The sequence below is a fragment of the Paenibacillus sp. JJ1722 genome (genome assembly GCF_048282685.1).
In the GTDB taxonomy this organism is placed as follows: domain Bacteria; phylum Bacillota; class Bacilli; order Paenibacillales; family Paenibacillaceae; genus Paenibacillus; species Paenibacillus polymyxa_B.
The window spans coordinates 5,320,001-5,375,405 of sequence record NZ_CP182500.1 but is presented as its reverse complement, the minus strand read 5'-3'; the positions used below and the strand labels follow the sequence as shown (position 1 = coordinate 5,375,405).

Annotated in this window: 70 protein-coding genes and 1 other annotated feature (1 of these 71 only partly in view); of the genes, 67 read left to right on the top strand and 3 right to left on the bottom strand. The window is 45.4% G+C overall.

The genetic code is table 11. The features are described 5' to 3' along the window. From clpC to rpsI, 63 genes are all read left to right on the top strand, one after another. On the top strand, positions 1–823 hold the 3' portion of the coding sequence (gene clpC / locus ACM1ND_RS24005; protein WP_023990572.1) for an ATP-dependent protease ATP-binding subunit ClpC. 1,622 nt of this gene lie to the left of the window's left edge; only the last 823 of its 2,445 coding nucleotides appear in the window; the start codon falls outside the window, past its left edge; the stop codon is at positions 821–823. Positions 824–1,063: 240 nt separating this feature from the next. Next, entirely contained in the window at positions 1,064–2,437 is a 1,374-nt protein-coding gene (gene radA / locus ACM1ND_RS24000) for a DNA repair protein RadA (RefSeq protein WP_013312184.1), read from the top strand. 12 nt (positions 2,438–2,449) lie between these two features. Beyond that, positions 2,450–3,526 (top strand): DNA integrity scanning diadenylate cyclase DisA, encoded by a 1,077-nt coding sequence (gene disA, locus ACM1ND_RS23995; protein ID WP_013373290.1) that lies wholly within the window; start codon positions 2,450–2,452, stop codon positions 3,524–3,526. A 54-nt stretch (positions 3,527–3,580) separates the two neighbouring features. Further along, complete coding sequence (gene pssA / locus ACM1ND_RS23990; protein WP_023990570.1) at positions 3,581–4,327, top strand: CDP-diacylglycerol--serine O-phosphatidyltransferase; 747 nt, start codon at positions 3,581–3,583, stop codon at positions 4,325–4,327. A 206-nt stretch (positions 4,328–4,533) separates the two neighbouring features. Continuing rightward, complete coding sequence (locus ACM1ND_RS23985) at positions 4,534–5,619, top strand: PIN/TRAM domain-containing protein (protein ID WP_023990569.1); 1,086 nt, start codon at positions 4,534–4,536, stop codon at positions 5,617–5,619. A gap of 70 nt (positions 5,620–5,689) precedes the next feature. Further along, positions 5,690–6,388, top strand: a complete 699-nt coding sequence (gene ispD / locus ACM1ND_RS23980; protein ID WP_053326187.1) for a 2-C-methyl-D-erythritol 4-phosphate cytidylyltransferase — start codon at positions 5,690–5,692, stop codon at positions 6,386–6,388. Continuing rightward, positions 6,385–6,861: a 2-C-methyl-D-erythritol 2,4-cyclodiphosphate synthase gene (gene ispF, locus ACM1ND_RS23975; RefSeq protein ID WP_076265419.1), complete on the top strand. Its 477-nt coding sequence runs from the start codon at positions 6,385–6,387 to the stop codon at positions 6,859–6,861. Before ispD ends, ispF begins: the two co-directional genes overlap by 4 nt. 39 nt (positions 6,862–6,900) lie before the next feature. After that, complete coding sequence (gene gltX / locus ACM1ND_RS23970) at positions 6,901–8,361, top strand: glutamate--tRNA ligase (protein WP_028542624.1); 1,461 nt, start codon at positions 6,901–6,903, stop codon at positions 8,359–8,361. Between the two features lie 488 nt (positions 8,362–8,849). Beyond that, a complete protein-coding gene (gene cysE / locus ACM1ND_RS23965) occupies positions 8,850–9,530 on the top strand; it encodes a serine O-acetyltransferase (RefSeq protein ID WP_013312176.1) in 681 nt (226 codons plus the stop codon). Positions 9,531–9,554: 24 nt separating this feature from the next. Continuing rightward, the gene (gene cysS / locus ACM1ND_RS23960; RefSeq protein ID WP_025723808.1) at positions 9,555–10,958 is read left to right on the top strand and encodes a cysteine--tRNA ligase; all 1,404 of its coding nucleotides are present in this window, start codon (positions 9,555–9,557) and stop codon (positions 10,956–10,958) included. Then, the gene (locus ACM1ND_RS23955; RefSeq protein ID WP_028542623.1) at positions 10,955–11,413 is read left to right on the top strand and encodes a Mini-ribonuclease 3; all 459 of its coding nucleotides are present in this window, start codon (positions 10,955–10,957) and stop codon (positions 11,411–11,413) included. The genes cysS and ACM1ND_RS23955 overlap by 4 nt, the downstream gene beginning before the upstream one ends. A gap of 55 nt (positions 11,414–11,468) precedes the next feature. Then, on the top strand, positions 11,469–12,215 hold the full coding sequence (gene rlmB / locus ACM1ND_RS23950) for a 23S rRNA (guanosine(2251)-2'-O)-methyltransferase RlmB (protein WP_013312173.1): 747 nt from the start codon (positions 11,469–11,471) through the stop codon (positions 12,213–12,215). A gap of 4 nt (positions 12,216–12,219) precedes the next feature. Beyond that, positions 12,220–12,741 (top strand): NYN domain-containing protein, encoded by a 522-nt coding sequence (locus ACM1ND_RS23945; protein WP_023990563.1) that lies wholly within the window; start codon positions 12,220–12,222, stop codon positions 12,739–12,741. A gap of 162 nt (positions 12,742–12,903) precedes the next feature. Further along, positions 12,904–13,548 (top strand): RNA polymerase sporulation sigma factor SigH, encoded by a 645-nt coding sequence (sigH, locus tag ACM1ND_RS23940; protein ID WP_016324748.1) that lies wholly within the window; start codon positions 12,904–12,906, stop codon positions 13,546–13,548. Between the two features lie 334 nt (positions 13,549–13,882). Further along, complete coding sequence (gene rpmG / locus ACM1ND_RS23935) at positions 13,883–14,032, top strand: 50S ribosomal protein L33 (RefSeq protein WP_023990562.1); 150 nt, start codon at positions 13,883–13,885, stop codon at positions 14,030–14,032. A 20-nt stretch (positions 14,033–14,052) separates the two neighbouring features. Beyond that, positions 14,053–14,244, top strand: a complete 192-nt coding sequence (gene secE, locus ACM1ND_RS23930; protein WP_013312170.1) for a preprotein translocase subunit SecE — start codon at positions 14,053–14,055, stop codon at positions 14,242–14,244. A gap of 22 nt (positions 14,245–14,266) precedes the next feature. Continuing rightward, the gene (nusG, locus tag ACM1ND_RS23925) at positions 14,267–14,800 is read left to right on the top strand and encodes a transcription termination/antitermination protein NusG (protein ID WP_007432596.1); all 534 of its coding nucleotides are present in this window, start codon (positions 14,267–14,269) and stop codon (positions 14,798–14,800) included. 73 nt (positions 14,801–14,873) lie between these two features. Further along, positions 14,874–15,299, top strand: a complete 426-nt coding sequence (gene rplK, locus ACM1ND_RS23920; RefSeq protein ID WP_007432595.1) for a 50S ribosomal protein L11 — start codon at positions 14,874–14,876, stop codon at positions 15,297–15,299. Positions 15,300–15,386: 87 nt separating this feature from the next. After that, positions 15,387–16,079, top strand: coding sequence for a 50S ribosomal protein L1 (gene rplA, locus ACM1ND_RS23915; RefSeq protein WP_013312169.1), 693 nt, complete (start codon positions 15,387–15,389; stop codon positions 16,077–16,079). Between the two features lie 68 nt (positions 16,080–16,147). Then, positions 16,148–16,299: a sequence feature (ribosomal protein L10 leader region), on the top strand. 74 nt (positions 16,300–16,373) lie between these two features. Beyond that, positions 16,374–16,877, top strand: a complete 504-nt coding sequence (rplJ, locus tag ACM1ND_RS23910; protein ID WP_013312168.1) for a 50S ribosomal protein L10 — start codon at positions 16,374–16,376, stop codon at positions 16,875–16,877. A 68-nt stretch (positions 16,878–16,945) separates the two neighbouring features. Beyond that, a complete protein-coding gene (gene rplL / locus ACM1ND_RS23905; protein ID WP_010348819.1) occupies positions 16,946–17,311 on the top strand; it encodes a 50S ribosomal protein L7/L12 in 366 nt (121 codons plus the stop codon). 148 nt (positions 17,312–17,459) lie between these two features. Beyond that, positions 17,460–18,062 (top strand): class I SAM-dependent methyltransferase, encoded by a 603-nt coding sequence (locus ACM1ND_RS23900; protein WP_068939396.1) that lies wholly within the window; start codon positions 17,460–17,462, stop codon positions 18,060–18,062. Positions 18,063–18,417: 355 nt separating this feature from the next. Next, positions 18,418–21,963 (top strand): DNA-directed RNA polymerase subunit beta, encoded by a 3,546-nt coding sequence (rpoB, locus tag ACM1ND_RS23895; RefSeq protein ID WP_053326185.1) that lies wholly within the window; start codon positions 18,418–18,420, stop codon positions 21,961–21,963. 140 nt (positions 21,964–22,103) lie between these two features. Then, on the top strand, positions 22,104–25,718 hold the full coding sequence (gene rpoC, locus ACM1ND_RS23890; RefSeq protein ID WP_013312165.1) for a DNA-directed RNA polymerase subunit beta': 3,615 nt from the start codon (positions 22,104–22,106) through the stop codon (positions 25,716–25,718). 217 nt (positions 25,719–25,935) lie between these two features. Continuing rightward, positions 25,936–26,187: a ribosomal L7Ae/L30e/S12e/Gadd45 family protein gene (locus tag ACM1ND_RS23885; protein WP_007432588.1), complete on the top strand. Its 252-nt coding sequence runs from the start codon at positions 25,936–25,938 to the stop codon at positions 26,185–26,187. 144 nt (positions 26,188–26,331) lie between these two features. Beyond that, positions 26,332–26,754 carry a 30S ribosomal protein S12 gene (gene rpsL / locus ACM1ND_RS23880; RefSeq protein WP_007432587.1) on the top strand — a complete coding sequence of 141 codons (423 nt, stop codon included), beginning with the start codon at positions 26,332–26,334 and terminating at the stop codon, positions 26,752–26,754. Positions 26,755–26,805: 51 nt separating this feature from the next. After that, a complete protein-coding gene (rpsG, locus tag ACM1ND_RS23875; protein WP_007432586.1) occupies positions 26,806–27,276 on the top strand; it encodes a 30S ribosomal protein S7 in 471 nt (156 codons plus the stop codon). 47 nt (positions 27,277–27,323) lie between these two features. Continuing rightward, a complete protein-coding gene (gene fusA, locus ACM1ND_RS23870; RefSeq protein WP_023990559.1) occupies positions 27,324–29,402 on the top strand; it encodes an elongation factor G in 2,079 nt (692 codons plus the stop codon). Positions 29,403–29,496: 94 nt separating this feature from the next. Then, positions 29,497–30,687, top strand: a complete 1,191-nt coding sequence (gene tuf, locus ACM1ND_RS23865; protein WP_028542619.1) for an elongation factor Tu — start codon at positions 29,497–29,499, stop codon at positions 30,685–30,687. A 338-nt stretch (positions 30,688–31,025) separates the two neighbouring features. Beyond that, a complete protein-coding gene (gene rpsJ / locus ACM1ND_RS23860) occupies positions 31,026–31,334 on the top strand; it encodes a 30S ribosomal protein S10 (RefSeq protein ID WP_005544556.1) in 309 nt (102 codons plus the stop codon). Positions 31,335–31,366: 32 nt separating this feature from the next. Next, positions 31,367–31,990, top strand: coding sequence for a 50S ribosomal protein L3 (gene rplC / locus ACM1ND_RS23855; protein ID WP_013312161.1), 624 nt, complete (start codon positions 31,367–31,369; stop codon positions 31,988–31,990). Positions 31,991–32,016: 26 nt separating this feature from the next. Continuing rightward, positions 32,017–32,640 carry a 50S ribosomal protein L4 gene (gene rplD / locus ACM1ND_RS23850; protein WP_028542618.1) on the top strand — a complete coding sequence of 208 codons (624 nt, stop codon included), beginning with the start codon at positions 32,017–32,019 and terminating at the stop codon, positions 32,638–32,640. Beyond that, positions 32,640–32,930, top strand: coding sequence for a 50S ribosomal protein L23 (gene rplW, locus ACM1ND_RS23845; protein WP_013312159.1), 291 nt, complete (start codon positions 32,640–32,642; stop codon positions 32,928–32,930). The genes rplD and rplW overlap by 1 nt, the downstream gene beginning before the upstream one ends. A gap of 30 nt (positions 32,931–32,960) precedes the next feature. Beyond that, the gene (rplB, locus tag ACM1ND_RS23840) at positions 32,961–33,791 is read left to right on the top strand and encodes a 50S ribosomal protein L2 (RefSeq protein WP_023990557.1); all 831 of its coding nucleotides are present in this window, start codon (positions 32,961–32,963) and stop codon (positions 33,789–33,791) included. A 72-nt stretch (positions 33,792–33,863) separates the two neighbouring features. Then, positions 33,864–34,142 (top strand): 30S ribosomal protein S19, encoded by a 279-nt coding sequence (gene rpsS / locus ACM1ND_RS23835; protein ID WP_007432579.1) that lies wholly within the window; start codon positions 33,864–33,866, stop codon positions 34,140–34,142. 36 nt (positions 34,143–34,178) lie between these two features. Further along, positions 34,179–34,511 carry a 50S ribosomal protein L22 gene (gene rplV / locus ACM1ND_RS23830; RefSeq protein WP_013312157.1) on the top strand — a complete coding sequence of 111 codons (333 nt, stop codon included), beginning with the start codon at positions 34,179–34,181 and terminating at the stop codon, positions 34,509–34,511. 13 nt (positions 34,512–34,524) lie between these two features. Continuing rightward, positions 34,525–35,190: a 30S ribosomal protein S3 gene (gene rpsC / locus ACM1ND_RS23825; RefSeq protein ID WP_013312156.1), complete on the top strand. Its 666-nt coding sequence runs from the start codon at positions 34,525–34,527 to the stop codon at positions 35,188–35,190. Positions 35,191–35,192: 2 nt separating this feature from the next. Further along, on the top strand, positions 35,193–35,627 hold the full coding sequence (gene rplP, locus ACM1ND_RS23820; protein ID WP_007432576.1) for a 50S ribosomal protein L16: 435 nt from the start codon (positions 35,193–35,195) through the stop codon (positions 35,625–35,627). Beyond that, on the top strand, positions 35,617–35,814 hold the full coding sequence (gene rpmC / locus ACM1ND_RS23815) for a 50S ribosomal protein L29 (protein ID WP_007432575.1): 198 nt from the start codon (positions 35,617–35,619) through the stop codon (positions 35,812–35,814). The genes rplP and rpmC overlap by 11 nt, the downstream gene beginning before the upstream one ends. A gap of 50 nt (positions 35,815–35,864) precedes the next feature. Then, a complete protein-coding gene (rpsQ, locus tag ACM1ND_RS23810; protein ID WP_007432574.1) occupies positions 35,865–36,128 on the top strand; it encodes a 30S ribosomal protein S17 in 264 nt (87 codons plus the stop codon). Between the two features lie 34 nt (positions 36,129–36,162). Beyond that, complete coding sequence (gene rplN / locus ACM1ND_RS23805) at positions 36,163–36,531, top strand: 50S ribosomal protein L14 (protein ID WP_007432573.1); 369 nt, start codon at positions 36,163–36,165, stop codon at positions 36,529–36,531. A gap of 36 nt (positions 36,532–36,567) precedes the next feature. Continuing rightward, positions 36,568–36,921: a 50S ribosomal protein L24 gene (gene rplX / locus ACM1ND_RS23800; protein WP_013312155.1), complete on the top strand. Its 354-nt coding sequence runs from the start codon at positions 36,568–36,570 to the stop codon at positions 36,919–36,921. 31 nt (positions 36,922–36,952) lie between these two features. Next, the gene (rplE, locus tag ACM1ND_RS23795) at positions 36,953–37,498 is read left to right on the top strand and encodes a 50S ribosomal protein L5 (RefSeq protein WP_007432571.1); all 546 of its coding nucleotides are present in this window, start codon (positions 36,953–36,955) and stop codon (positions 37,496–37,498) included. Positions 37,499–37,574: 76 nt separating this feature from the next. Next, positions 37,575–37,760, top strand: coding sequence for a type Z 30S ribosomal protein S14 (locus ACM1ND_RS23790; RefSeq protein WP_013312154.1), 186 nt, complete (start codon positions 37,575–37,577; stop codon positions 37,758–37,760). 32 nt (positions 37,761–37,792) lie between these two features. Then, positions 37,793–38,191, top strand: a complete 399-nt coding sequence (gene rpsH, locus ACM1ND_RS23785) for a 30S ribosomal protein S8 (RefSeq protein ID WP_007432570.1) — start codon at positions 37,793–37,795, stop codon at positions 38,189–38,191. A gap of 33 nt (positions 38,192–38,224) precedes the next feature. Then, the gene (gene rplF, locus ACM1ND_RS23780) at positions 38,225–38,767 is read left to right on the top strand and encodes a 50S ribosomal protein L6 (RefSeq protein ID WP_013312152.1); all 543 of its coding nucleotides are present in this window, start codon (positions 38,225–38,227) and stop codon (positions 38,765–38,767) included. A gap of 115 nt (positions 38,768–38,882) precedes the next feature. Continuing rightward, a complete protein-coding gene (gene rplR / locus ACM1ND_RS23775) occupies positions 38,883–39,251 on the top strand; it encodes a 50S ribosomal protein L18 (protein WP_007432568.1) in 369 nt (122 codons plus the stop codon). Positions 39,252–39,278: 27 nt separating this feature from the next. Further along, a complete protein-coding gene (gene rpsE, locus ACM1ND_RS23770; RefSeq protein ID WP_013312151.1) occupies positions 39,279–39,776 on the top strand; it encodes a 30S ribosomal protein S5 in 498 nt (165 codons plus the stop codon). A gap of 12 nt (positions 39,777–39,788) precedes the next feature. Next, positions 39,789–39,974, top strand: coding sequence for a 50S ribosomal protein L30 (gene rpmD / locus ACM1ND_RS23765; RefSeq protein WP_013312150.1), 186 nt, complete (start codon positions 39,789–39,791; stop codon positions 39,972–39,974). 43 nt (positions 39,975–40,017) lie between these two features. Continuing rightward, complete coding sequence (rplO, locus tag ACM1ND_RS23760) at positions 40,018–40,458, top strand: 50S ribosomal protein L15 (protein ID WP_013312149.1); 441 nt, start codon at positions 40,018–40,020, stop codon at positions 40,456–40,458. Beyond that, positions 40,458–41,756, top strand: coding sequence for a preprotein translocase subunit SecY (gene secY / locus ACM1ND_RS23755; RefSeq protein ID WP_013312148.1), 1,299 nt, complete (start codon positions 40,458–40,460; stop codon positions 41,754–41,756). Before rplO ends, secY begins: the two co-directional genes overlap by 1 nt. Before the next feature lie 90 nt (positions 41,757–41,846). After that, positions 41,847–42,491, top strand: a complete 645-nt coding sequence (locus ACM1ND_RS23750) for an adenylate kinase (RefSeq protein ID WP_013312147.1) — start codon at positions 41,847–41,849, stop codon at positions 42,489–42,491. A gap of 5 nt (positions 42,492–42,496) precedes the next feature. Then, positions 42,497–43,036, top strand: coding sequence for a M24 family metallopeptidase (locus ACM1ND_RS23745; protein ID WP_418026626.1), 540 nt, complete (start codon positions 42,497–42,499; stop codon positions 43,034–43,036). Between the two features lie 9 nt (positions 43,037–43,045). Continuing rightward, entirely contained in the window at positions 43,046–43,354 is a 309-nt protein-coding gene (locus ACM1ND_RS23740) for a KOW domain-containing RNA-binding protein (protein ID WP_013312145.1), read from the top strand. A 2-nt stretch (positions 43,355–43,356) separates the two neighbouring features. After that, entirely contained in the window at positions 43,357–43,572 is a 216-nt protein-coding gene (gene infA / locus ACM1ND_RS23735) for a translation initiation factor IF-1 (protein WP_006212898.1), read from the top strand. A gap of 117 nt (positions 43,573–43,689) precedes the next feature. Next, positions 43,690–43,803, top strand: coding sequence for a 50S ribosomal protein L36 (gene rpmJ / locus ACM1ND_RS23730; RefSeq protein WP_003333770.1), 114 nt, complete (start codon positions 43,690–43,692; stop codon positions 43,801–43,803). A gap of 21 nt (positions 43,804–43,824) precedes the next feature. Then, complete coding sequence (gene rpsM / locus ACM1ND_RS23725) at positions 43,825–44,193, top strand: 30S ribosomal protein S13 (protein WP_007432560.1); 369 nt, start codon at positions 43,825–43,827, stop codon at positions 44,191–44,193. A 19-nt stretch (positions 44,194–44,212) separates the two neighbouring features. Continuing rightward, positions 44,213–44,608, top strand: a complete 396-nt coding sequence (gene rpsK, locus ACM1ND_RS23720) for a 30S ribosomal protein S11 (protein WP_013312144.1) — start codon at positions 44,213–44,215, stop codon at positions 44,606–44,608. A 135-nt stretch (positions 44,609–44,743) separates the two neighbouring features. Next, positions 44,744–45,688 carry a DNA-directed RNA polymerase subunit alpha gene (locus ACM1ND_RS23715; protein WP_007432558.1) on the top strand — a complete coding sequence of 315 codons (945 nt, stop codon included), beginning with the start codon at positions 44,744–44,746 and terminating at the stop codon, positions 45,686–45,688. Positions 45,689–45,722: 34 nt separating this feature from the next. Further along, positions 45,723–46,088, top strand: coding sequence for a 50S ribosomal protein L17 (rplQ, locus tag ACM1ND_RS23710; RefSeq protein WP_013312143.1), 366 nt, complete (start codon positions 45,723–45,725; stop codon positions 46,086–46,088). Positions 46,089–46,239: 151 nt separating this feature from the next. Continuing rightward, positions 46,240–47,025: a tRNA pseudouridine(38-40) synthase TruA gene (gene truA / locus ACM1ND_RS23705; protein WP_028542615.1), complete on the top strand. Its 786-nt coding sequence runs from the start codon at positions 46,240–46,242 to the stop codon at positions 47,023–47,025. Between the two features lie 183 nt (positions 47,026–47,208). Continuing rightward, positions 47,209–47,646 carry a 50S ribosomal protein L13 gene (rplM, locus tag ACM1ND_RS23700; RefSeq protein ID WP_013312141.1) on the top strand — a complete coding sequence of 146 codons (438 nt, stop codon included), beginning with the start codon at positions 47,209–47,211 and terminating at the stop codon, positions 47,644–47,646. 20 nt (positions 47,647–47,666) lie between these two features. Next, the gene (gene rpsI, locus ACM1ND_RS23695; protein WP_013312140.1) at positions 47,667–48,059 is read left to right on the top strand and encodes a 30S ribosomal protein S9; all 393 of its coding nucleotides are present in this window, start codon (positions 47,667–47,669) and stop codon (positions 48,057–48,059) included. Positions 48,060–48,678: 619 nt separating this feature from the next. Here rpsI and ACM1ND_RS23690 read toward each other — a convergent pair. Further along, complete coding sequence (locus ACM1ND_RS23690) at positions 48,679–48,810, bottom strand: malic enzyme-like NAD(P)-binding protein (protein WP_418026622.1); 132 nt, start codon at positions 48,808–48,810, stop codon at positions 48,679–48,681. Between the two features lie 975 nt (positions 48,811–49,785). Between ACM1ND_RS23690 and ACM1ND_RS23685 the strand changes: the two genes are divergently transcribed. From ACM1ND_RS23685 to ACM1ND_RS23670, 4 genes are all read left to right on the top strand, one after another. Continuing rightward, positions 49,786–50,478 (top strand): phosphoadenylyl-sulfate reductase, encoded by a 693-nt coding sequence (locus ACM1ND_RS23685; RefSeq protein WP_013312138.1) that lies wholly within the window; start codon positions 49,786–49,788, stop codon positions 50,476–50,478. Between the two features lie 54 nt (positions 50,479–50,532). Beyond that, positions 50,533–51,702: a sulfate adenylyltransferase gene (sat, locus tag ACM1ND_RS23680; RefSeq protein WP_340857657.1), complete on the top strand. Its 1,170-nt coding sequence runs from the start codon at positions 50,533–50,535 to the stop codon at positions 51,700–51,702. Between the two features lie 68 nt (positions 51,703–51,770). Beyond that, a complete protein-coding gene (gene cwlD / locus ACM1ND_RS23675) occupies positions 51,771–52,547 on the top strand; it encodes an N-acetylmuramoyl-L-alanine amidase CwlD (protein ID WP_418026620.1) in 777 nt (258 codons plus the stop codon). Positions 52,548–52,606: 59 nt separating this feature from the next. Next, positions 52,607–53,713, top strand: a complete 1,107-nt coding sequence (locus tag ACM1ND_RS23670) for an Mrp/NBP35 family ATP-binding protein (RefSeq protein ID WP_068939388.1) — start codon at positions 52,607–52,609, stop codon at positions 53,711–53,713. 34 nt (positions 53,714–53,747) lie between these two features. Here the strand turns inward: ACM1ND_RS23670 and gerD are convergent, their stop codons facing one another. Together gerD and pdaB are read right to left on the bottom strand one after the other, a co-directional pair. Then, positions 53,748–54,482, bottom strand: coding sequence for a spore germination lipoprotein GerD (gerD, locus tag ACM1ND_RS23665; protein WP_023990486.1), 735 nt, complete (start codon positions 54,480–54,482; stop codon positions 53,748–53,750). Positions 54,483–54,588: 106 nt separating this feature from the next. Next, positions 54,589–55,368, bottom strand: a complete 780-nt coding sequence (gene pdaB / locus ACM1ND_RS23660; protein WP_023990485.1) for a polysaccharide deacetylase family sporulation protein PdaB — start codon at positions 55,366–55,368, stop codon at positions 54,589–54,591. Positions 55,369–55,405 lie beyond the last annotated feature (37 nt).

The following is a 55,405-nucleotide window of genomic DNA, read 5'->3' as shown; positions in this document are numbered from 1 at the left end:
TATTTTCCTCGGCCCAACTGGGGTTGGTAAAACAGAATTGGCACGCGCCTTGGCTGAATCCATGTTTGGAGATGAAAATGCGGTTATCCGTATTGATATGTCCGAATATATGGAGAAGCACTCCACGTCCCGTCTGGTAGGAGCACCTCCAGGGTACGTTGGATATGAAGAAGGCGGTCAGCTGACTGAGAAGGTACGTCGTAAGCCATACTCTGTTGTGTTGCTGGATGAAATTGAAAAAGCACACCCAGAAGTATTCAATATTCTTCTGCAAGTGCTGGAAGATGGTCGTCTAACAGATTCCAAAGGTCGTGTCGTCGATTTCCGTAACACACTCATCATCCTAACATCTAATGTTGGTGCACAGGCGATTAAACGTAACTCCACGCTTGGTTTTACAGCTGTAGTGGACGCTGGGGCGGATTACGATAATATGAAGGGCAAAGTGATGGATGAACTGAAGAAAAGCTTCCGTCCTGAGTTCTTGAACCGGATTGATGAAATTATCGTTTTCCATTCTCTCGAAGAAAAACATATTGCCGAAATTGTGTCACTCATGTCTGAGGAGCTGCGTAAGCGTCTGAATGAGTATGAGGTGGACTTCGAGTTGACAGACAACGCTAAAAAATTCCTTGCCAAGGAAGGCTTTGATCCAGCGTATGGTGCGCGTCCATTGCGTCGTGCAATCCAGAAGCATATTGAAGATCGCCTGTCCGAGGAACTGTTGACTGGCAACATTACTAAGGGTGACTCTCTCTTCATTGATGAGGAGAATGGTGCATTGACTGTAACGAAAAAGGATAATGTATCTGCCAAGTCCTAAAGCAGTTTACTAAATAAATAGTAGAAAAGGGTGTCTCGCAGGCTGGAAAGCTATTGCGAAGACACCCTTTTTATGTATAAAACACGGTGAAATGGTTGGGTAAATGCTTTGGGAAAGTTTGTGATATTGCTTTACGTCCGCCAAGCTTCAATGGTAAACTTTTATTGTTACAGCTCTTTCTGGGCTGTATGAACATAAATTTGACATTATCGTCGTCAATAAGGAGCCCAGGAATAAAGTATGGCTAAAGTGAAAACTAAATTTTCCTGTACGGAATGTGGTTATGAATCGCCCAAATGGTACGGAAAATGTCCTGGATGCCAGGCGTGGAATTCCATGGTCGAAGAAACGGAAAGCGTTGTAAAAACTCAAGGAATGGGGTCTTCCCTTCTTACTCATAGCACAAAAGACAAGCCACTGCCTATTATAGAGGTGGAGAGTGGCAAAGAAACACGAATTTTGACGGGAATTGGCGAATTGAATCGAGTACTCGGTGGAGGTGTGGTGCCGGGTTCACTCGTTTTGGTGGGCGGTGATCCGGGAATCGGTAAATCTACGCTTATGCTGCAAACATCTAATGAGCTAGCTTTAACTGGTTTAAAGGTGCTGTACGTGTCTGGTGAGGAATCTGTCCGTCAAACGAAACTACGTGCAGATCGGCTCGGTGCCTTGTCCCCCAGCCTATACGTATTATGTGAGACGAATTTGGAGACGATTGAAGAAGCGGTGGACAGCTTGAAGCCGGAATTTTTGGTCATCGACTCGATACAGACCGTATATTTGCCTGAGGTGACGAGTGCACCAGGTAGTGTGGCTCAGGTGCGGGAGTGTACTTCACGCTTTATGCGAATTGCCAAGGGGCTAGGTATTGCTACGGTATTGGTAGGACATGTGACCAAGGAAGGGGCCATTGCAGGTCCACGTTTGTTGGAACATATGGTTGATTGTGTGCTTTATTTTGAAGGAGAGCGTCATCATACGTATCGGCTTTTGCGTGCAGTTAAAAACCGTTTCGGTTCTACAAATGAAATTGGTATTTTTGAAATGGCTGAAAGCGGTTTGCGTGAGGTGTCAAATCCTTCTGAACTATTCCTGTCTGAACGACCACTGGGGGTAGCGGGTTCTACTGTTGTAGCCAGTATGGAAGGAACCCGACCTGTATTGGTTGAACTGCAAGCATTGATTGCAGCTACGCATTTTCCATCTCCGCGCCGAATGGGCACAGGAGTCGATCATCATCGAATGGGATTAATCATAGCCGTGCTAGAAAAGCGGATGGGCATGTTTTTGCAAAACCAGGACGCCTATCTCAACGTAGCTGGAGGCGTGAAGTTGGATGAACCGGCGGTGGATTTGGCTATAGCTGTGAGCATTGCTTCCAGCTTTAGGGATGCTCCTACCAAGCCATACGATGTGATTTTTGGCGAGGTGGGACTGACAGGTGAGGTACGTGCGGTATCCCGAGCAGAACAGCGAGTACGGGAAGCGGAGAAACTAGGTTTCAAACGGGTGATCATGCCGGAGAAAAGCTTGAAGGGCTGGACACATCCGAAAGGGATTCAAATTATAGGAGTAGGAACGGTGGCAGATGCACTGGCAGCCGCATTAGATTAGGGGGCATTGAGAATGAAAGAAGCGAGCCAACTGGATAAAATGAACGATTTGCTGCGGCTTGTGGCACCGGGAACTCCCTTTCGCGACGGGTTGGAAAACGTTTTGCGTGCCAAAACGGGTGCTCTTCTGGTCGTTGGCTATAGCCCAGAAGTTATGGAAGTGGTGGATGGCGGTTTCTCCATTAATTGTGATTTTTCGCCGAACTATTTGTATGAGTTGGCTAAAATGGACGGCGCAATCATATTGAGCGAGGATTTAAAACGAATTTTATATGCCAATACGCAACTGATTCCGGACTCCTCCATTTCTTCAATTGAAACAGGAATTCGGCACCGGACAGCAGAACGAGTTGCAAAGCAGACTGGCAAACTAGTGGTTTCTATTTCCCAGCGGCGTAATATTATTACCTTGTATCAGGGGACATTACGGTATGCGCTCAAGGAAATCGGGGTTATTTTGACGAAAGCCAATCAGGCTATTCAGACGTTAGAAAAATATAGATCCGTGTTGGGGCAAGCCTCTACGAATTTGACAGCTTCTGAATTTGAAGAGCTGGTTACCATGCCGGAGGTCGTTAATGTCATCCAGCGGATCGAAATGGTGCTGCGCATCAAAATGGAGATCAAACGATTTATTAACGAGCTCGGAAATGAAGGCCGTCTGATTAGTATGCAGATGGAAGAGCTTGTCAGCAACATTGAGGAAGAAGCATGGTTGCTGTATAAGGATTATGCCAAAGACGATAGCGACGAGAAGATTCGTGAAATTATATTGGGACTCAAACGTTCTACGGACGACGAATTGTTAGATGTGAATCATATTGTACGTTTACTAGGCTACCCTTCTTCAGCTGCGACATCAGAAGAGTATATTGCTGCACGCGGCTATCGGGTACTGAACAAGATACCGCGTTTGCCGAATGTGATTATTCATAATCTGGTGGAGCGGTTTGGACGTTTTCCGCATGTCATGACAGCAACGATAGAAGAACTGGATGAAGTGGATGGTATTGGAGAGGTTCGTGCGCGTACGATTAAAGAAGGTCTTAAACGTTTGCAGGAACAAGTTTTCATTGACAGGCAAATGTAAATGTAATACAGTGAAAGGATTATAATGGAACAATTCATACATTGAGGTGAAGAGATGATTACCAAATCAATTCCGAACATGTGTACCTTAGGTAACTTGTTTCTCGGAATGATCGCCATTTTATTGGCTGTAGACGGAAAATACAGTCTTGCCGCTATTATGGTTATTGTCGCCATGTTGTTGGACGGACTGGATGGAAGGATGGCCCGGGTCCTGAATGCCCAAAGCGAATTCGGTAAAGAACTGGACTCCTTATCAGATATGATATCTTTTGGTGTTGCTCCCGCAGTTATTATGTACATGGTTGCTTTTCATGATGCGAATTCGGCTCTCGCTTGGACGGTTACTGCCATTTTCCCGATGTGCGGAGCGTTGCGTTTGGCTCGATTTAACGTACGTCCTGGTGTACCAGGTTATTTTACGGGTTTGCCAATTCCGGCAGCAGGTGGCGTATTAGCCACTTTGTCCTTATTCCATAACGATATTTCATTGTTATACATGTCGATTGCCATGTTGCTGGTTTCTTATTTGATGGTCAGCTCCATGAGATATCCTAATTTTAAAAAGGTCGGCCTCCCCAAAAAAGCGATCTGGGTTGCTCCATGGGTCGTAATTGCAGCGGTGGTGTTGGCTGTTAAATTCCCTGACCAGCTGTCGAAGCTGATTTTTGTACCGCTGGTGCTGTATGCATTGTATGGCATGAAGCTGAACATTCGTAAGCTGTCACGCAGACGTGGACGTGGTCGGGAGCGTTCCAGTCAGGAAGAACAGGACGATCAATATCGTCATTCACAGCGTTAGTATCAAGCAAGAATAAGAATAAGAATAAGAATAAGCATTTATTTCCTTGAAGCATTTCAGGGAGATAAATGCTTTTTTTTTATGCATAAAAAGTGAAAACACAGGGTTAGTTATGATGAAAATGGATCATACTGGTAAGAGAAATGCTATGTATCCAATAAATAGCAGACTATATGAAAAGAAAATAAAGGAGGTATAGAGACTCAATGTGGAGAAAGGCTATTTTAACTTTTACAGGATTGTGCGGAGCATGGTTTGGCTATACGTTATACCAGCGGGTAGGAGGCATTGTAACGTGGATGCCGCAATGGTTGAGTGATGGGTCTTTACCAGGAATGATTGTTTGGATGATGGCGGGAGCAGTGCTATTTATGGCTGGGTGTTCATTCGCAGGGGCATCCGTGGCGAATCGGTTGCAGCAGGGCATTGAAGGCTTGGTACGAATTCCGATGAACGAGATGATGGCAGGTGTGATTGGTTTAGCGGTGGGATTGATACTTTCCTTAGCAGTTTACCCGCTTTTTTCATGGTTGGGGGCCCCGGGTCAACTTATCCAGACGGCTGTTACCGTGATATGCGGATATGTAGGATTGATGGTTGGGCTAGAAAAGCGGGACGAGCTGTCATCCTTTTGGAGTTCTGGTTTTTTTGGTCGGGGAACGGGTGTAGAAGAACGCAAGCTGGAGGAACATAAAATATTGGACACCAGCGTCATTATAGATGGGCGTATTGCGGATATTTGCAAGACAGGTTTTATTGAAGGAACAATTGTAATTCCTGAATTTGTGCTGGAGGAGCTTCAGCATATTGCAGATTCATCAGATTTACTTAAGCGTAATCGTGGACGGCGAGGTCTGGATATTTTGAATAAAATCCAAAAAGAACTGGATGTAAATGTACTCATTTACGAAGGTGATTTTGAGGAAATTTCAGAGGTCGACAGTAAGTTGGTTAAGCTGGCAAAGGTGTTACAGGGTAAAGTTGTAACTAATGATTTTAACCTGAATAAAGTATGCGAACTTCAAGGTGTATCAGTGCTGAATATTAACGATTTGGCGAATGCAGTGAAGCCTGTCGTATTGCCCGGTGAGGAAATTATGGTGCAGATTATTAAAGACGGCAAGGAGCATGGGCAGGGTGTAGCCTATCTGGATGATGGCACGATGATTGTTGTAGAAGGCGGACGTGACTATATTGGCTCTCTGATGGAGGTGCTGGTCACGAGTGTACTTCAGACCTCAGCCGGCCGTATGATCTTTGCCAAACCGAAATTATTGGAAAAAGCTCAATAAACGCGGTATGATGAAGTAGATGTGTTATCATACGGATCGTCCAAGTGCGATCAGGGCAGGAGTTATTTGAATGAACAATCGGGTAGGAGTTGTCATTGTGGCAGCAGGGCGCGGCTCCCGTATGGGGACGCAGGAGAGCAAGCAATTTCTGCTTTTGCGGGACAAGCCCATCTTCATACATACACTTGAAATATTCGCAGCTATGCCCGAAGTGGATGAAATGGTGATGGTGACTGGGACAGGAGATGTGGAACGCTGCCGAGATTGGATTCATCAATACAAAATCGGTAAAAATGTACGGGTGGTGGCTGGTGGCAGTGAACGCCAGCATTCGGTTTATCGCGGTCTGCGCCACTTACAAGCGGATTGGGTGATGGTGCATGATGGTGTGCGTCCACTAATTCAACCTGAGCTTGTACGTTCATGCCTTGAGGCAGCCCAGCGTACTGGTGCTTCTGTAGCAGCAGTACCTGTAAAGGATACAGTCAAGCAAGTGAACGGGGATGGTATCATTACAGCAACGCCGGATCGCCGAAGTCTGTGGAGTATTCAAACGCCACAGACTTTTCGTCTTTCCGATCTGCTGCGAGCCTATGAGGAAGCGGAGCAGTCGGGATTCTTGGGAACAGATGATTCTATGCTGATAGAGCGGCTTGGAATTCCGGTTACTGTCGTTCAAGGCAGCTACAAGAACATCAAAATTACTACGCCTGAGGATTTGGATATGGCGGCGTTATGGGTAAAAACAGAGGGAGAGGATATCAAGTGATCAGAGTGGGACAAGGATTTGACGTCCACCAGCTGGTGGAAGGAAGGCCATGCATCATCGGAGGTGTGAATATACCGTATGAAAAAGGTTTGTTGGGCCATTCCGATGCAGACGTGCTGCTGCATGCCATTAGCGATGCCATCTTGGGCGCGCTTGGCTTGGGAGACATCGGGAAGCATTTTCCGGATAACGACCCAGAATTTAAGGATGCCGACAGTCTTAAGCTACTGGAGCATGTGTGGGGACTAGCTAAAGAGCGAGGATATCGCTTGGGGAATATTGATTCTACGATTATCGCACAAAAGCCCAAAATGGCATCGTATATTCCGCAGATGAATGAAGTCATCGCTCGGGCGCTGGAAGCAGAGGAGCTATCCCAGGTGAACGTCAAGGCGACCACGACAGAGCAACTCGGGTTTCCCGGACGGGGTGAAGGAATCGCGGCTCAATCGGTTGTCTGTCTTATCAGGTAAATGCTATCATCTTGAGTAATTCAATTTGGAGGAGATTATATGAGCACGGAAGTTCGTGTACGTTATGCACCAAGCCCTACAGGGCATCTGCACATTGGAAATGCCAGAACGGCATTATTTAATTATTTGTTTGCCCGCAATCAAGGTGGGAAATTTATTATTCGTATCGAAGACACAGATGTGAAGCGCAATATTGAGGGCGGAGAAGAAAGCCAACTTAAATATTTGAAATGGTTGGGTATGGACTGGGATGAGAGCGTAGACGTGGGAGGCGAGTTTGGACCTTATCGTCAGACTGAACGCTTGGACATATATAAAACGTACTGGCAGGATTTGCTGGACCGTGGTTTGGCTTACCGTTGTTACTGCACTGAAGAAGAGCTGGAGCGCGAGCGTGAAGAGCAGACGGCACGTGGGGAGACACCACGCTATTCTGGGAAACATCGTGATCTAACAGAAGAACAGTGCCAAGCATTTGAAGCAGAGGGCCGTGTACCAAGTATTCGTTTTCGCGTACCGGAAGATCGTGAATATACGTTTGACGATATCGTAAAAGGTCAAATTACATTCAATTCCAAGGAAAGCGGCGATTTTGTTATCGTCAAAAAGGATGGTATTCCGACATATAACTTCGCTGTAGCAGTTGACGATTATTTGATGAAAATATCGCATGTACTACGGGGCGAAGACCATGTTTCCAATACACCGCGGCAGTTGATGATCTTTGAAGCTCTTGGCTGGGAGCCGCCACGCTTCGGTCATATGACGCTGATTGTAGGCGAGGATCACAAAAAGCTCAGTAAGCGTAACGAATCCATTATTCAGTTCATGGAGCAGTATGACAAGTTGGGCTATCTGCCAGAAGCTATATTCAACTTTATTGCACTGCTGGGCTGGTCCCCGGAAGGCGAAGAAGAGATCTATGATCGGGAACAACTGATTTCGATTTTCGATCCTAATCGTTTGTCCAAAAGTCCGGCTGTGTTTGATACAAATAAGCTTGCTTACCTGAACAATCACTATATTAAAAAGGCTGATCCTGAGCGAATTGCCAGCATGGCGATTCCACATCTCCAGGCAGCGGGGCTGTTGCCGACTGAACTGTCTGCGGAACAACTGGATTGGGCTAAGGCCCTGGTTCGCTTATACCAGGAACAGATGACTTCTGCAGCCGATATTGTAGCGTTGTCTGAGTTGTTTTTCCGTTCACATCTGGAACTGGATGCTGAAGCAGCAGCTGTATTGGCCGAAGAGCAGGTTCCGGAGGTACTTAGAGCTTTTGCAGGTAAAGTTGAAACGAGCGAGGAATTTACAGCTCCACAAATGGCTAAGCTGATCAAGGAAGTTCAAAAGGAAACCGGTTTTAAGGGAAAACAACTATTCATGCCGATTCGTGTGGCTCTTACAGGCCAAACTCATGGACGGGATCTGAATGAAACTATCTTTTTGCTCGGACGTGACAAGGTACTGGATCGTCTTAAGGCACAAATTAAAGGCTGATGTTTCTTGTCAATTTGTTGTCTTTTCGCTATAATGACTCCATTGATACGGATTGATATTTACGTGTAAAGGCTGCGAACAGGAGAAGTACACTGCATAAGGGCATCTGCCAGAGAGGACGGTCGAGGGGAAACCCCAGGCTGAGAGCCGTCCAGATGACCTGCGGAGGAAATGCGCCTGGGAGCCGTGCGCCCGAACTCTCATTAGCGTCAAATGCTGATGTGACAAGGGCGTGCCGAGTCGTTCCCGTTACAGGACGCTAAAGACGAACTGCTCTGCTTTTTTATGCAGCAGGTATGTTCGAAGCAGAGTGGGACCACGTTCATGCGTCTCTGCAGCTTAGGCTGCGGAGGCGCTTTTTCTTTTTTATCAGACTCAGACTCATTATAGATAGAAAAATGTCGAAGAGTGCTGGTGGATGCGAAAATTGGCGGAACGTGAAGTGTTGTGATGATGCGGCAAGGATATGAAGGGAATAGGAGGGCGACATGTTCAGACATTTCAAATCCGACATTCAGACTGTTTTGGATAATGATCCGGCCGCCCGGAGTAAGCTTGAGGTCATTTTTACGTATTCCGGCGTTCATGCCCTTTGGGCACACCGAATCGCACATTGGTTTTATTTGCGAAACTGGTGTACTCTAGCCCGTGTTATATCCCAGGTATCGAGGTTTATGACAGGCATTGAAATTCATCCTGGCGCTCGTATCGGAGATCGGCTGTTCATTGACCATGGCATGGGAGTTGTCATCGGTGAAACCTGTGAGATTGGCGACGATGTCGTATTGTATCAGGGGGTCACACTCGGCGGGACTGGGAAAGAGAAAGGGAAGCGCCATCCGACCATTGGGAATAATGTTGTTATCGGCTCTGGTGCGAAGATATTGGGCTCTTTTACGATTGGGGCACAGTCCAACATTGGCTCCAACTCGGTTGTGCTCAAAGAAGTCCCACCAAACAGTACGGTGGTGGGCATCCCGGGGCGAGTTGTCAGACAGGATGGTAGGCGGCCAGACCGACTTAGTCATCAATTGCCTGATCCGGTTGTGGACTCTATGAGAGAACTTCAACGGGAAATTGAACGTTTGCGTGCAGAAATATCTGATTTGAAGGATGGGCCATCCGCTCAGAAACATCAGGTGACCCAAGAGAATAAATTAGAAAAATGATTTTCATGAGGGAGGAACATAACAATGCCGCTTCAAATTTATAATACAATGACGAGGAGTCGGGAGCCTTTTGTGCCACTGGAGCCTGGAAAGGTTAAAATGTATGTATGCGGACCTACCGTGTATGATTACATTCATATTGGCAATGCACGACCTGTAATTGTATTTGACGTGGTGCGGAGCTACCTGGAGTACTTGGGCTATGATGTAAACTATGTGGTGAATTTTACGGATGTCGATGATAAACTAATCCGCAAAGCTCGGGAACTTGATATGGATGTTTCGGCAGTTGCTGAGAAATTTATTGCTGCCTACCATGAGGATCTGGCAGGATTGAATGTTCCTGCTGCCAGCATGAACCCTCGTGTAACAGAGAGTATGGACCTGATTATTGATTTTATTAAGGAATTGGTAGACAAAGGCTACGCTTATGAAAATGATGGCGATGTATTCTATCGGACCAAAAAGTTCAAAGATTACGGACAACTATCAGGTCAAAATCTGGAAGAGCTTCAGTTCGGAATTCGCATCAATGTGGATGAACGCAAGGAAAATGCCGAGGATTTTGTACTCTGGAAGGCAGCGAAGCCGGGTGAAATTCATTGGTCGAGCCCTTGGGGAGATGGACGACCAGGCTGGCATATCGAATGCTCTGCTATGGCTCGCCATTATTTGGGAGATACACTGGATATTCATGGGGGCGGACAGGATCTGCAATTTCCGCATCATGAATGTGAATGCGCACAATCTGAAGTGATTACGGGTAAGCCTTTATCTCGCTACTGGATGCATAACGGATATATTCGCATAGATAATGAAAAAATGTCGAAATCACTCGGTAATGGTATTTTGGTTAAAGATTTGCGCGCTCACCACAAGCCGGAGGCTTTACGTTATTTTATGTTGTCGACACATTACCGGAATCCGTTGAACTATAACCAAGAGACTATGAGTCAGGCGGAGAACAGTGTCGAGCGGATCGCCAATGCAGTTGCCAATGTGAAGCATCGTTTAGCTAATGCGCTGGAAGGTAATGGGGGAGTATCGACGGAACTGCAAACGAAGCTCGACGGAATTTTGCAGCAGTTTGGCGAAAAAATGAATGATGATTTCAATACACCTGATGCGATTACTGCTGTATTTGATTGGGTTAGCGAAGCAAACCATTTGTTGCAGCGAGATGTCGTACATCAGGCGGAACTACAAGCTGTATTGCATACCTTTCATTCGATGAATAGCGTACTTCGCATTTATTCGGAACCGAGTGAAGAGTTGCTGGATGACGAAATCGAGCAGTTAATTGCAGAACGTGTCGAAGCTCGTAAGACCAAAAACTGGGGTAGAGCTGACGAAATTCGCGATCTGTTGGCTGCAAAAGGCATTGTGCTTGAAGATACGGCGCAGGGTATGCGGTGGCGGCGAAAATGAGTGATAAGCCAATGAACTCAGAAGCATCGGAGGGTACGGGGAACTGGTTCCCGTACCCTGCATCCAAGCCAGCCCGTTTGATGCCCCCCATTGCACTAGCTTACATTGGTGATGCAGTGTACGAGGTAGCTGTCCGGCAATATTTGTTGGCTCAGCCTAACCTGCGTCCAAACCATCTGCATCGGCGAGCCACAGGGCTAGTCTCCGCCAAGGCGCAGAGTCGCATGTTGGGGCTATTGGAAAAGGTACTGACGGAAGAAGAACGCGATATTGTCCGACAAGGAAGAAATGCTAAATCAGGAAGTTTGCCCAAAAATGCTGATGTGCTTGAGTATCGGCATGCCACTGCACTGGAAGGGTTGGTTGGATCTCTTTATTGTGATGGACATTTGGACAGATTAAGAGAGTTGATTACGTTCGGAATTGCACAAATGGAAAATACAGAAAAATCATAAATGGGAACGGACTGGATGGAACAAGCATCGTCCGTTTCCCGGGAGGAAGCTAGAGATGGAAGAAGAATGGATTGCCGGTAAGCATTCGGTAACGGAGGCATTGCGTTCAGGCAGAACGATAAATAAAATATGGATTGCGGATAATGCACAAAAACATTTGACGCTGCCGATTACAGCTGAGGCGAAAAAAGCAGGAATCATTGTCTTGCAGGTGGACAAGCGTAAGCTGGATCAAATGGTTCCGGGCATTCAGCATCAGGGAGTGGTCGCGCAAGCTGCCCCTTTTGCCTATGTTGAAGTGGAAGAATTGCTCGCCACTGCTCGTGATAAGGGAGAGGAGCCGTTTTTGATTTTGCTGGATGAGATTGAAGACCCTCATAATTTGGGCTCCATCCTTCGTACAGCGGACTGTACTGGAGCGCATGGTGTTATCGTGCCGAAAAGGCGTTCTGCAGCTGTAACTGTAACGGTGTCCAAAACATCGGCAGGTGCTGTGGAGTACGTCCCGGTGGCGCGTGTAAACAATCTGGGACAAACCATTGACCGTCTTAAAGAAGAGGGTGTATGGGTAGTTGGTACGGATGTTACAGCGACAGACCCCGTCTTTGGGAATGGAGTATTCACGGGACCGGTAGCCATTGTCATTGGTAACGAAAATAAAGGGATGGGCCGTTTGATCCGTGAGAAATGCGATGTACTCGTCAAGCTGCCAATGGCGGGGCAAATTAATTCCCTTAATGCTTCTGTAGCTGCAGGTGTTGTCATGTACGAAGTATTGCGCGGACGACAGGCACGGGGCTAACGATATGGCTGACATGCGGGATGTTCTCCTTGTGGACGGTTACAACATGATTGGAGCCTGGCCCGAACTTTCCGCACTGGTACAATCTGGTATGCAGGAAGCGAGGGACAGACTTCTTGAACGGCTGGCGGATCATCAGGCGTATTCCGGCAGAAGAGTCATCGTCGTATTTGATGCTTACAGGGTGCCAGGATTAGGTAAAACTTTTGCCCAGAGCAAAGTCCAGATTTATTTTACCAGAGAAAAAGAAACTGCTGATGAGTGCATCGAGCGATTGGTTCGGGAGCTGAGCAGTAAAAGAAGAAGTATTTACGTAGCCACAAGCGATCAGGTAGAACAACATGTCGCATTTGGACAAGGTGCACTCAGGGTGTCGGCGCGGGAATTACTGATCGAGATTGAGGAATCCGAAAGGGAAGTGCAGAAGCGAATCCAGCAGGATAGTGCCAAATTGTCCCGTAACTCGCTAGATGCCAAACTGAGTCCGGAGCTTCGAAAGTTGTTTGAACGATGGAGAAGAGAATAAACCAATAATTGGACCCTCCTCCATTTTGAAACCATTGACAATTTTGTTAGCGCTCTTCTTTTTTAGGTTGTTGTGGTTGACGGTATCAGGTTACATCGCGTATACTTGTCGTATATTTGAGAGAGTAACGGGTACCTTGCGTTGCAGCCGGAGGGATTGTTAGTGAGTGTGGACCTCAAGGATATCATGTTGTCAAAGTTTGATTACAAAAATGATGAAGACATTGTCGGAGCAGTCCATGAAGGTGATGGGGAAGCGCTGGAGTTTCTGATTAACAAATACCGAAACTTTGTGCGGGCCAAGGCCAGATCCTACTTCCTGATTGGTGCTGATCGCGAGGATATTATTCAGGAGGGCATGATTGGTCTCTACAAATCCATTCGTGATTTTAAGGGAGACAAGCTTGCTTCGTTCAAGGCTTTCGCCGAGTTGTGCATTACACGACAGATTATTACGGCAATTAAGACGGCTACACGACAAAAGCACATTCCTCTGAACTCTTACGTATCTCTGGACAAGCCCATCTATGATGAAGAGTCAGACCGGACGTTGCTCGATGTGATTTGCGGAACACAAGTAAGTGACCCTGAAGAGCTGATAATCAATCAGGAAGAGTTTGTGGGCCTTGAGGACAAGATGTCCGAGATTCTGAGCGAGCTGGAACGCAAGGTACTTATGTTGTATCTAGACGGACGTTCGTATCAGGAGATTGCAGAGGATCTTGACCGCCATGTGAAATCCATTGATAACGCGCTGCAACGGGTCAAGCGTAAACTTGAAAAGTATCTGGAAGTAAGAGATAGTTGAAAGTAGAGGCTGACAAGGAAAAGGCTCGAGTCCGAGTCTTTTTTTATTCGTTATAGGTAGGCTATGCAGGTTTATAAGTGTTACAAATGATTTATACTAAAAAAGATGAATAATAGATATCGCCTTGATTTTTGAAGCAGCTTTTCAGAGAACAGTTTTAAAGGATGCACAGATGTTAAAATGCACCACAGCCGGGACTGCGAATTGTATGCAAACATTCGTTGACATGGAAAACCCCGTGTGATAAAGTGTTTTAGGTAGGCCTAAATTCGCGGTTTTTTTTAGGATCAATTATGAGACTTCCGGTGTTGGATGTCTTCGGGAGGTGCACATCATGCGGGTAATTATTACTTTGGCTTGTACAACATGCAAACAAAGAAATTACACAACGACGAAAAACAAGCGTAATCACCCCGACCGCATGGAGATGAAGAAATTCTGTAAGTCCTGTAACGAACAGACTTCTCATCGGGAAACCAGATAGTTTTTGGAGGTGTAGTCGGCGTGAAACGCAGTTTCAAGTCTCTGTTTTCCTTTTTCTCTGAAAGCTGGGCTGAACTCAAGAAGGTTCGCTGGCCCAATCGTAAAGAACTGACCAACTATACGCTGATTGTCATAGGGACAATTGCGTTCGTCACGATTTATTTTTGGGTTCTCGATATCGGCATTTCCGCCGTGATCGAAGCGATTATCTAGGAAGGGTTCCAGGTGGCTTGATATGGAAAAAAGATGGTACGTCGTTCATACCTATTCAGGGTATGAGAACAAAGTCAAAGCCAATTTGGAAAAACGCGTTGAGTCCATGGGCATGGAAGACAAGATATTCCGTGTTCTTGTTCCTATGGAAGAAGAACTGGTAACCAAGGACGGTAAGAAAAAAACCGTTATGCGTAAAGTCTACCCTGGTTATGTCTTAGTCGAAATGGTCCAAACCGACGACTCTTGGTATGTTGTACGCAACACACCAGGTGTTACGGGATTTGTAGGGTCGACAGGCTCGGGTTCCAAACCGACGCCATTGCTTCCAGAAGAAGTTGAACAGATTCTGAAGCATATGGGCATGGTAGAGCCGAAACCGAAGATTGAATTCGATGTTAAGGAATCCGTGCGAATTAAAGTTGGTCCTTTTGCGAATTTTGTGGGCTCCGTGGAAGAAATTTTGGTTGAGAAGAGCAAGCTTAAGGTTCACGTCAACATGTTTGGACGGGAAACCCCGCTTGAGTTGGATTATACTCAAGTGGAGAAAATATAGATTTTTCTTACAGGTTTCTTGTGGGAGGATCGATAGGTCCGTCTACCACTATTGAGTCAAGGAGGTGTCATCCATGGCAAAAAAGGTAATTAAAATGGTAAAACTGCAGATTCCTGCAGGGAAAGCTAATCCAGCGCCTCCAGTAGGTCCAGCTTTGGGTCAAGCAGGTGTCAACATCATGGCATTCTGTAAAGAGTTCAATGCTCGTACTGCTGATCAAGCAGGCCTGATTATTCCGGTTGAAATTTCGGTATTTGAGGATCGTTCTTTTACGTTCATCACCAAAACTCCACCGGCTGCTGTTCTGTTGAAAGTTGCTGCTAAAATCGAAAAAGGTTCCGGTGAACCGAATAAAACGAAAGTTGCAACTGTAAATCGCGCTGCTGTTCGTCAAATTGCAGAGCAAAAAATGCCTGACCTTAACGCAGCTTCCGTAGAATCGGCAATGCGTATGGTTGAAGGTACTGCTCGCAGCATGGGTATCACCATCGTAGATTAATTTTATTAATCTACGTGTGCCGGCAGTTTGACTGTCCGGCAAGTGTGGGAGGAATATCCGCTAATACCACATAAGGAGGAAAACATTATGGCTAAACATGGTAAGAAGTACCTGGAAGCTGCTAAGCTGATTGACAGCGAAGCAACTTACGAGCCTTTAGAAGCCGTTGAACTGGTGAAAAAGGCTGCGACTGCTAAATTCGACGAAACCGTTGAAGCAGCAGTTCGTCTGGGCGTAGATTCCCGTAAACAAGACCAGGCTGTTCGTGGTGTTGTTGTTCTGCCGCATGGTACGGGTAAAACACAACGCGTTCTGGTATTTGCAAAAGGTGACAAAGTGAAAGAAGCGGAAGCGGCTGGCGCTGATTTTGTTGGTGATCAAGATATGATCAACAAAATCCAACAAGGCTGGTTCGAATTCGACGTCTGCGTTGCGACACCTGATATGATGAGTGAGGTTGGTAAACTGGGTCGTTTGCTCGGTGGTAAAGGTTTGATGCCTAACCCTAAAGCAGGCACAGTTACTTTCGACGTTGCCAAGGCTGTTCAAGAAATTAAAGCCGGTAAAATCGAATACCGTCTCGACAAAGCCGGTCAAATTCATGCGCCAATCGGCAAAGCTTCCTTCAGTGCTGAACAGCTGAACGAGAACCTTAAAGCCTTGGTTGAAGCCTTGAACCGTGCGAAGCCAGCGGCTGCTAAGGGTGTATACCTGAAAAACATCGCTATTTCTTCGACTATGGGACCAAGTGCACGTGTGAACGCATCTGTTTACAGATAATATTTTGATTGACACACTCAATCAAATTTGTTATTCTATAAAAGTTGTGAGTCCTTGTGACTGACCATTAAAGTTGAATATGCTTACCGTAGACAGTAGGTGCCTTCGGGCTTAATTTCCTACCGAGGTGTTATGATAGAACGTTTCATGTGACGGGCTTGTCCCGTCCATGTAGATTTATCAAGCCTTCGTACTCTACGGAGGCTTTTTTCATGCTTATGAAAGCAAGCTTTGTAAGATCACCAGATCGGGTGCTTCGAACAAAGCGGATAAATTGATCAGGAGGTGTACAGTTTGGCAAATGCAAAGGTGATTCAAGCAAAACAAGAAGCTGTTGAAGTTGTAGCTGCAAAATTGCGCGAGAGCGTAACAACTGTGGTTGCAGACTATCGCGGTCTGAATGTTGCCCAAGTAACTGAGCTGCGTAAGCAGCTTCGCGAAGCCGGAATCGAATTTCAAGTGCTGAAAAACACACTGCTCCGCCGTGCAACTGCGGCAGCAGAATTGACTGAACTGGACGCAGTATTGACAGGTCCTACTGCAATCGCGTTCGGCAAAGATGATGCAGTGTCTGCAGCTAAAATCTTGAACGATTTCGCTAAGAAGAACAATGCACTGGAACTGAAAGGTGCAGTTGTAGAAGGTCGCGTTATCGGTGTTGAGGAAATCAAAGCACTGGCAGAACTGCCATCCCGCGAAGGTCTCCTTTCCATGCTCCTCAGCGTGCTTCAAGCTCCTGTGCGCAACTTCGCGCTTGCAGTTAAAGCTGTTGCAGAAAAAGAAGAGCAAAGCGCATAAGTTAGGGATTAAACCTGCTGTATAGCAGTTGAAAACAAAAAAATACGAATTTAAATGGAGGTTCAACCATGAGTAAAGAGCAAATCTTGGAAGCAATTAAAGGTATGTCCGTATTGGAACTGAACGATCTCGTGAAAGCAATCGAAGAAGAATTCGGCGTAACTGCAGCAGCTCCAGTAGCTGTAGCGGGTGGCGCAGCAGGTGGCGCAGCAGAAGCTGAGCAATCCGAGTTCGACGTAATCTTGACAAGCGCTGGCGCTTCCAAAATCAACGTTATCAAAGCAGTTCGCGAAATCACAGGTCTTGGCCTGAAAGAAGCAAAAGAACTGGTTGACAACGCTCCAAAACCACTGAAAGAAAAAATCGCTAAAGAAGAAGCTGAATCCATTAAAGCAAAATTGGAAGAAGCAGGCGCTTCTGTAGAAGTAAAATAATTGACTGCTTTCTAGCAGACAATGAACTAAAACAAACCCCTTGAGGTGATCTTCAAGGGGTTTGTTGCTGTAAAACGGTAGTACCAGCATGTCTGAAAGGTTATTGTAAAGGCTATGATGGTAGTACAACCGAAAGAGGTGGGCATGAATGGCTGATCATTATTACTCCAAGCGGCCAGAGACGGCGCATGAACGACGGAGCCTGGAAACAGTGCTTCGGGGGCGGTCATACCGTTTTGCCAGCGATTCAGGCGTTTTTTCGAAGCAGGGAATTGATTACGGGAGTCGTGTGCTGATTGAAGCGATGCAGCTTCCTGCACAAGCTTCGGTATTGGATGTAGGATGCGGTTATGGGCCGATCGGTTTGGCGGCAGCCGCGCTTGTCCCCGAGGGACACGTCACAATGGTTGATATTAATGAGCGAGCGGTTCAACTAGCGATAGAGAATGCGGAACGTAATGGGGTTAAGAATGTCACCATTAAGCAAAGCGATTTGTTTGCGGAAGTGAAGAATGAACGTTTTGACGTGATCTTGACGAATCCTCCTATACGTGCAGGGAAAGAAACAGTGCATACCATTTTTGAGCTTGCTTATGAGCATTTAAACGAGGGTGGAGTTTTGTGGGTAGTCATTCAGAAAAAGCAGGGGGCCCCTTCGGCGAGTGCTAAGATAGAGAGCCTTTTCGGTCATGTAGAGGAAGTTACAAAGGATAAAGGTTATCGAATTTTGAAGGCTGAAAAAAGTTTTTGAGAAAATGCAATAGGACCATTGACTTGAATCCTGGTCTGTGATATTATTATAAAATGTCAGTATTAGGATGCCCTCCATGGCTTTAGTTTGTTGAAATGTCAATAGATTTATGCGTAGTAGGTATAGTATTTATCTCTATTACGTATAATACAACCATTTTGGGCAAATCTACAAGTGATGAAGATCTTCCGGTAAGAGGATTCTGCAGATACGTTGCTCTTTTTTCGAATGCATTCGAGTAAGGGCTTTTCTGTATTTGTAAGATTGAATCTTCTGTATGTGTCTTATTATAAGGTCACAAACAGAGGTTCGCAATGTATTTTTAAAGTGAGTAGACATGAGGGGTGAGTTTAAGTTGGCAGGACATCTTGTTCAATATGGTCGACGCACTCGGCGCAGTTATGCACGTATTAATGAGGTACTCGAGGTTCCGAACCTGATTGAGATCCAACAAAAATCCTATGATTGGTTTTTGGAGGAAGGATTACGGGAAATGTTTCGGGATATTTCGCCAATTCAGGATTTCACTGGAAACCTGATTCTGGAGTTTATCGACTATTCTCTCGGAGAACCCAAATATACCGTTGACGACGCAAAGGAACGCGACGTTACGTATGCAGCACCGCTTCGGGTAAAAGTCCGGCTTATTAATAAAGAAACCGGGGAAGTGAAAGAGCAGGAAGTATTCATGGGAGACTTCCCGCTGATGACTGAAACGGGTACGTTTATTATTAACGGTGCGGAACGGGTTATTGTCAGCCAGTTGGTTCGCTCTCCCAGCGTCTATTTCAGCACAAAAGTCGACAAGAATGCGAAAACAACATACACCGCAACGGTAATTCCTAACCGGGGGGCTTGGCTCGAACTGGAGATGGATGCGAAGGATATTATCTATGTCCGGATTGACCGTACCCGTAAAATTCCGGTTACGGTGTTGCTGCGTGCGCTGGGCTTTGGCACTGATGCTGAGATTCTGGATTTGCTCGGCAATGACGAATATATCCGCAACACACTTGATAAAGACAACACGGATTCCACCGAGAAAGCGCTGATTGAAATTTATGAGCGTCTCCGTCCGGGTGAGCCGCCTACACTGGATAACGCAAAGAGCTTGCTAGTTGCGCGCTTCTTTGATCCAAAACGTTATGATCTGGCCAACGTAGGCCGTTACAAAATCAATAAAAAGCTTCACATCAAAAATCGTCTGTTCAATCAACGACTTGCTGAGACTTTGATTGATACAACGACTGGTGAAATCATCGCTGAAGCCGGGCAAATGGTAGATCGCCGCCTGTTGGACGAGATTTTGGCCCAACTGGAGGAATCAGTAGGACATCGTACGTATCATGTTGCGAGTGGTGTGCTAGAAAGCAATGATATTCCACTTCAAACGATCGATGTATTCTCACCAATTGAGGATGGTAAAGTAGTAAAACTGATTGCTAACGGAAATATTGATAAATCGGTTAAGAATATTACGCCTGCCGATATTATTTCCTCCATCAGTTATTTTATTAACTTGCTTCACGGAATCGGAAGTACGGACGATATTGACCATTTGGGTAACCGTCGTTTACGTTCTGTAGGTGAGTTGCTCCAAAACCAGTTCCGTATCGGTTTGTCCCGTATGGAACGCGTAGTGCGTGAAAGAATGTCGATTCAGGATGCTAATGTAATTACGCCACAAGCGCTGATTAACATACGTCCGGTAATTGCTTCGATTAAAGAGTTCTTTGGTAGCTCGCAGCTGTCTCAGTTCATGGATCAGACGAATCCGCTTGCTGAATTAACGCACAAACGTCGTCTGTCTGCACTCGGACCCGGCGGTTTGACGCGCGAACGCGCGGGTATGGAAGTACGTGACGTCCATCCGAGTCACTACGGCCGCATGTGTCCTATCGAGACACCGGAGGGACCAAACATTGGTTTGATCAACTCTTTGTCCACTTTTGCACGCATCAACGAGTACGGATTTATCGAAGCACCTTATCGTTGGGTAGATCCAAAAACCGGAAAAGTTACAGAGCAGATTGATTACCTGACTGCTGATGAAGAAGATAACTACATCGTAGCTCAGGCGAATGCGGAATTGACGGAGGAAAACACCTTTAAGGATGAGGTCGTCATTGTCCGTTATAACAAACAGTCTGATAACATTATTCCGATGGCTAGTAGCCGTGTCGATTACATGGACGTATCGCCTAAACAGGTCGTATCGGTCGCGACTGCATTGATTCCGTTTCTGGAGAATGATGACTCTAACCGCGCATTGATGGGTTCCAACATGCAGCGTCAGGCTGTCCCACTTCTGATTCCGAAGTCTCCATTGGTCGGAACAGGAATGGAGCACAAGTCTGCGAAAGATTCTGGTGTTTGCGTTGTATCCAAATACAACGGAGTTATCGAACGTTCTTCGGCTAACGAAATTTGGTTGCGTCGTATCGAAACTGTAGATGGCGCTGAAGTGAAGGGCGACATTGTTAAGTATAAATTACACAAATTTATGCGATCTAACCAAGGAACTTGCATCAACCAACGTCCGATTGTGAACAGAGGAGATATTGTCAAAGTTGGCGATATTCTTGCGGATGGTCCATCTACAGAGATGGGTGAGTTGGCGTTGGGACGTAACGTTGTGGTTGCCTTCATGACTTGGGAAGGTTACAACTACGAGGATGCGATCCTGCTGAGTGAGAAACTGGTTAAGGAAGATGTATACACCTCGATCCATATTGAGGAATACGAATCCGAGGCTCGTGACACGAAGCTTGGACCTGAAGAAATCACTCGCGACATTCCAAATGTCGGTGAAGAAGCGCTTCGCAACTTGGATGAGCGTGGAATCATTCGTATTGGTGCCGAAATCGGCGCAGGTGACATTCTCGTTGGTAAAGTTACACCTAAAGGTGTGACTGAATTGACAGCTGAAGAACGTCTCTTACACGCAATCTTTGGTGAGAAGGCACGCGAGGTTCGCGATACTTCTTTGAGAGTTCCTCACGGAACAGACGGGATTGTTGTAGATGTAAAGGTGTTTACACGTGAAAATGGTGATGAATTGCCACCAGGTGTAAATCAGTTGGTTCGTGTATATATTGCTCAAAAACGTAAAATCTCCGAAGGCGATAAAATGGCTGGACGTCACGGTAACAAGGGTGTCGTTGCCCGTATTTTGCCTGAAGAAGATATGCCGTTCCTGCCGGATGGCACACCAGTACAGGTCGTTCTGAACCCGCTGGGCGTACCTTCACGGATGAACATCGGACAGGTGCTTGAAGTCCATCTGGGTATGGCTGCAATGCGTCTTGGTATTCATGTGGCAACTCCAGTATTCGATGGTGCCAAGGAGTATGACGTATTCGATACAATGGAAGAGGCAGGCATGCAACGTAATGGTAAGACTGTGTTGTATGACGGACGTACGGGTGATCGTTTTGAACGTGAAGTTACTGTCGGTGTCATGCACATGATCAAACTGGCGCACATGGTCGATGATAAAATCCATGCTCGTTCTACAGGTCCTTACTCCCTCGTTACGCAACAACCATTGGGTGGTAAAGCTCAATTCGGTGGACAGCGCTTCGGGGAGATGGAAGTATGGGCATTGGAAGCCTACGGCGCAGCGTACACGCTTCAGGAAATTTTGACTGTGAAATCCGATGATGTGGTTGGACGTGTTAAAACTTACGAATCCATTGTCAAAGGTGAAAATGTACCTGAACCGGGTGTTCCAGAATCATTTAAGGTCTTGATCAAAGAGCTGCAAAGCTTGGGTATGGACGTGAAGATTCTGTCTGAAGACGAACAAGAGATCGAAATGAGAGAGCTTGATGATGAGGATGACACAACCAGCGATAAGCTGAGTTTGAATCTGGAAGGCTCTGAGGTTGGCGTAGAGTAGTTTGACTGCTGACTGACTCATATCAGCTTTGTTATATACCTTGATCCATTCTAGAATGGATCAGGTTTCTTGATACCGCCCGGTGCTGCTGGGCGGTATCAAACCTAAAAACTCAGGATTTGGTTAAGGAGGGTTGCTCCTTGTTGGACGTTAACAATTTCGAATATATGAAAATCGGGCTTGCTTCCCCCGAAAAGATTCGTTCTTGGTCCCGCGGAGAAGTCAAAAAACCGGAGACGATTAACTATCGTACGCTTAAACCGGAAAAAGAAGGACTATTTTGCGAGAAAATTTTCGGACCTACGAAAGACTGGGAATGTCATTGCGGTAAGTACAAACGTGTACGCTATAAAGGTGTTGTCTGTGACCGTTGTGGAGTAGAAGTTACTCGCGCTAAGGTTCGCCGTGAGCGTATGGGCCATATTGAGTTGGCTGCTCCTGTATCGCACATTTGGTACTTTAAAGGCATTCCAAGTCGTATGGGTCTTGCTCTTGATATGTCTCCAAGATCTCTGGAAGAGATCATTTACTTCGCATCTTATGTTGTAACCGATCCAGGAGATACGCCTTTGGAGAAAAAGCAACTCCTGTCCGAGAAAGAATACCGTAGCTATCGTGAAAAATATGGCTATGGCTTCCAGGCAGGTATGGGTGCTGAAGCGGTTAAAAAGCTTCTTCAAGATTTGGATATAGACAAAGAGTTGGAATTCTTGAAAGAAGAGCTGCGTACAGCTCAAGGACAACGTCGTAACCGTGCAATCAAACGCCTTGAAGTTATTGAGGCATTCCGTAACTCCGGCAACCAACCGGATTGGATGATCATGGACGTACTTCCTGTTATTCCTCCTGAGCTTCGTCCAATGGTACAGCTGGATGGTGGTCGTTTCGCTACTTCTGACCTTAACGACTTGTATCGTCGTGTTATTAACCGTAATAACCGTCTGAAACGTCTGTTAGATTTAGGTGCGCCAGATATTATCGTACAAAATGAAAAACGGATGTTGCAGGAAGCTGTTGACGCCTTGATTGATAATGGTCGTCGTGGTCGTCCTGTTACAGGTCCAGGTAACCGTCCTTTGAAATCCCTCAGCCACATGCTGAAAGGTAAACAAGGACGTTTCCGTCAGAACTTGCTCGGAAAACGTGTTGACTACTCTGGTCGTTCCGTTATCGTTGTAGGTCCGTACTTGAAAATGTATCAATGCGGTTTGCCGAAAGAAATGGCACTTGAACTGTTCAAACCTTTTGTTATGAAAGAACTGGTGAACAAAGGTTTGGCGCACAATATCAAGAGCGCGAAGCGTAAAGTAGAACGTGTGAGTGCAGAAGTATGGGATGTGCTGGAAGAAGTAATCAAGGAGCATCCAGTTCTTCTGAACCGTGCCCCTACGTTGCATAGACTCGGTATCCAGGCGTTCGAACCGATTTTGGTTGAAGGTCGTGCGATTCGTCTGCATCCGCTTGTATGTACTGCATATAATGCCGACTTTGACGGTGACCAAATGGCTGTTCACGTTCCGTTGTCTGCGGAAGCTCAAGCTGAAGCTCGTTTGCTTATGCTAGCATCCGGCAACATTTTGAATCCGAAAGACGGCAAGCCAGTTGTTACACCTTCCCAGGATATGGTTCTTGGTTCTTTCTATCTGACTATGGATAACAAAGAAGAAGAAGGAAGCAATATGATCCTTCGCAACATGAATGAAGCTATATCAGCTTACCAACGCGGTACAGCTGGTCTTCATGCTCGTGTAGCTATTCCGGTTAAAGCTTTGAATAAAACGAGCTTTACGGAAAAACAACAGGAAGCGATGTTGATCACAACGGTTGGTAAAATTATCTTTAATGAAATTTTCCCGGCAAGCTTCCCGTACATCAATGATGCGACCCGTGCGAACCTGCTTTATGGTACTGCGGAGGAGTTCTTTGTTTACGAGAAGGGTGTAAATCTTACAGAAGCCATTCAAAACGCTCCGCAAGCTAACGGAGTAGGCAAGGATTACCTTGGTAATATCATTGCCCGTTGTTTTGAGACTTACCATACAACAGAAACAGCTGTAATTCTGGATAAAATCAAGCAGCTTGGCTTTACGTATTCCACTCGTGCAGGGGTAACCGTTGCTGTATCGGACGTAATCGTGCCGGTGGAAAAACAAGAGATTCTTAAGGGATCTGAGGACAAAGCGCAAGTTGTGACGAATCAGTATCGTCGTGGTCTGATTACGAATGAAGAACGCTATGACCGGATTATCGACATTTGGTCTAAAGCGAAAGATGATATTACCGAAGTATTGATGAAGTCCATGGATCGCTACAACTCTATCATGATGATGGTGGACTCCAAAGCGCGGGGTAACAAGTCACAGATTACTCAGCTCGGCGGTATGCGTGGTCTGATGGCCAATCCATCCGGACGTATTATCGAACTCCCAATCAAATCAAATTTCCGTGAAGGTCTGACAGTACTCGAGTACTTCATCTCCACTCACGGAGCGCGTAAAGGTTTGGCGGATACAGCCCTCCGTACGGCTGACTCCGGTTACCTGACTCGTCGTCTCGTAGATGTGGCACAGGATGTTATCGTGCGCGAAGAAGACTGCGGAACGGATAAAGGCTTCACAGTAAGTCGTATCCAGGACGGTAAAGAAGTGATTGAGGATCTCTATGACCGTCTGGAAGGTCGCTATTGCTTTGAAACGGTACGTCATCCTGAGACTGGCGAGATTTTGGCTAGACGTAACGAACTGATTGACTCCGACAAAGCTGAAGCGATTGTTAAAGCCGGTGTACACAAAGTTCAGATTCGTTCTGTACTAAGTTGCCGTGCTAAACATGGCGTCTGCAAGAAATGCTACGGTCGCAATCTGGCTACTGGTAAACACGTTGAGATTGGTGAAGCAGTTGGTATTATCGCTGCACAATCCATTGGTGAGCCAGGAACACAGCTTACTATGCGTACGTTCCACACAGGCGGCGTAGCGGGTGACGATATTACACAAGGTTTGCCTCGTATCCAGGAGCTTTTTGAAGCACGTAATCCTAAAGGTCAGGCAACTATTAGTGAAATTGACGGTACAGTTAAAGAAGTTCGCGAAGGTAAAGACCGCCGTGAGATCGACATTCAGGGTGAAGCTGAAACGAAAACATATTCAGTAACGTATGGTTCCCGCCTGCGCGTAAGCGAAGGTATGACTGTTGAAGCTGGGGACGAACTGACGGATGGTTCAATTGATCCTAAAGAAATGCTGCGTATTAAAGGTATTCGCGGGGTACAGAACTATATCCTTCAGGAAGTTCAACGCGTATACCGGAACCAGGGCGTGGAAATCAACGACAAGCACGTAGAAGTTATGATTCGTCAAATGTTGCGTAAAATCCGTATCATTGATGCGGGCGACACGATCTTACTTCCAGGCTCCTTTGTTGATGTCCATGAGTATGAAAATGCAAACAAGATAGCGATTCTCAGCGGCCAAGAACCAGCGGTAGCTAAGCCGGTACTGCTCGGTATTACCAAGGCCTCTCTGGAAACTGACTCCTTCTTGTCAGCAGCATCCTTCCAGGAAACTACTCGTGTCCTGACTGATGCAGCTATTAAAGGCAAGGTCGATCAGTTGCTTGGACTGAAGGAGAACGTAATTATTGGTAAATTGATTCCTGCGGGAACAGGTATGAACCGTTACCGTAGTGTGAAATTTGCCCAACCGGAAGAGGGACAGTCTCCATCTGAGGAACTCGAACCTATTTCGGCCGAGTAATATAAAAATAGTATGATTGCCGGAACACCGTAGACATAAGCTTTGCATAAAAGCTACAGCAGACGGTGCTCCGGTGTTTTTTCAAAAATGAATCGTACTATTCTGTTTAAATGGATTATAGTTTATAATTGTCTTGACATTACTTATAGTCAATGCTAATATAGCAAAGGTGCGTGAGCAGCCTATATGCTATTGGGTCTTTTCGGAGGAATGAGATATGTCTAAAGAACAGGGACTGCAAGATGCTCATGTCAAAATCGGTACCAAACAAACCATTCGTATGGTAGAATTGGGCTTTGCCTCAGAAGTATATGTGGCAGAAGACGCAGATCAGCGTCTCACTTCCAACATCATTGCTTTGTGCAACAAGCAAGGAGTCAAAGTGACTCTCGTAGACACAATGAAAAATCTCGGAGCTGCATGTGGGATTGAAGTGGGAGCCGCAATGGCTGCTATCGTAAAACAATAGGGTAAGGAACGTTTTTGTCTAAGGAATTGTTATTCTTGGCGGCAAAGACTTTTCATTTGTTCTTTTATGAACCGCCTGGGTCTGTGGGCTTAGATAAGGTTTGTAAAGTAACAGCAAAAATTGAGGAAGGGGGTGGCAACCAACATGCCAACTATTAACCAACTGGTTCGTAAAGGACGTCAAGCCAAAATCGAGAAATCGAAATCACCGGCTTTGCAAAAAGGTTTTAATGCCTTGAAACGTGAAGCTACCGACATCAGTGCCCCGCAAAAACGCGGAGTGTGCACTCGTGTAGGTACTATGACTCCGAAAAAACCAAACTCCGCACTTCGTAAATATGCTCGTGTTCGCTTGACGAACCGTGTAGAGGTGACTGCTTACATTCCAGGTATTGGACATAACCTTCAAGAACACAGCGTAGTGCTGATTCGCGGCGGTCGTGTAAAAGACCTTCCGGGTGTGCGTTACCATATCGTTCGCGGTGCTTTGGATACTGCAGGCGTAAACAACCGCATGCAAGCTCGTTCCAAATACGGCGCAAAACGCCCTAAAGCTAAAAAATCCTAATGAGATATAAACCGCATATGTCGGTTTAACATGTAAGAAAGGGGGATATCCATGCCACGCAAAGGTCCAGTTACCAAAAGAGACGTGTTGCCAGATCCGGTATACAACAGCAAGTTGGTTACCCGCTTGATCAACCGCATCATGCTCGACGGAAAACGAGGCGTTGCTCAAAGCATTCTGTACAATGCGTTCAAGCTTATCCAAGAACGTACGGGGAATGACCCGATGGAAGTTTTTGAAGCAGCTATCAAGAATATCATGCCAGTCCTGGAAGTTAAAGCACGCCGTGTCGGCGGTGCCAACTACCAAGTACCAATCGAGGTAAAACCAGAAAGACGTACGTCCCTGGGATTACGTTGGCTCGTAAACTACTCCCGCAACCGCGGTGAGAAAACCATGGAAGAGCGTTTGGCGGCTGAAATTATCGATGCTTCCAACAACACAGGCGCTTCCGTGAAAAAACGTGAAGACACGCACAAAATGGCTGAAGCAAACAAAGCGTTTGCTCACTATCGTTGGTAGGATTCAGCTCAAAAAAATAACTTCAATTTTGAAGGGAGACCCATTTCATGGCAAGAGAGTTCTCCTTGAAAAATACACGTAATATCGGGATCATGGCTCATATTGACGCGGGTAAAACCACAACAACAGAGCGGATCTTGTTCTACACAGGCCGTACGCATAAAATCGGTGAAGTTCACGAAGGCGCTGCGACAATGGACTGGATGGAACAAGAACAAGAGCGCGGAATCACGATTACTTCCGCTGCGACGACCGCTGCCTGGAAAGGTCACCGCGTCAATATCATCGACACCCCGGGGCACGTTGACTTCACTGTTGAAGTTGAACGTTCCCTTCGTGTATTGGACGGAGCAGTTGGTGTTTTCAGTGCGAAAGAAGGCGTTGAGCCTCAGTCCGAAACCGTATGGAGACAGGCTGATCGCTACGGCGTTCCACGGATCGCATATGTAAACAAAATGGATATCATTGGTGCCGACTTCCTGAATGTTGTCTCCGACATGCGTGATCGCCTTCAAGCGAACGCAGTTGCGATTCAATTGCCAATCGGCGCAGAAAATGATTTTACTGGTATTATCGATATCGTTGAACAAAAAGCTCATATGTACAAAGATGATCTTGGTCAAGATATCGAAGAAGTAGAAATTCCTGCGGAATTCAAAGATCAGGTTGAAGAACTCCGTAATGAATTGATCGAGAAGGTTGCTGAACTGGACGAAGAATTGACAATGAAATACCTGGAAGGCGAAGAAATTTCGGTTGCCGAAATTAAAGCCGCTCTCCGTAAAGGTGTTGTAGAAGTTAAAATCTTCCCAGTTATCTGTGGATCTTCTTACCGCAATAAAGGTGTTCAGCTGATGTTGGATGCTGTTCTCGACTATTTGCCGGCTCCTACTGACGTGCCAAGTATTCAAGGGCATTTGGAAGACGGTACGGAAGTTGAACGTCACTCTTCCGATGAAGAGCCATTCTCCGCATTGGCCTTCAAAATCATGACGGATCCTTACGTTGGTAAGTTGACATTCTTCCGCGTATACTCCGGTGTTCTTCAATCCGGTTCTTACGTATTGAATGCAACAAAAGGTAAACGCGAACGTATCGGACGTATTCTTCAAATGCATGCGAACAGTCGTCAAGAAATCACTGTAGTTTACTCTGGTGATATTGCGGCTGCCGTAGGTTTGAAAGATACAGGTACAGGTGATACACTGTGTGATGAGAAGAGTCCTGTTATTCTCGAGTCCATGAATTTCCCTGATCCGGTTATCGAAATCGCGGTTGAGCCTAAAACCAAAGCTGACCAAGATAAAATGTCTGTAGCTCTCGGTAAGTTGACTGAAGAGGATCCAACTCTTCGCGCTCATACTAACGAAGAAACAGGTCAAACCATCTTGGCAGGTATGGGTGAGCTTCACTTGGACATCATCATTGACCGTATGCGTCGTGAGTTCAAGGTAGAAACGAATGTGGGTAAACCACAGGTTGCTTACCGTGAAACGTTCCGTGCTCCAGCACGTGTCGAAGGTAAATTCGTTCGTCAGTCCGGTGGTCGTGGTCAATATGGTCACGTATGGGTTGAGTTCGAACCACTCGAACCAGGTACTGGTAGTCAATTCGAAAGTAAGGTAGTCGGCGGCTCTGTTCCTAGAGAGTACATCGCACCTGCTCTTGCTGGTATTGAGGAACAAATGAAAAACGGCGTTATCGCAGGCTTCCCGCTTGTGGACGTTAAAGCTACAATCGTGGACGGATCATACCATGATGTCGATTCCAATGAAATGGCATTTAAAATTGCCGGATCAATGGCGCTGAAAGCAGCGAAAGACAAATGTAAACCAGTTTTGCTTGAGCCGATTATGAAAGTTGAAGTAACGGTTCCTGAGGAATACATGGGTGACGTAATGGGTATGTTGAACTCCCGTCGTGGTCGGATTGAAGGTATGGATTCCCGTAGTGGAGCTCAAATCATTCGTGCGAAGGTGCCTTTGTCCGAAATGTTCGGATACTCGACTACACTTCGCTCCGGTACACAAGGACGCGGCGTGTTCTCTATGGAACTTTCTCATTATGAAGAAGTGCCGAAGAGCATTGCTGAAGAGATCGTTGCCAAAACCAAAGGCGGCGAGTAATACAATGTATCAGCTGACCGGTATACTTAAGGTTTTACCAAAAGGGCATCCGGCAGCCTAAAATAAAACAAGTTATTGAGGAGGAATTGTTCAAATGGCAAAGGCTAAGTTTGAACGTAACAAACCGCACGTTAATATCGGTACTATTGGTCACGTCGATCATGGTAAAACTACTTTGACTGCTGCAATCACAACTGTATTGTCCAAAACTTACGGTGGTGCTGCTGTAGCATTCGATCAAATCGATAAAGCTCCAGAAGAGCGCGAACGCGGTATCACAATCTCCACTGCACACGTGGAATATGAAACACCTAACCGTCACTATGCACACGTTGACTGCCCAGGTCACGCCGACTATGTTAAAAACATGATCACTGGCGCTGCACAAATGGACGGAGCGATTCTGGTTGTATCCGCAGCTGACGGCCCAATGCCGCAAACTCGCGAGCACATCCTGTTGTCCCGCCAAGTTGGTGTTCCTTACATCGTTGTATTCCTGAACAAATGCGACATGGTTGAAGACGAAGAGTTGCTGGAATTGGTTGAAATGGAAGTTCGTGACTTGCTGAGCGAATATGACTTCCCAGGCGACGACACTCCAATCATTCGCGGTTCCGCTCGTGAAGCTCTGCAAAACCCAGAGGGCGACTATGCTAAGAAAATCGTTGAAATGTTCGAAACAATCGACACTTATATCCCAACTCCAGAACGCGATACTGACAAGCCTTTCTTGATGCCTGTCGAGGACGTATTCTCCATCACTGGTCGTGGTACAGTTGCAACAGGCCGTGTAGAGCGTGGTACTGTTAAAGTGGGCGACGAAATCGAAATCATCGGTATTCAAGAAGAATCCCGTAAATCCGTAGTAACAGGCGTAGAAATGTTCCGTAAATTGCTTGACTCTGCTCAAGCTGGCGATAACATCGGCGCATTGCTTCGCGGTGTAGATCGTGCACAAATCGAGCGTGGCCAAGTATTGGCTAAACCAGGTTCTGTTAAACCTCATACAGAATTCTCTGCTCAAATCTATGTTTTGACTAAAGAAGAGGGTGGACGTCACAAACCTTTCTTCACTGGTTACCGTCCACAGTTCTACTTCCGTACAACTGACGTAACTGGTATCATTACTTTGCCAGAAGGTTCCGAAATGGTAATGCCTGGTGATAACATCACGGTTACTGTTCAACTGATCAACCCGATCGCTATCGAAGAAGGAACTAAGTTCTCTATTCGTGAAGGTGGACGTACAGTTGGCGCTGGTGCCGTAGCAACAATCTCCAAATAAGAAGGCTTTAGCCTTTAAATAGAGCAACAGTGTACTGGAACGAGTAACATTGTATTGGAACGAAGCTAAACGAGCCCCTGCCCTGGTGCGGGGGCTTTTCTCTTGGGAAAATCGCAAGCTGCGAACACAATTGTATCTTTTGAAAATAAGATGCATTGTTTTTTCGTTTTTGCTTGCAATAGGCAGAACTATTCGATATAATAACTAATGTTGTTTGTGACTGTGCGATGATGTGAGAGGTTACTGACACACCCGGCCCCTTTGCCATGGGAGGGCTGTCGGAAAATTTTCACGGAGTATGTCCGATACCAAATTGGGCGATAGAAGGAGGGACTAAAATGGCAAAGCAAAAAATTCGTATTCGTTTGAAAGCTTACGATCATAGAATTCTTGATCAATCCGCTGAGAAAATTGTTGAAACAGCTAAACGTTCGGGCGCAGGTGTATCCGGGCCAATTCCGCTGCCAACTGAAAAACAAATCATTACTATTCTCCGTGCGGTACACAAGTACAAGGATTCCCGGGAGCAGTTCGAAATGCGCACACACAAGCGTTTGATCGACATTGTTAACCCGACTCCACAAACTGTGGATGCCTTGATGCGCTTGGACCTGCCGTCCGGTGTAGATATCGAAATTAAATTGTAATATGTAATTAGGAAAAGAAATGAGGTGTCAACATGAAAGGTATCTTAGGAAAAAAACTCGGAATGACTCAAGTGTTTACCCCTGAAGGTAACGTACTTGCTGTTACGGTTATCGAAGCAGGTCCTTGTGTTGTTCTGCAAAAGAAAGATCTGGAAAACGATGGATACGAAGCTATCCAACTCGGTTTCTCTGATAAGAAAGAAAAAAGATCCAACAAACCTGAAGCAGGACATGCGAAAAAAGCAAATACTGCACCTAAGCGCTACGTTCGTGAACTTCGTGGCATCGACCTTGCTGCGTACGAGGTTGGCCAAGAACTGAAGGCTGATGTCTTCACAGAAGGCGAATTCGTTGACGTAACAGGTATTTCTAAAGGTAAAGGTTTTGCCGGCGTTATCAAACGTTGGGGACAAAGCCGCGGACCAATGGCACACGGCTCGCGTTACCACAGAGGTCCAGGTTCTATGGGTTCCATTCAAGCTAACCGCGTTCCTAAAGGTAAACACCTTCCAGGACACATGGGGCATGAAACGGTAACGATCCAACGTCTTGAAGTTGTTAAGATCGATACAGAACGTAATGTATTGCTCGTGAAAGGTTCCATTCCAGGACCTAAAAATAGCTTCGTTAAAGTATTAGAAACGGTGAAAAAATAAACAACTGAAGAAAGGAGGAACACGAAATGCCAAAAGTAGCACTATTTAATATTAGCGGCAGCCAAGTTGGTGAAATTGATTTGAACGACGCAGTGTTCGGTATCGAGCCGAATAAGCACGTTCTTCATGACGCTGTTGTTATGCAATTGGCTTCCCTGCGTCAAGGTACTCACAAAGTAAAAGGACGTTCTGAAGTACGTGGTGGCGGACGTAAACCTTGGAAACAAAAAGGTACTGGCCGCGCTCGTCAAGGTTCGATCCGTGCACCGCAATGGGTTGGTGGCGGTACTGTATTCGGTCCCACTCCACGCAGCTATGCTTACAAATTGCCTAAAAAGGTTCGTCGTCTGGCGATCAAATCGGCGTTGTCATCCAAAGTGATTGAGAATGAAATTATCGTATTGGACGCTCTTACACTGAACGGACCTAAAACGAAAGAATTCGCAGCCATTTTGAATAACCTTAAAGCTGATCGTAAAGCATTGATCGTAGCTCCTAGCTATGATGATAATGTAGCACTGTCCGCTCGTAATATTCCTGGTGTGAAGTTTGTAGCCGCAGACGGCATTAATGTTCTTGATGTGCTCGGACACGACAAACTGATCATTACGAAGGAAGCAGTTCAGAAGGTAGAGGAGGTGCTCGCGTAATGAAGGATCCTCGTGATATTATCAAACGTCCGGTTATCACCGAACGTACGGCTGGTATGATGAATGACTTGAAATACGTTTTCGAGGTTGACATTCGTTCTAACAAAGTCGAAGTTAAAAAAGCAATCGAAGCCATTTTTAACGTGAAAGTAAGTAACGTAAATACGCTTCGTGTTCCTGCAAAACCAAAACGCTACGGACGTCATTCCGGCTATACGAGCGAGTGGAAGAAAGCGTTCGTAACGCTGAGCAAAGACAGTAAGCCGCTTGAGTTTTTTGAAACGGTATAATTGAAACTGTAAAGTAAGGAGGGAAACTCAGTGCCAATTAAAAAGTATAAACCAACGTCCCCGGCCAGACGTGCTATGTCTGTATCTACTTTCGAGGAGATTACAACTAATCAGCCCGAGAAATCGTTGCTGGCACCTCTGAGCAAGCAAGCTGGACGCAATAACCAAGGTAAAATTACAGTTCGTCATCAAGGCGGCGGACACAAACGTAAATACCGTATTATTGACTTCAAACGTAACAAAGATGGAATACCGGGCCGCGTTGCTACGATCGAATATGATCCAAACCGTACGTCCAACATCGCACTTATCCACTATGTGGATGGTGAAAAACGTTACATCATCGCTCCTAAAGGTCTGAAAGTAGGAGACGAAGTGGTATCCGGTGCAGGTTCCGATATCAAAATCGGTAACTCCTTGCCATTGGAAAACATTCCAGTAGGTACGGTTATCCACAACATTGAATTGAAACCGGGTAAAGGTGGCCAACTCGTTCGCGCTGCTGGTACGGAAGCCCAACTTCTTGGTAAAGAAGAAAAGTATGTTACAATTCGTTTGTCTTCTGGTGAAGTTCGCCGCATTCTGAAAGTTTGCCGCGCTACAATCGGTTCTGTAGGTAACGAAGACCACGAACTGGTGAAAATCGGTAAAGCCGGTCGTAGTCGCTGGTTGGGACAACGTCCTGAAGTTCGCGGTGTTGTAATGAACCCTAACGATCACCCACACGGTGGTGGTGAAGGTCGCGCTCCAATCGGACGTAAATCTCCAATGTCTCCATGGGGTAAACCAACCCTTGGTTACAAGACACGTAAAAAAGGTAAAGCATCTGATAAGTACATCGTTCGTCGTCGTACTAAGTAATAAAACGTGCGCTTAAGTCGCACGTTAACATATTAAGGAACGACTACGTTTTAACGAAGGGAGGATTCATAAATGGGTCGCAGTCTCAAAAAAGGACCATTCATTGATGGTTACCTGTTGAAAAAAGTAGAGGTTTTGAACGAGTCGGACAAAAAAGTGGTAATCAAAACTTGGTCCCGTCGCTCTACGATTTTCCCGCAATTTATCGGACATACGTTTGGTGTATACGATGGTCGTAAACACGTGCCAGTATACGTAACGGAAGATATGGTCGGACACAAATTGGGCGAATTTGCTCCAACACGTACGTACAAAGGCCATACGGATGACGATAAGAAAACAAGAAGATAATCAACACAGCGTAGTGTTTGAGAGGAGGTAAACTCAATGGAAGCAAAAGCACATGCTAAGTCCGTACGGATTTCTGCTCGCAAAGTGAAACTTGTTATCGATTTGATTCGCGGTAAGCAGGTTGGTGAGGCGATCGCAATTCTTCGTCACACTCCAAAGTCCGCTTCTCCAGTCGTTGAGAAATTGTTGAATTCTGCGATTGCAAATGCAGATCACAACTACTCTTTGGACGTAAATAAATTGGTAGTATCTCAGGTTTTTGTAAACCAAGGTCCTACAATGAAACGATTCCGCCCGCGTGCAATGGGTCGTGCAAGTCGCATCAACAAACGCACCAGTCATATTACTCTGGTGGTATCTGAAAAATAAGGAGGGAAAACGTGTGGGCCAAAAGGTAAATCCCGTCGGACTCCGAATCGGTATTATCCGTGATTGGGAATCCAAATGGTATGCAGGCAAAGATTTCGGTGATCTTTTGCTGGAAGACGTTAGAATTCGTGAACATCTGAAAAAAAGATTGAAAGACTCCGCTGTATCCCGTGTTGAAATCGAGAGAGCAGCTAACCGTGTCAACGTAACGATTCACACTGCGAAACCAGGTATGGTTATCGGTAAGGGTGGTTCCGAAGTTGAAAATCTGCGTAATGAAATTACTAAAATCGCAGGCGGTAAAAAGGTACACATCAATATTTCTGAAATTAAAAATCCTGAACTGGACGCAATTCTGGTTGCTGAAAGCATTGCACAACAATTGGAACGTCGTGTTTCTTTCCGTCGTGCTTTGAAACAAGCGATTCAAAGAACTATGCGCTCCGGAGCAAAAGGAATTAAAACTCAAGTAGGCGGACGTCTTGGCGGTGCCGAAATCGCTCGTTCCGAAGGGTACAGCGAAGGAACTGTTCCACTGCATACGCTTCGTGCCGACATTGACTATGGTACAGCGGAAGCTCATACTACTTACGGTCGTCTTGGCGTAAAAGTATGGATCTATCGTGGAGAGGTTCTTCCTCCAGCTAAGAAACAAGCTCCTCAGGAAGGAGGCAACTAATCATGTTGGTACCAAAACGCGTAAAACATCGTAAACAACAACGTGGTCATATGAAGGGTCGTGCAAAAGGCGGTACTACACTGAACTTTGGTGAGTACGGTTTGCAAGCTACTGAACCTGCATGGATTACTAACCGTCAAATCGAAGCTGCTCGTATTGCGATGACTCGTTACATCAAACGTGGTGGTAAGGTTTGGATTAAAATTTTCCCTGACAAACCAATTACTCAGAAGCCTCTTGAGGTTCGTATGGGTAGTGGTAAAGGTAACGTAGAAAAATGGGTTGCAGTAGTGAAACCAGGCAAGATTATGTTCGAACTTGCTGGTGTTCCGGAAGAGATTGCTCGTGAAGCAATGCGTCTTGCCGCTCACAAACTGCCAATCAAAACTAAGTTTGTGAAACGTGAAGAATTGGGTGGTGAAGCAAATGAAGGCTAGTGAATTCCGCAACCTAACCACTGCTGAAATCGAACAAAAGATCTCCGGTTTTAAAGAAGAACTTTTCAACCTTCGTTTTCAACTCGCTACCGGTCAGCTTGATAACCCGACTCGGATCGGCGCTGTGCGTAAGGAAATTGCTCGTGCTAAAACTGTGATCCGTGAAAGAGAACTTGGGATTAGCTAAGATATCAGACCGGGTGGAAAATCCGCCTGTAATTAGGAAGGAGGCCAACAATGAGCGAACGTAATGCCCGTAAAGTATTAGTCGGTAAAGTAGTCAGCGACAAAATGGATAAAACGATTGTGATTGCTGTAGAAACTTACAAAAAACATGATCTCTACCATAAACGTATTAAAGTAACTAAGAAATTCAAAGCTCATGATGAAAACAACACTGCACAAATTGGTGATACTGTTAAAATCATGGAAACTCGCCCTTTGTCCAAAGACAAAAACTGGAGACTGGTCGAAATCGTTGAAAAAGCTGTTATAATCTAATGTAGTGTAGTTTTTCCGAAAGGAGGATAAATAAATGATTCAACCATTTACACGTTTGACTGTAGCTGACAATTCCGGCGCGAAGGAACTGATGTGTATCCGTGTGCTCGGTGGTACGGGACGTCGTACAGCTCAAATTGGTGACCTGATCGTTTGTTCCGTAAAACAAGCAACACCAGGCGGCGTTGTCAAAAAGGGTGATGTAGTAAGAGCGGTTGTTGTTCGTACTAAACGTTCTATCCGCCGTAAAGACGGTTCCTACATCGGATTTGACGAGAACGCAGCAGTGGTCGTTAAAGAAGACAAGAGCCCACGTGGTACTCGTATTTTCGGACCAGTTGCTCGCGAACTTCGTGACAAGGACTTCATGAAAATCGTTTCCTTGGCTCCGGAAGTGATCTAAACTCACCTTAAAATGTGCCCGTAGGAGGTGTACGAAATGCCAAAAGTGAAAAAAGTTCTGGAATCCCATAACAACAAGCTTCACGTCAAAAAAGACGACACTGTTCTGGTGATTACAGGTAAAGATAAAGGTAAAAAAGGTCGCGTTATCGCTGCTTACCCTCGTCAAAACCGTGTGCTTGTGGAAGGTGTTAACATGATTAAAAAACACCAAAAGCCTAATCAGCTGAATCCACAAGGCGGCATCATCGAGAAAGAAGCTCCGATTCACGTTTCCAACGTTATGCACATTGATCCGAAGAGCGGAAAAGTAACCCGTGTTGGTTACAAAGTTTTGGACAACGGAAAAAAAGTGCGCATTGCAAAACGTTCTGGCGAAGTGATCGACTAATTATTTTTTGAAGAAAGGAGGTATATGATTCATGGCTACAACAAGAATGAAAGAACGTTTCTTGAAAGAAATCACTCCTGCTTTGATGCAGAAGTTCAACTATACAACAGTGATGCAAGTGCCTAAAATCGAGAAAGTTGTAATCAACATGGGTGTTGGCGACGCAGTCCAAAACTCCAAAGTACTTGATTCAGCTCTCAACGACATGCAGCTGATTGCTGGTCAAAAACCAGTAATCACTCGCGCAAAAAAATCTATTGCAGGTTTTAAATTGCGTGAAAACATGCCGATCGGTGTAAAGGTAACACTTCGTGGCGAGCGTATGTATTATTTCTTGGACAAATTGTTCAACATTACTCTTCCTCGCGTACGTGACTTCCATGGTGTATCGACAAAAGCTTTCGACGGACGTGGTAACTACACGCTTGGTCTGAAAGAACAGTTGATCTTCCCGGAAATCGAGTATGATCAAGTTGATAAAGTTCGTGGTATGGACATCGTTATCGTAACGACTGCCAAAACTGACGAAGAGTCCCGTGAGCTTCTGACTCAGCTGGGCATGCCTTTCGCAAAATAATGTTGGCATAACGTTTCGGGCGTCTGATTTTAAAGACACCCTGTTCTCCGAAACTATTTAGGAGGTGTCAGGCTAAGTGGCAAAAACTTCAATGAAAGTCAAACAACAACGCACACCAAAGTTTAAAGTTCGTGCTTATACTCGTTGCGAGCGTTGTGGTCGTCCACATTCGGTACTGCAAAAGTTTAAGATCTGCAGAATTTGCTTCCGTGAATTAGCTTATAAAGGCCAGATTCCTGGCGTGAAAAAAGCAAGCTGGTAAAAAGTCCTGTTTGGGAAGGAGGTTTATACACAATGACTATGTCTGATCCAATTGCAGATATGCTTACTCGTATTCGTAACGCGAACACAGTTCGTCACGAAACAGTAGAAATGCCTGCATCTACAATGAAAAAACAAATCGCCGACATCCTGAAACGTGAAGGATTCATTCGTGATGCGGAATTTGTTGAAGATAGCAAACAAGGGATTATCCGTATTTTCTTGAAATACGGTGCGAACAACGAGCGTGTTATTACAGGTTTGAAAAGAATCAGTAAACCAGGTCTTCGCGTTTACACGAAGAGCAATGAGATTCCACGCGTATTGGGTGGACTCGGGATCGCAATCATTTCAACATCCAAAGGTATCATGACCGACAAAGAAGCACGTCAGTCCAAAGCCGGCGGAGAAGTTGTTTGCTACGTTTGGTAAGATAACGTTTAAAAGATAGGAGGTGCAACAGATATGTCCCGTATTGGTCGTAAACCAATCACAGTACCAAGTGGTGTTGACGTGACTTTGAACAACACAGCGATCACAGTTAAAGGTCCTAAAGGAACATTGACTCGTGAGCTTCATAAAGACATGTCCGTTACTGTGGAAAACAATGAAATTAATGTAGTTCGTCCTTCGGACAACAAACTTCACCGCTCTTTGCATGGAACAACCCGCAGCGTTGTCAACAACATGGTAAGTGGTGTAACTGAAGGGTTTTCAAAATCTCTGGAGCTGGTTGGGGTCGGATATCGTGCAAGCAAATCCGGAGATAAAATCGTTCTGAACGTTGGATACTCTCACCCGGTTGAAATCACACCGGAAGCGGGCATCGAATTCGAAGTTCCTTCGAACACTAAAATCATCGTTCGCGGAATTGATAAAGAGCGTGTAGGTGCCTACGCTGCTAAAATTCGTTCCGTTCGTGAACCTGAACCGTACAAAGGTAAAGGGATTAAATACGAAGGCGAGCGCATCATTCGTAAAGAAGGTAAAGCCGGTAAGAAGAAATAAGTTTCTTACCGACTTTGTGCGGTCTTTCTGCAGGAAAGACTTCGTACTTCTTTTTTACCCAGTGCGTCTTAGTATAAAGTTTTAAAAGGCAAACTGAAGGGAGTGAAAACTTGAGATGATTACAAAACAAGATAAAAATAAAGCACGTGTCAGAAGACATCTGCGTGTACGTAAGAAAATCGAAGGTACGGCTGTACGTCCTCGTTTGAACGTATTCCGCTCTTCCAAGCATATCTACGCACAACTGATTGATGATGTAGCTGGTGTAACATTGGTATCTGCATCCACTATGGATAAAGAACTGAGCAGCGAAATCAAAAACGGCGGTAGTGTAGAAGCAGCTCGTAAAGTTGGCGAACTCGTTGCTAAACGTGCGAAAGAAAAAGGCCATGCTAACATCGTATTTGACCGTGGTGGATACTTGTATCATGGACGGATTCAAGCTTTGGCTGATGCAGCTCGCGAAGCAGGCCTTGAATTCTAAGACATTTCTCAAAAGGAGGTTAACGACTTGCGTGTAGATCCGAATACTTTGGAACTGACTGAAAGAGTAGTAAATATTAATCGTGTAGCTAAAGTTGTCAAAGGCGGACGCCGTTTCAGCTTCAGTGCTCTGGTAGTAGTGGGCGACGGCAACGGCTGGGTAGGCGCTGGAATCGGTAAAGCTGGCGAAGTACCTGATGCAATTCGCAAAGGTATTGAAGATGCTAAGAAAAACCTGGTTCACGTTCCACTCGTAGGAACAACAATTCCTCACCTTGTTACAGGTAAGTTCGGTGCTGGCCGGGTTCTGTTGAAACCGGCATCGGAAGGTACTGGAGTTATCGCTGGTGGTCCGGTTCGTGCTGTACTGGAACTTGCTGGTGTAGGTGATATCTTGACAAAATCTTTGGGTTCTTCGAATTCCATGAATATGGTCAATGCGACTTTGGAAGGTTTGTCCCGCTTGAAACGCGCTGAAGAAGTTGCAAAATTGCGCGGCAAATCCATCGAAGAGCTGCTGGGCTAAGGAGGGAATATCATGGCGAAATTAGAAATTACCCTCGTTCGTTCGTTGATCGGCCGTCCTGGTAATCAGAGAACGACTGTTAAAACGCTCGGCTTGCGTAAAATCAACCATAAAGTAGTTCAACCCGACAATGCAGCTATTCGCGGGATGATTAATCAAGTTAGCCATTTGGTTTCTGTTAAAGAAATTGAGGCTTAAGAAATAAAGTATTTTAACAATAATCAAGGAGGTGCAACGAACGATGAAGTTACATGAGCTTTCCCCAGCTCCAGGCTCCCGCAAAGAACGTAAACGTTTGGGTCGTGGTCCTAGTAGCGGTACGGGTAAAACTTCTGGTCGTGGTCATAAAGGTCAAAACGCTCGTTCCGGCGGTGGTGTACGTCCGGGCTTCGAGGGTGGTCAAAACCCACTGTATCGTCGCTTGCCTAAACGCGGTTTCGTAAATCCTACTCGTAAAGAGTATGCGGTTTTGAATATCGAAGATTTGAACAGTTTTGCAGCGGGTACAGAAGTAAGCCCTGAGTTTTTGCTGAACAATGGCATTGTGAAAAACGCTAAATCCGGAATCAAAATTCTGGGTAACGGTGAAATCACTGTAAAATTGACAGTTAAAGCGAACAAGTTCTCTCAATCTGCGGTAGAGAAAATTGAAGCTGCCGGCGGTAAAACCGAGGTGATCTAATGTTCAAGACCCTGAAAAATATATGGCGGGTTGAGGATCTTAGAACCCGAATCCTGTTCACCCTGTTTATACTCTTTGTATATCGTATTGGCTCCTTTGTGCCGGTTCCCGGCGTGAACAAGCAAGTCTTTACTTCTCAGGATCAGGCAGGAAGCGAGTTGTTTGGACTCCTTAACACCTTCTCAGGGGGCGCATTGTATCAGTTTTCGATCTTCGCCCTCGGGATTATGCCATATATTACAGCGTCCATCATTGTACAGTTGCTGTCAATGGACGTGATTCCGAAACTTGCGGAATGGGCTAAACAAGGAGAGCATGGTAAAAAGAAGTTGGCTCAAATTACGCGTTATGGTACGGTAATACTTGGCCTGATTCAAGCATTCGGAACGTCGATTGGCTTTAATCGACTGTACGGTGCAGCGATGATTCCAGGAGCCACTTTTGCAGATTATCTGGTCATTGCCATTGTGCTTACAGCAGGAACTACGTTCCTTATGTGGCTCGGTGAGCAAATTACCGAAAAGGGAATCGGCAATGGTATCTCTATTGTTATCTTCGCAGGGATTGCAGCGGGTATTCCAAGACATATTCGGACGGTTGTAGAATCTCAGTTTATTCAGGCAGATCAGCTGTTTATGAATATTCTGAAGGCAATTATAATTGCCCTGGTGATTGTTCTGATTATTGTTGGTGTTATCTACATCCAGCAAGGTATTCGGAAAATCCCGGTACAATACGCGAAACGTGTAGTTGGCAACAAAATGTACGGTGGCCAGAATACGCATATTCCGATGAAAATTAATGCGGCAGGCGTTATTCCGGTAATCTTTGCGGTATCATTGCTGCAATTCCCGACAATTATTGCGAGTTTCTGGGCAGATCATGTTTGGGCTAAGTGGGTTACCACTTACTTGTATTATGACAAGCCGCTGGGCATGGTTTTGTATGTCGTAATGATTATCGGTTTCACATTCTTCTATACCTTTGTACAGATGAATCCGCAGCAAATGGCCGACAATATGAAGAAAAACGGCGGTTATATTCCGGGAATTCGCCCGGGTAAAGCCACGGAGAAATACTTGACACGAGTAATGTCACGTTTGACAATGACAGGAGCCTTGTTTCTGGCAGTCATATCCGTTTTGCCGGTATTCTTCGGTTCGCTTTCGGGCTTGCCTCGTTCCGTGCAAATTGGCGGTACTTCATTGCTCATCATCATTGGTGTAGCATTGGATACAATGAAGCAAATCGAAAGCCAACTGATCAAACGCCATTACAAAGGCTTCATCAACAAATAGGCAATAGGTACCGGCTTAGGATGTTCGCATGCTTACCGGCACCTTTTGTGCTGTTTCTTGTGTAGGGGTCGTCTTGAGGAGTGACAGATTGTGAATATTTTGATCATGGGCCCTCCGGGGGCTGGTAAAGGTACACAAGCAGATGTCATTGTGAAGGAATTCGGCATTCCTCATATCTCGACAGGTGATGCTTTTCGCCTAGCGATGAAACAGGGAACACCTATTGGCATTAAAGCTAAAGAATATATCGACAAGGGTGAACTTGTTCCGGATGACGTAACAATCGGTATCGTTGAAGAACGGCTACAACAGCCAGATTGCAAGAAAGGGTTCTTGCTGGACGGTTTTCCAAGAACTTTGGCTCAAGCTGAAGCCTTGGATCAAATTTTGGGTCGTTTGAATACGAAGCTAGATGACGTCATCAACCTGAAAGTGGATAGTGACAACTTGTTGGCACGAATCACAGGACGGCGGGTTTGTAAAAGCTGCGGAACTAGCTATCATATTGTCTTTAATCCTCCTAAGGTTGAAGGCATTTGCGATAAAGACGGTGGGGAACTCTATCAGCGTCCTGACGATAATGAAGATAGCGTAAGAACACGACTTGACGAATATAGTAATAAAACAGCACCACTCCTCACGTTTTATGAGAACCAGAATCTTCTGCGTCATATTGACGGAGAACAGGATATTGATGTGGTTTCCCAAAATATCGTGTCCTTGTTGCGGGGTTAGCTGTAATGATCATTTGCAAGTCGGGGACGGAATCAAGCTTTATGAGGAAAGCTAAGAGAATAGATACGGAAACGGATCATCTCTTAGCAGGACACATCGAGCCCGGTATTACGACCGGTGAACTTGATCATTTAGCTGATCGGTATATTCGCAGTCAGGGAGCTGTGCCGTCTTTTAAAGGTTATAACGGTTTTCCTGCTAGCATTTGCGCTTCAGTCAACGAACAACTGGTGCACGGATTTCCCGGCAAACGCAAGTTAAACAAAGGCGATATCATCGCGAAAACTCGCCAGTTTACAATGTCGCATGCCATTCAGCAATATATTGAGAATCCAAACCGTGGTATTCCTGAGCAGGGGCCGAGGCTGAAAACCGGCATTGGGCTGGCTATTGAATTAATGATTCAGATAGGTTCTCACCATGTAGGGACGCTGGAAGACAACTGGACGGTCGTTACGATGAACGTAACCTCATGTGCTCATAACGAGCAAGCGGTGACGTGCGAAACGGGCGGCATGGACATTTTCACGAAACTGAGTGCGTAGGTGATTGTAATGATTCAGCAAGGAAACCTGCAAATCGGTCAGCTGGTGAAGATTCTGAAAGGCAGAGGTGCCGGACAGATTGCGGTTGTCGTTTCAGTAGCAGATAGCAGGTTTGTATATATTGCGGATGGGGATAAACGAAAGTTTGATCAAGCGAAGAAGAAAAATGTTCTTCATTTGGTGCCTCAGCCAAAGATTAGTAGCGAGATTGTAAACAGTTTAAACGAAAGCGGTCGGGTGACGAATGGAAAGCTGCGCCATGCAGTGAAAACTTTCCTGGACTCGTCCGAATACCAAGCTGAAGAGAAAGGAGACTGACTTTGGCCAAAGAAGATGTCATTGAGGTTGAAGGTACGGTAATCGAGCCACTGCCGAACGCTACGTTCAAGGTAGAGCTGGAGAACGGTCATCAAATTCTTGCTCATGTTTCCGGAAAGCTGCGGATGCACTTTATCCGTATTTTGACAGGCGACAAGGTGGTTGTACAGTTATCGCCTTACGATTTAACCAAAGGCCGTATAACGTACCGCAAGTAATTCATGCAGGTTTTTATTAAACGTATGTCATTTAAAAAACTTGTTTTGCTCGGCAAAACGATGTGAATGTTCACGAAGCGAGTTTTACCAGGGTAAAGCTTGGAGGAGGTAATCAACATGAAGGTAAGACCTTCTGTAAAACCTATTTGCGAAAAATGCAAAGTCATTCGCCGCAAAGGGAACGTAATGGTTATTTGCGAAAATCCGAAACACAAACAAAAACAAGGTTAATAGAAGGGGGTGTAGCGTAAAATGGCTCGTATAGCTGGTGTGGATTTGCCACGTGACAAACGCGTTGAGATCGCCTTGACTTACATTTTCGGAATCGGTAAAACGACTTCTCAGAAAATCTTGAAGGAAACAGGCATCAGTGCAAACACGCGTGTTCGTGATTTGACTGAAGATGAAGTGAGCAAATTACGTGAAACGATCGACAAAGAAGTTAAAGTAGAAGGCGATCTGCGTCGTGAAATTTCCTTGAATATTAAACGTCTGACTGAGATTGGGTGCTACCGTGGTGTTCGTCACCGTCGTGGGTTGCCTGTTCGCGGACAACGTACTAAAACTAATGCTCGTACCCGTAAAGGTCCTCGTCGGACTGTAGCGAACAAAAAGAAATAAGAAGGGAGGATAACATTCAATGGCTAAACCGAAAAAAGTTGTACGTACAAAACGCCGTGACCGTAAAAATATCGAAACTGGCGTGGCACACATCCGTTCCACGTTCAACAACACGATCGTTACGATCACAGATCCACACGGTAACGCAATCTCTTGGGCCAGCTCAGGCGGCATGGGATTCCGTGGTTCCCGTAAATCTACTCCATTTGCAGCGCAAATGGCCGCAGAAACTGCTGCTAAAGCTGCTATGGAACACGGCATGAAAACTGTCGAAGTCATGGTTAAAGGACCTGGTGCAGGTCGCGAAGCAGCAATCCGCTCTTTGCAAGCTGCTGGTTTGGAAGTTAACCTGATCAAAGACGTAACTCCGGTACCTCATAACGGATGCCGTCCTCCAAAACGTCGTCGCGTCTAATGAGATTTCTCCTCTGCGTGTAGTATAGATCCGGCACAAACTGCCAAGAATGGATGTTTAGGTATACTGCATGATAGACTATGGATAAGGTGAATGTTTCATATAGGAGCGACGTTTTGAAGGAGGGATATTGCAGTGATAGAAATCGAAAAGCCGAAAATTGAGACGGTTGACGTCAATGATGATGGCACCTATGGAAAATTCGTAGTAGAACCGCTGGAACGCGGATACGGTACGACGCTGGGAAACTCGCTTCGCCGTATTCTGTTATCCTCGTTACCGGGGGCAGCAGTCACATCGGTTCAGATCGATGGGGTTCTGCACGAGTTTGCAACGGTTCCCGGTGTGAAGGAAGACGTAACGGAGATCATTCTGAACTTGAAAGCTTTATCGCTTAAAATCCACTCGGATGAAGAGAAAGTACTCGAAATCGATGCGGAAGGCGAAGGAGTTGTAACGGCAGGAGATATCCGTGCGGATAGTGATGTGGAAATTCTTAATCCGGATCTTCACATTGCTACGCTCGGACCGGGTTCGAGACTTCACATGCGTATTTTTGCCAATCGCGGTCGCGGTTACGTTAAGCAGGATCGGAACAAACGTGATGACCAGCCGATCGGCGTCATTCCCGTCGACTCCATCTACACTCCGATTGCACGCGTGAACTACGGCGTAGAAAATACGCGTGTCGGCCAGGTTACGAATTATGACAAGCTGACACTTGAGGTTTGGACTGACGGAAGTATTCGTCCCGAGGAAGCAGTGAGCCTTGGAGCCAAAATTTTGACCGAGCATGTGATGTTGTTCGTGGGTCTCACGGACGAGGCAAAAGATGCTGAAATTATGGTTGAAAAAGAAGAAGACAAGAAAGAAAAAGTTCTTGAAATGACGATCGAAGAGCTGGATCTCTCCGTCCGTTCCTATAACTGCCTTAAGCGCGCTGGTATCAATACGGTACAAGAACTCACGACTAAATCTGAAGAAGATATGATGAAGGTCCGTAACTTGGGTCGCAAATCTTTGGAAGAAGTACAAGAGAAGCTCGAGGAACTTGGTTTAGGACTTCGTACGGAAGAATAGTACAGCAACGTTTTTGTGAAGGAGGGGAAATTACATGGCATACCAAAAATTGGGCCGTAACTCCAGTGCCCGTAAAGCTTTGTTTCGTGATTTGGTAACCGATCTGTTCTTGTATGAGCGTATCCAAACTACTGAGGCTAAAGCGAAAGAAGTTCGTTCTATTGCTGAAAAACTGATCACCAAAGCGAAAAAAGGAGATCTGCACGCACGTCGTCAAGTGGCTGCGTTCGTTCGCCGTGAAACTTTGGATGGTGAGCAGGATGCAATCCAAAAGCTGTTTAGCGAATTGGCTACACGTTACACTGAGCGTCCAGGTGGATACACTCGTATCCTGAAATTGGGACCTCGTCGTGGCGACGCCGCTCCAATGGTATATCTGGAATTGGTTGACCGCGCGTAAACAGGCGAAGATGAGGGAAGGGTGGACAGAATCGGCTTGATTCTGAACAACCCTTTTTTTCTCTTGGAGGAGTCCTTGAGGGGCTTCTCCTTTGTTATGTTCGGTTATTCCTTGCAAGGCCAGAGACTACCCCTACAAAGGTGTGAGAAGCATGCGGAACTTGTGCATGAAGGTGAACTATGACGGAACCCACTATGATGGCTTTCAGACGCAGCCTAACGGTAACACCATTCAGGACTGCCTTGAACATGCTATTTACTCATTGACGGGCGAGCGTCTTAAAATTACAGGCTCAGGCCGTACAGATGCAGGTGTACATGCATACGGGCAGGTATTCAATTTTCACACTGAATCGCCGATTCCGTTACAGCGCTGGTGTCTGGCACTTAATGCCTGGTTGCCTCGTGATATCATCGTTACGGATGCGAGAGAGGTGTCACTGTCCTTTCATGCACGCCGCATGGCGAAGCGGAAGACATATCGGTACAGTATTAATGCGAACCGGTTTCCGGACATCTTTCACCGTCGTACACAGGCCCATCATCCAACGAGTCTGGATGTAAGAGCGATGGAGGAAGGGTTAGCTCATTTAGTTGGCACCTTTGACTATACTTCGTTCGCATCTCGACGTTCCCAAAAGACGAATCATGTTCGCACTATTTACGAAGCCTATATGACAGTAGACCATTCCTTTTCACGTCCGGACTCGGATGATCAGGGAATTATCCATACTTATATTACAGGTAGCGGATTTTTGCAGCACATGGTTCGGATTATTATGGGTACTTTGCTGGAAGTGGGAGAAGGCAAAAAATCGTCGGATGATATTCCTTCCATTTTAGAGGCGAAAAATCGTTCAAAGGCCGGACCTACGGCCGTTGGACACGCTTTAACGCTCTGGAATGTAGAGTACGACGAAAACATCAAAAAACATTGATTTTACCCTTGCGGAATTGATGGTTATCCTGTAATATAAAAGTTGTGTTTTCTTAATGGCTTTCCCACAGCCCCAATTAAGATAATCACTTTAAATTAACATCTAATCCATCAATAATGCAGCAACTTAACGAACGAAGATAAATGATGATTTCTGTTAACGAACTTAAGGAGGATACTTTTCATGCGTACTACGTATATGGCGAAGCCAAATGAAGTTGAGCGCAACTGGCACATCATTGATGCCGAAGGCAAAACGCTCGGCCGTCTGGCAAGCGAAGCGGCTGCGTTGATTCGCGGCAAACACAAGCCACAATTTACACCACATGTGGACACAGGTGATTTTGTTGTTGTAATCAATGCGGAAAAAATCGTATTGACCGGTAAAAAAATGGAGAACAAGAAATACTACCGTCACTCCCTGCATCCGGGTGGTCTGAAAGTAACGGTTGCACAAGAAATGGTTAAGAACAAGCCTGAGCGTATGTTGGAATTGGCTGTTCACGGTATGCTTCCTAAAACTCGTCAAGGCGAGAAAATGAAGCTGAGACTTAAAGCTTACAGAGGCACTGAGCATCCACATGCAGCACAAAAACCTGAAGTTTACGAACTTCGCGGATAATTAAAAGGGAGGACAGTTTCATGGCACAAGTACAATACTATGGGACAGGTCGTCGTAAACATTCGGTAGCTCGTGTTCGTCTCGTACCGGGTGAAGGACGCATTGTCATCAATAAGCGTGATATTAATGAATATTTCGGTTTGGAAACTCTCAAACTGATCGTAAAACAACCACTGAACCTGACAGAAACAGTTGGCAGCTATGACGTACTCGTTATCGCTCATGGTGGTGGTATCTCTGGTCAAGCCGGCGCAATTCGCCACGGTATTTCCCGTGCTCTGTTGAAAGCAGATCCGGAATTCCGTCCAGCTTTGAAAAAAGCAGGCTTCTTGACTCGTGACCCACGTATGAAAGAACGTAAAAAATACGGTCTCAAAGCCGCTCGTCGTGCACCACAGTTCTCGAAACGTTAATATTTCGAATACAGAAGAACCTTTTCCTTATGGAAAGGGTTCTTTTTTATTTAGTCATTTCCTGATTATTATCCACATGTGGATAAGTAGACCTACTCTAAAATTCATGGGCTTCAGCATGTTTCTGCGAATACATAAATAACCGCATGCAAATGCATGGAACACGAAAAGTTATCCACGATGTAATTGAAGACGATATTGTTATACACAAATACAGTTTGCTATTTACACGGAGTTTATTCTGTAATGTTTATAACCTGTGACTAAAATATAATGTTCGACTATCAAATTAGCCTCATCTTAATATTCTCTGCTAAGTGCTGTTTCACGAGATACTTTGCTTTCAGTTGTTTATGTAAAGTCCCTTGATATGTTCTGGCTGGTACTGTCTATGCCTCTTGTACAGTTGTTTTGGGCGTAGCTAGGGATACGGCAAGGAATACCTCTTTTTATTTGTGTGCACTGAGAGAAGGACGCTCCTTAGCCTAGCACTGTCCGCTTTCTAGGCTACTGCAATGGCAACGGCGATTTACATGTTACTGGTAATGGAAATAGTCTACACAGCAATCGCTCCAAACTATAACTGGGAGCACCCTGTATTGTCCGACTGTGTCTACCCTCATAAAATTGACCCTCCTTGATGACAGGCTTTAAATAGGCTTCCAGTAGCGATAAGAGTCTTGCTTGTGTCCCAGTGGATCAATTCCTCGGGAATTGCCTCTACAAGCGCTTTAGGATGGGATAAAGGCATAACAAGAGTTCAGCGCGCAGTCATTTCTTTTTAATTTCCACAATGAAAGCATCGGTGATGCCAGAGCTCCAGAAAAGTATAGTGGGTTTCATCTGGCTAAAAAATTCGAGTAAAGTCTATTTTACCTTTGCCCTCATCTGAACTCGTCCATATACGGACTTCATCTTTGGAATGCAAAATAAGAGCTTTGGAACCTAAAGTTATTTTCAATTCCCTCGGTTAGCACCCTTCGATAATCTTAGATTCAGAAACGATGTTGCTTTCTTCTACAGATGATTCTTGCTTGATCAAGCAACCCAAAGCTGTTCAGCATTATCGATGGCTGCCGCGCACTAGGCCAAGATTAGGATACGCTGCTCCTAGATGCCTCTAAAGCATTTCACTCAGAAGATCCACAAGCATATGTATAGTACAATAATACATTTTGGCTATAGAAATCATTCAACTAAGTAATTTTGCGTAGCAAGGTAGGTTGTCAAAAAAATGCTTATCCGCACGTTCGGCTTGCTCTTCCAAAGTCAAAACTATAGGATGTATTCCTTCAAGGACCAAACTATTCCCATATAATGTTATATAAGAAAGCCCTTTGTTTAAAAGCGTACTGGTGGTACGCCTTTGTCTTCGGCAGAGTAGAGAACAAGCCGTCTTTGTTGACGTAAAAAGCCTCCATTCAAGCATACCTTCAGCTACACTAGTTATTTTTAGTAACCAAAGAGCCTATGGACCATTTTCAAGTGTTTGGTATAAGAATATTTTATATAAAGCCAATGAACTTGGTTGGATACGCAAGAAAGCATTAAAGAATGCTGACAGAGCAACATTCCTGCAAATTTAGGTGGATAAATGCTTGCATCAGGACATTTTGCCGTGGATTGACAATGATTGTGAAAGTTTTATACTGTATTTAATCTTATTAGTTTAGTCGGTATTGGAGTGACACTTATTTATGAATCTTCATATGGAGGCGCATTGATAATGAATTTATTGGAGAAAGAAGCGTTGATTAGAGTCAAGGCAATTGAACTGGAAGAGGCTACGCCAGAGGAAATTATCCAGTATGCTGTTCTTACATTTCCCAATCTTACCTTTGCTTGTAGCTTCGGAGCAGAAGATGTAGTACTAGTAGATATGCTTCAAAAAATTAGCCCTTCCACCGACATTTTTTACTTGGACACCGACTTTCATTTTCAAGAAACTTATGATACGCGAGATCAGATGAAAGCCAGATATAACTTGGATTTTGTTAGGGTCTCTCCCTTAATTACTCCTGAAGAGCAAGCGGCTGAACATGGAGAGGAACTGTGGAAAACAGATCCAAACACATGTTGTGGTATACGCAAAGTTGAGCCGCTGACACGTATTTTGTCACAATACGATGCATGGATTACCGGTATTCGCCGGGATCAGGCCCCTACCCGTGCGAATTCAAAAAAGGTAGAGTATGACGAAAAGTTTGGACTCGTTAAATTTAACCCCTTGGCAAGCTGGACATCCGAGGATGTATGGAACTATATCCGTACTCATGAAGTGCTGTATAATCCATTGCATGATCGCAATTATCCCAGTATCGGTTGTGAGCAATGTACCCGTGAGGTCCTACCAGGTGAAGATCCTCGTGCAGGTCGCTGGTCAGGCAATGAGAAAACGGAGTGTGGGCTCCATCAATAAAATGGTATTCAGGTAGCTATGAGTCATATTTACTGAAGAGAAGGGAAGTGCATTATGACTGCAATTCTTCCGCATGGCGGAACACTTGTTGATAAAATCATTACAGGACCGAAGCAAAAAGCACTTTTGCAGGCCGCAGAGGAATTGTTCCCAATCCGTGTAAACTCATGGACCATTTCTGATCTGGATTTAATTGGAGTGGGGGCTTTCTCTCCTTTGACGGGGTTTATGAATGAATCTGATTATCGGTCGGTGGTAACAGATATGCGTCTTGCCGATGGTACAGTCTGGAGTATTCCCATTACTCTTGCAGTTGCAGAAAGTGTAGCCAGTGAATTGAAATTAGGTCAGCAGGTGGCTTTGGTGGGTGAAACAGACGGTACTATTTATGCTGTACTTGATATTGAAAGTATTTATCAGGTAGATCAGGCTGAGGAAGCCAGACGAGTATTCAAGACGGATGACCCGGCTCATCCTGGCGTAAAAAAACTGTTAGATCGACCTGCTACGTATGTTGGTGGATGTGTGCAAGTGCTGAATCGGCCGGAGCCCACACAATTTAGTGAGTTTTACTATACACCATCACAGACACGCGACTATTTTGCAGAAAAAGGCTGGAAAACAGTAGTCGGATTTCAAACACGAAATCCGGTACACCGGGCACATGAGTACATTCAAAAAAGCGCGATGGAGATTGTGGATGCTTTGTTTCTAAACCCACTCGTTGGTGAAACCAAGTCAGATGACGTTCCGGCAGATGTGCGTATGAAGAGCTATCTGGTGCTGTTGGACAATTATTATCCGGCTGATCGGACTTTTCTGGGGGTATTTCCTGCTGCCATGCGATACGCGGGTCCTAGAGAGGCCATTTTCCATGCTATTGTGCGAAAGAACTATGGCTGCACCCATTTTATTGTTGGAAGGGATCATGCCGGTGTAGGAGACTATTATGGTACCTACGAAGCACAGGAAATTTTCAGGCACTTTACACCTGAAGAGCTGGCGATTACTCCATTGTTCTTTGAACACAGCTTTTATTGCACCCGATGTGGAAATATGGCCTCAAGTAAAACATGCCCACATCCCAAGGAGCATCATTTAACGCTCTCGGGCACCAAGGTACGGGAATTGTTGCGCTCTGGGGTTTGCCCGCCACCTGAATTTACACGACCAGAAGTCGCTCAAGTGCTGATTGAAGGTATGAAAGAATTTGTTCATGCCTGAGTTGTACTATCTACACGCCTCGTCCCATATAGATTATTAGTATCTGTATAGGACGGAGGCGTTTTGTTATGCAAAAAAATAATCGTAAAAACGAGGTTACACTGTGGATTCGCTATCGGACGTTGCAAAAAATGCTGTTGGGCTGTTGTCTCGCCGTTCTATTTATTACACTGGCATTGTATGAGATACCTGCTTCGAGAGCTTGGACCCATTGGAGTTTACCCCTTACTGGTAAAGTAATTGCCCTAGATGCTGGACACGGAGGGCCTGATGGAGGGGCGGTTAGCAAAGAAGGAATTATTGAAAAGGATATTAATCTGGCAATCGCTTTTTATTTGCGGGATTATTTGCAGCAAGCAGGTGCTGTTGTTGTCATGACACGTGAGGATGACCGCGACCTGGCGCAGCAAGAAACGAAAGGTTACGCCAGAAGGAAAACGGAGGATTTGAAGCAGCGTGTGCGTATAATTGAGGAGCAGAAAGCAGACCTCTTTCTAAGTATTCATATGAACAGTATCCCGTCGAGCCGTTGGAGTGGAGCACAGACCTTTTTCGTCCCTAACCATGCAGATAACGAGAATTTGGCGTCCTTAATTCAGGAAGAGATCAAGCGTAACTTGGAAAACACGAATAGAGTAGCTAAGACCGTGAACACAGTTTATTTATTGAAAGCTCTCAAAATGCCATCAGCCCTTGTAGAAGTCGGATTTTTGTCCCATCCAGAGGAAGCCAGACGACTAAGTGACGTGAACTATCAAAGGCGGGTGGCGGCGTCCATATATAAGGGGATTTTGCGTTACAGTGCCGGGGAAAAGGGGATCTCACCAGCACCTGAGGCCAGATAGTGGTATACTGTAAGTGTTTACCACTCCGTAATTCATTAAAGCAGAGGTGCTGATAATTCATGCAATCAAGAGAGCAAGTTATAGAGCTACTTCAACAAGTGCGGGAGCCTCAAACAGGACGCCGTCTAGTCGATCTCCATTTTATTCGGGATGTGGTTGTTAAAGAGGATCGGGTATCCTTGACCGCTATTAGTCTGAATAGCCAGGAAGAAACGTGTGCAGAACTGGAGCGGGAAATCCGGCAGACGTTAGAAGAGGCGGGATTAAGCCACGTCCATATTCGTATTCGTGAGGCATCTGAGCATGAAAAGTCCGCAATTCAAGCTGTGGAGAATACCGAGGAAGCCGCTGACCCGGTTTTGACCAAAGGACATGCTGTCGGTATGGAAGAACATGAGCTGCTTAGCCCAGCATCTGGCGTCCGGTTTATTGCCATTGCAAGCGGAAAAGGTGGTGTCGGAAAATCGACAGTAGCTGTAAATTTGGCTGCTGCTTTAGCTAGACAGGGGAAGCGTGTGGGTTTAATTGATGCGGATATCTATGGATTTAGCGTGCCGGATATGATCGGGGTGGAGGAGGTTCCTTCTGTCGAAGATGGTATCATTCAGCCGGTGGAGCGATTCGGTATCAAAATCATGTCTATGGGCTTCTTTGTCAGAGAGAACAATCCGGTGATTTGGAGAGGTCCCATGCTGGGGAGAATGCTCAGACAGTTTTTTAGTGATGTTGAATGGGGACAACTGGATTATATGATACTCGATTTACCACCAGGGACTGGCGATGTAGCGCTTGACGTACATCAAATGATTCCGCAGAGTGAAGAAATCATTGTCACTACCCCACATGCAACTGCAGCTTTTGTAGCTGCACGTGCAGGGGCTATGGCGCTCCAAACAGATCATAAGGTCATTGGTGTTGTGGAGAACATGTCCTATTATGTATCCTCCACCGGAGAAAAGGACTATGTTTTTGGACGCGGTGGCGGGGCTATGCTGGCAGATACCCTTCATACGAAGCTGCTGGCGCAAATTCCGCTGGGTATCCCAGACAATCACCCTTCAGAAGCCGACTTTTCTCCATCCGTATATAAATCCGAGTCGGCGACAGGGGAAATTTACAATGATATTGCTGCTCAAATTACGACGTTGCACGCGGAATTTGAATAAGAAAAAAAGGCTGGTTGTTGAACCAGCCTTTTTATTATTGGCCTCCACCTTGTTCTCCTTCGCCTCCACCACCACCATCTTGCTTCTGATCAGCAGAGCCACCTTGCTCACCGCTTTTTTTCTCAACCTTAGGTTGGAGTTCCTCTTGTACGACAGTTTTAAGTAAATTCATGACTTCAAGCCGAAAAATCGGATTCTGCATGGCATCATGCATGACTGTCATAGATTGTTTGCGATATTCAGGAGTTTTAGTTAAGTCCATATACATCTTGGTCAGTTCTGGCGACTTAAGCATCGCTTCAATTGATTTTTGATAAGAAGGGTCTTTTATGAGTTGCATATGAAGCTGTTTGCTTTGGCTGTTGATGGCTTTGGCAAATTCTCCGGCAAAACGCGGATCAGTCATAATTTTTTCGATTTCTTTTTTATATTCAGGTGATACCAAAGTATCTTTGACTGCGATCTTCATCTGTTCAGCCGATTGCATGGGCATAAGCATTTTCATTCCCATGCTGCCACCAGATCCACCACCAGCCCCACCCTCTTCACTGCTTTGACCGGATTGTCCTTCTTTTGAAGTGCTTTCCCCGGTTAAAGCCTCTTCTACGGCTTTTTTTCCGTCATCGCTTTTCAAGATATCGACAACCATCGTTTTCATCTCTTTATAACTGTTCTGGGGGGGCGCAGAACCCTGATCCGAGCCGCAGCCACTCAGTGCAACGCCCAGTACGCATACCGTGCTAACAAATCGCAAACGAGTCCAATTCATGGCCGTATTCCTCCTTCATCATGAATGTGGATAGTATGCGGATGAATGCGGAGAAATATGTCGATTTGCTTTTGGTTTTTAGCTGAGAACGATGTAAAATAACTCCTTAAAGACCCAGTGCCTGATCGCGTACCTCTTTGCCTTTTACTGTACCCTGTTGAAGCAGTTCAGATACAGTCACGAATTCATAGCCTTGTGCGCGCAACTTGTCGATAATGACGGGCAAGGCTTCATGTGTTTGTTTACAGGAATCACTGGCATGCAGAAGGACGATATCGCCAGGATGCGCTTTATTTACAACACGGTCGATTATGACCTGAGTACCAGGGTTTTTCCAGTCCAGGGAATCTGTATCCCACTGAATGGTTTTGTAGCCTAAAGTGCCGGCAACCTGAAGGACCCTTTTATCAAAGTCGCCATTAGGCATACGGATCAACTTCGGGGACTGTCCCGTCAGTTCGGTTAATGTGGTATGAGCAATGGAAATCTGCTTACGAATATCTTCATCGCTTAAGCTACTGTAATTTTCGTGTTTATGGCCATGACTGCCGATCTCAAATCCACTTTCTTTAATCTGATTCACAAGCTCTGGATGTGTTTTACTCCAAGGGGCAGAAAGAAAAAAGGTGGACTTAGTCACTTTTTTATCCTCAAGGACTTTTAAGATGGGGGCAGTACGCTTATCACCCCAACTAATATCAAAGGTGAGAGCGATCAGCTTTTTGTCCGTGGGTACACTATAAATAGCGGTTGGTGCTTCCTCGGAAAAAACCGTAACATTATCGGTTTCTACATAAATGACTCCAACAGTAAAGACGGCTGCAGCCATTACGATTAAGAATCGTTTGATTTTTTTACCGTTCAATACATAGAAAAAAGAATTCATGGTTAATAACGCCCCTTTCATCGAAGTGCTTGTTTAC

What these genes read in the sequence shown, in the direction of transcription:
- ACM1ND_RS23670 (WP_068939388.1), top strand. Translation starts at nt 52,607, where the DNA reads ATGCAATCAAGAGAGCAAGTTATAGAGCTACTTCAACAAGTGCGGGAG.
- nusG (WP_007432596.1), top strand. Translation starts at nt 14,267, where the DNA reads ATGGAAAAAAGATGGTACGTCGTTCATACCTATTCAGGGTATGAGAAC.
- rplQ (WP_013312143.1), top strand. Translation starts at nt 45,723, where the DNA reads ATGGCATACCAAAAATTGGGCCGTAACTCCAGTGCCCGTAAAGCTTTG.
- rplX (WP_013312155.1), top strand. Translation starts at nt 36,568, where the DNA reads ATGCCAAAAGTGAAAAAAGTTCTGGAATCCCATAACAACAAGCTTCAC.
- sat (WP_340857657.1), top strand. Translation starts at nt 50,533, where the DNA reads ATGACTGCAATTCTTCCGCATGGCGGAACACTTGTTGATAAAATCATT.
- rpsQ (WP_007432574.1), top strand. Translation starts at nt 35,865, where the DNA reads ATGAGCGAACGTAATGCCCGTAAAGTATTAGTCGGTAAAGTAGTCAGC.
- rplD (WP_028542618.1), top strand. Translation starts at nt 32,017, where the DNA reads ATGCCAAAAGTAGCACTATTTAATATTAGCGGCAGCCAAGTTGGTGAA.
- rplF (WP_013312152.1), top strand. Translation starts at nt 38,225, where the DNA reads ATGTCCCGTATTGGTCGTAAACCAATCACAGTACCAAGTGGTGTTGAC.
- rpmD (WP_013312150.1), top strand. Translation starts at nt 39,789, where the DNA reads ATGGCGAAATTAGAAATTACCCTCGTTCGTTCGTTGATCGGCCGTCCT.
- rplK (WP_007432595.1), top strand. Translation starts at nt 14,874, where the DNA reads ATGGCAAAAAAGGTAATTAAAATGGTAAAACTGCAGATTCCTGCAGGG.
- ACM1ND_RS23900 (WP_068939396.1), top strand. Translation starts at nt 17,460, where the DNA reads ATGGCTGATCATTATTACTCCAAGCGGCCAGAGACGGCGCATGAACGA.
- pdaB (WP_023990485.1), bottom strand. Translation starts at nt 55,368, where the DNA reads ATGAATTCTTTTTTCTATGTATTGAACGGTAAAAAAATCAAACGATTC.
- rplA (WP_013312169.1), top strand. Translation starts at nt 15,387, where the DNA reads ATGGCTAAACATGGTAAGAAGTACCTGGAAGCTGCTAAGCTGATTGAC.
- rplC (WP_013312161.1), top strand. Translation starts at nt 31,367, where the DNA reads ATGAAAGGTATCTTAGGAAAAAAACTCGGAATGACTCAAGTGTTTACC.
- ACM1ND_RS23945 (WP_023990563.1), top strand. Translation starts at nt 12,220, where the DNA reads ATGGCTGACATGCGGGATGTTCTCCTTGTGGACGGTTACAACATGATT.
- rplE (WP_007432571.1), top strand. Translation starts at nt 36,953, where the DNA reads ATGGCTACAACAAGAATGAAAGAACGTTTCTTGAAAGAAATCACTCCT.
- rpsM (WP_007432560.1), top strand. Translation starts at nt 43,825, where the DNA reads ATGGCTCGTATAGCTGGTGTGGATTTGCCACGTGACAAACGCGTTGAG.
- rplM (WP_013312141.1), top strand. Translation starts at nt 47,209, where the DNA reads ATGCGTACTACGTATATGGCGAAGCCAAATGAAGTTGAGCGCAACTGG.
- rplV (WP_013312157.1), top strand. Translation starts at nt 34,179, where the DNA reads ATGGAAGCAAAAGCACATGCTAAGTCCGTACGGATTTCTGCTCGCAAA.
- rpsJ (WP_005544556.1), top strand. Translation starts at nt 31,026, where the DNA reads ATGGCAAAGCAAAAAATTCGTATTCGTTTGAAAGCTTACGATCATAGA.
- cysS (WP_025723808.1), top strand. Translation starts at nt 9,555, where the DNA reads ATGCCGCTTCAAATTTATAATACAATGACGAGGAGTCGGGAGCCTTTT.
- disA (WP_013373290.1), top strand. Translation starts at nt 2,450, where the DNA reads ATGAAAGAAGCGAGCCAACTGGATAAAATGAACGATTTGCTGCGGCTT.
- pssA (WP_023990570.1), top strand. Translation starts at nt 3,581, where the DNA reads ATGATTACCAAATCAATTCCGAACATGTGTACCTTAGGTAACTTGTTT.
- ACM1ND_RS23955 (WP_028542623.1), top strand. Translation starts at nt 10,955, where the DNA reads ATGAGTGATAAGCCAATGAACTCAGAAGCATCGGAGGGTACGGGGAAC.
- ACM1ND_RS23745 (WP_418026626.1), top strand. Translation starts at nt 42,497, where the DNA reads ATGATCATTTGCAAGTCGGGGACGGAATCAAGCTTTATGAGGAAAGCT.
- rpsI (WP_013312140.1), top strand. Translation starts at nt 47,667, where the DNA reads ATGGCACAAGTACAATACTATGGGACAGGTCGTCGTAAACATTCGGTA.
- rpsL (WP_007432587.1), top strand. Translation starts at nt 26,332, where the DNA reads ATGCCAACTATTAACCAACTGGTTCGTAAAGGACGTCAAGCCAAAATC.
- rpmC (WP_007432575.1), top strand. Translation starts at nt 35,617, where the DNA reads ATGAAGGCTAGTGAATTCCGCAACCTAACCACTGCTGAAATCGAACAA.
- tuf (WP_028542619.1), top strand. Translation starts at nt 29,497, where the DNA reads ATGGCAAAGGCTAAGTTTGAACGTAACAAACCGCACGTTAATATCGGT.
- truA (WP_028542615.1), top strand. Translation starts at nt 46,240, where the DNA reads ATGCGGAACTTGTGCATGAAGGTGAACTATGACGGAACCCACTATGAT.
- rpmJ (WP_003333770.1), top strand. Translation starts at nt 43,690, where the DNA reads ATGAAGGTAAGACCTTCTGTAAAACCTATTTGCGAAAAATGCAAAGTC.
- radA (WP_013312184.1), top strand. Translation starts at nt 1,064, where the DNA reads ATGGCTAAAGTGAAAACTAAATTTTCCTGTACGGAATGTGGTTATGAA.
- rpmG (WP_023990562.1), top strand. Translation starts at nt 13,883, where the DNA reads ATGCGGGTAATTATTACTTTGGCTTGTACAACATGCAAACAAAGAAAT.
- rplO (WP_013312149.1), top strand. Translation starts at nt 40,018, where the DNA reads ATGAAGTTACATGAGCTTTCCCCAGCTCCAGGCTCCCGCAAAGAACGT.
- rpsK (WP_013312144.1), top strand. Translation starts at nt 44,213, where the DNA reads ATGGCTAAACCGAAAAAAGTTGTACGTACAAAACGCCGTGACCGTAAA.
- ACM1ND_RS23740 (WP_013312145.1), top strand. Translation starts at nt 43,046, where the DNA reads ATGATTCAGCAAGGAAACCTGCAAATCGGTCAGCTGGTGAAGATTCTG.
- ACM1ND_RS23885 (WP_007432588.1), top strand. Translation starts at nt 25,936, where the DNA reads ATGTCTAAAGAACAGGGACTGCAAGATGCTCATGTCAAAATCGGTACC.
- rplW (WP_013312159.1), top strand. Translation starts at nt 32,640, where the DNA reads ATGAAGGATCCTCGTGATATTATCAAACGTCCGGTTATCACCGAACGT.
- gerD (WP_023990486.1), bottom strand. Translation starts at nt 54,482, where the DNA reads ATGAATTGGACTCGTTTGCGATTTGTTAGCACGGTATGCGTACTGGGC.
- ACM1ND_RS23985 (WP_023990569.1), top strand. Translation starts at nt 4,534, where the DNA reads ATGTGGAGAAAGGCTATTTTAACTTTTACAGGATTGTGCGGAGCATGG.
- rpsG (WP_007432586.1), top strand. Translation starts at nt 26,806, where the DNA reads ATGCCACGCAAAGGTCCAGTTACCAAAAGAGACGTGTTGCCAGATCCG.
- rlmB (WP_013312173.1), top strand. Translation starts at nt 11,469, where the DNA reads ATGGAAGAAGAATGGATTGCCGGTAAGCATTCGGTAACGGAGGCATTG.
- fusA (WP_023990559.1), top strand. Translation starts at nt 27,324, where the DNA reads ATGGCAAGAGAGTTCTCCTTGAAAAATACACGTAATATCGGGATCATG.
- cwlD (WP_418026620.1), top strand. Translation starts at nt 51,771, where the DNA reads ATGCAAAAAAATAATCGTAAAAACGAGGTTACACTGTGGATTCGCTAT.
- secY (WP_013312148.1), top strand. Translation starts at nt 40,458, where the DNA reads ATGTTCAAGACCCTGAAAAATATATGGCGGGTTGAGGATCTTAGAACC.
- rpsS (WP_007432579.1), top strand. Translation starts at nt 33,864, where the DNA reads ATGGGTCGCAGTCTCAAAAAAGGACCATTCATTGATGGTTACCTGTTG.
- cysE (WP_013312176.1), top strand. Translation starts at nt 8,850, where the DNA reads ATGTTCAGACATTTCAAATCCGACATTCAGACTGTTTTGGATAATGAT.
- rplL (WP_010348819.1), top strand. Translation starts at nt 16,946, where the DNA reads ATGAGTAAAGAGCAAATCTTGGAAGCAATTAAAGGTATGTCCGTATTG.
- gltX (WP_028542624.1), top strand. Translation starts at nt 6,901, where the DNA reads ATGAGCACGGAAGTTCGTGTACGTTATGCACCAAGCCCTACAGGGCAT.
- ACM1ND_RS23690 (WP_418026622.1), bottom strand. Translation starts at nt 48,810, where the DNA reads ATGCCTTTATCCCATCCTAAAGCGCTTGTAGAGGCAATTCCCGAGGAA.
- rplN (WP_007432573.1), top strand. Translation starts at nt 36,163, where the DNA reads ATGATTCAACCATTTACACGTTTGACTGTAGCTGACAATTCCGGCGCG.
- rplR (WP_007432568.1), top strand. Translation starts at nt 38,883, where the DNA reads ATGATTACAAAACAAGATAAAAATAAAGCACGTGTCAGAAGACATCTG.
- ACM1ND_RS23685 (WP_013312138.1), top strand. Translation starts at nt 49,786, where the DNA reads ATGAATTTATTGGAGAAAGAAGCGTTGATTAGAGTCAAGGCAATTGAA.
- ispD (WP_053326187.1), top strand. Translation starts at nt 5,690, where the DNA reads ATGAACAATCGGGTAGGAGTTGTCATTGTGGCAGCAGGGCGCGGCTCC.
- rplP (WP_007432576.1), top strand. Translation starts at nt 35,193, where the DNA reads ATGTTGGTACCAAAACGCGTAAAACATCGTAAACAACAACGTGGTCAT.
- rpsH (WP_007432570.1), top strand. Translation starts at nt 37,793, where the DNA reads ATGACTATGTCTGATCCAATTGCAGATATGCTTACTCGTATTCGTAAC.